At 51.3% G+C, this 57,671-nt stretch carries 48 protein-coding genes; 35 read left to right on the top strand and 13 right to left on the bottom strand.

Annotated features, from left to right (window positions below; all coding sequences use genetic code 11):
• Positions 1 to 329 precede the first annotated feature (329 nt).
• Genes iorA through LI015_RS19390 form a run of 3 tightly spaced genes read left to right on the top strand, consistent with a single transcriptional unit; the run spans position 330 to position 4,092 of the window.
• Complete coding sequence (iorA, locus tag LI015_RS19400) at positions 330 to 2,195, top strand: indolepyruvate ferredoxin oxidoreductase subunit alpha (protein ID WP_227126082.1); 1,866 nt, start codon at positions 330 to 332, stop codon at positions 2,193 to 2,195.
• Between the two features lie 54 nt (positions 2,196 to 2,249).
• A complete protein-coding gene (locus LI015_RS19395; RefSeq protein WP_002566722.1) occupies positions 2,250 to 2,843 on the top strand; it encodes an indolepyruvate oxidoreductase subunit beta in 594 nt (197 codons plus the stop codon).
• A 16-nt stretch (positions 2,844 to 2,859) separates the two neighbouring features.
• The gene (locus tag LI015_RS19390) at positions 2,860 to 4,092 is read left to right on the top strand and encodes a phenylacetate--CoA ligase family protein (RefSeq protein WP_002572825.1); all 1,233 of its coding nucleotides are present in this window, start codon (positions 2,860 to 2,862) and stop codon (positions 4,090 to 4,092) included.
• Positions 4,093 to 4,107: 15 nt separating this feature from the next.
• Here LI015_RS19390 and LI015_RS19385 read toward each other — a convergent pair whose 3' ends face one another.
• On the bottom strand, positions 4,108 to 4,347 hold the full coding sequence (locus LI015_RS19385; RefSeq protein WP_007035675.1) for a FeoA family protein: 240 nt from the start codon (positions 4,345 to 4,347) through the stop codon (positions 4,108 to 4,110).
• A 133-nt stretch (positions 4,348 to 4,480) separates the two neighbouring features.
• On the opposite strand from LI015_RS19385, the gene LI015_RS19380 reads away from it, so the two are divergent.
• Entirely contained in the window at positions 4,481 to 4,849 is a 369-nt protein-coding gene (locus LI015_RS19380) for a hypothetical protein (protein WP_119204707.1), read from the top strand.
• A gap of 144 nt (positions 4,850 to 4,993) precedes the next feature.
• Here LI015_RS19380 and LI015_RS19375 read toward each other — a convergent pair whose 3' ends face one another.
• Complete coding sequence (locus LI015_RS19375) at positions 4,994 to 5,761, bottom strand: DNA/RNA nuclease SfsA (protein ID WP_227126080.1); 768 nt, start codon at positions 5,759 to 5,761, stop codon at positions 4,994 to 4,996.
• 204 nt (positions 5,762 to 5,965) lie between these two features.
• Here LI015_RS19375 and thrC point away from each other — a divergent pair, with 204 nt between their 5' ends.
• The 9 genes from thrC (at position 5,966) to rho (ending at position 20,222) form a co-directional block, all read left to right on the top strand.
• A complete protein-coding gene (thrC, locus tag LI015_RS19370; protein ID WP_002566718.1) occupies positions 5,966 to 7,462 on the top strand; it encodes a threonine synthase in 1,497 nt (498 codons plus the stop codon).
• Positions 7,463 to 7,552: 90 nt separating this feature from the next.
• Positions 7,553 to 8,416 (top strand): class II fructose-1,6-bisphosphate aldolase, encoded by an 864-nt coding sequence (gene fba / locus LI015_RS19365; protein WP_002566717.1) that lies wholly within the window; start codon positions 7,553 to 7,555, stop codon positions 8,414 to 8,416.
• A 311-nt stretch (positions 8,417 to 8,727) separates the two neighbouring features.
• Positions 8,728 to 10,842 carry a glutamine synthetase III family protein gene (locus LI015_RS19360; protein WP_002572823.1) on the top strand — a complete coding sequence of 705 codons (2,115 nt, stop codon included), beginning with the start codon at positions 8,728 to 8,730 and terminating at the stop codon, positions 10,840 to 10,842.
• Positions 10,843 to 11,056: 214 nt separating this feature from the next.
• Entirely contained in the window at positions 11,057 to 12,928 is a 1,872-nt protein-coding gene (locus tag LI015_RS19355; RefSeq protein ID WP_002572822.1) for a phosphotransferase, read from the top strand.
• A gap of 106 nt (positions 12,929 to 13,034) precedes the next feature.
• The gene (locus LI015_RS19350) at positions 13,035 to 14,096 is read left to right on the top strand and encodes an N-acetylmuramoyl-L-alanine amidase family protein (RefSeq protein WP_002572821.1); all 1,062 of its coding nucleotides are present in this window, start codon (positions 13,035 to 13,037) and stop codon (positions 14,094 to 14,096) included.
• Positions 14,097 to 14,185: 89 nt separating this feature from the next.
• Complete coding sequence (locus LI015_RS19345) at positions 14,186 to 15,991, top strand: GH25 family lysozyme (RefSeq protein ID WP_117626783.1); 1,806 nt, start codon at positions 14,186 to 14,188, stop codon at positions 15,989 to 15,991.
• 242 nt (positions 15,992 to 16,233) lie between these two features.
• Complete coding sequence (locus tag LI015_RS19340) at positions 16,234 to 16,962, top strand: polysaccharide deacetylase family protein (RefSeq protein ID WP_002572819.1); 729 nt, start codon at positions 16,234 to 16,236, stop codon at positions 16,960 to 16,962.
• A 13-nt stretch (positions 16,963 to 16,975) separates the two neighbouring features.
• The gene (locus LI015_RS19335) at positions 16,976 to 18,292 is read left to right on the top strand and encodes a replication-associated recombination protein A (RefSeq protein ID WP_227126078.1); all 1,317 of its coding nucleotides are present in this window, start codon (positions 16,976 to 16,978) and stop codon (positions 18,290 to 18,292) included.
• A gap of 232 nt (positions 18,293 to 18,524) precedes the next feature.
• A complete protein-coding gene (gene rho / locus LI015_RS19330) occupies positions 18,525 to 20,222 on the top strand; it encodes a transcription termination factor Rho (RefSeq protein ID WP_002566710.1) in 1,698 nt (565 codons plus the stop codon).
• Positions 20,223 to 20,227: 5 nt separating this feature from the next.
• Here rho and mscL read toward each other — a convergent pair whose 3' ends face one another.
• The gene (mscL, locus tag LI015_RS19325) at positions 20,228 to 20,680 is read right to left on the bottom strand and encodes a large-conductance mechanosensitive channel protein MscL (protein WP_002566709.1); all 453 of its coding nucleotides are present in this window, start codon (positions 20,678 to 20,680) and stop codon (positions 20,228 to 20,230) included.
• Between the two features lie 169 nt (positions 20,681 to 20,849).
• Between mscL and LI015_RS19320 the strand changes: the two genes are divergently transcribed.
• The 5 genes from LI015_RS19320 (at position 20,850) to LI015_RS19300 (ending at position 26,209) form a co-directional block, all read left to right on the top strand.
• Positions 20,850 to 22,088: an L-threonylcarbamoyladenylate synthase gene (locus LI015_RS19320; RefSeq protein WP_227126077.1), complete on the top strand. Its 1,239-nt coding sequence runs from the start codon at positions 20,850 to 20,852 to the stop codon at positions 22,086 to 22,088.
• A 20-nt stretch (positions 22,089 to 22,108) separates the two neighbouring features.
• Entirely contained in the window at positions 22,109 to 22,825 is a 717-nt protein-coding gene (locus tag LI015_RS19315; protein WP_227126074.1) for a FadR/GntR family transcriptional regulator, read from the top strand.
• 313 nt (positions 22,826 to 23,138) lie between these two features.
• A complete protein-coding gene (locus LI015_RS19310) occupies positions 23,139 to 24,599 on the top strand; it encodes an NAD(P)/FAD-dependent oxidoreductase (protein ID WP_227126072.1) in 1,461 nt (486 codons plus the stop codon).
• Positions 24,600 to 24,602: 3 nt separating this feature from the next.
• The gene (locus tag LI015_RS19305) at positions 24,603 to 25,835 is read left to right on the top strand and encodes an NAD(P)/FAD-dependent oxidoreductase (protein WP_227126070.1); all 1,233 of its coding nucleotides are present in this window, start codon (positions 24,603 to 24,605) and stop codon (positions 25,833 to 25,835) included.
• Positions 25,829 to 26,209, top strand: coding sequence for a DUF1667 domain-containing protein (locus LI015_RS19300; protein ID WP_002566704.1), 381 nt, complete (start codon positions 25,829 to 25,831; stop codon positions 26,207 to 26,209). The genes LI015_RS19305 and LI015_RS19300 overlap by 7 nt, the downstream gene beginning before the upstream one ends.
• Before the next feature lie 366 nt (positions 26,210 to 26,575).
• Here the strand turns inward: LI015_RS19300 and LI015_RS19295 are convergent, their stop codons facing one another.
• A complete protein-coding gene (locus LI015_RS19295; RefSeq protein WP_227126068.1) occupies positions 26,576 to 27,178 on the bottom strand; it encodes a hypothetical protein in 603 nt (200 codons plus the stop codon).
• Between the two features lie 550 nt (positions 27,179 to 27,728).
• On the opposite strand from LI015_RS19295, the gene LI015_RS19290 reads away from it, so the two are divergent.
• The 3 genes from LI015_RS19290 to nth are packed head-to-tail and all read left to right on the top strand — an operon-like array spanning position 27,729 to position 30,908.
• Complete coding sequence (locus tag LI015_RS19290; protein WP_002566702.1) at positions 27,729 to 28,223, top strand: deoxycytidylate deaminase; 495 nt, start codon at positions 27,729 to 27,731, stop codon at positions 28,221 to 28,223.
• A 4-nt stretch (positions 28,224 to 28,227) separates the two neighbouring features.
• The gene (locus LI015_RS19285; RefSeq protein ID WP_227126066.1) at positions 28,228 to 30,066 is read left to right on the top strand and encodes a B12-binding domain-containing radical SAM protein; all 1,839 of its coding nucleotides are present in this window, start codon (positions 28,228 to 28,230) and stop codon (positions 30,064 to 30,066) included.
• Between the two features lie 56 nt (positions 30,067 to 30,122).
• Positions 30,123 to 30,908 (top strand): endonuclease III, encoded by a 786-nt coding sequence (gene nth, locus LI015_RS19280; protein ID WP_227126064.1) that lies wholly within the window; start codon positions 30,123 to 30,125, stop codon positions 30,906 to 30,908.
• Between the two features lie 95 nt (positions 30,909 to 31,003).
• On the opposite strand, the gene LI015_RS19275 is transcribed toward nth, so the two are convergent.
• Genes LI015_RS19275 through LI015_RS19260 form a run of 4 tightly spaced genes read right to left on the bottom strand, consistent with a single transcriptional unit; the run spans position 31,004 to position 36,125 of the window.
• Complete coding sequence (locus tag LI015_RS19275; protein WP_002572813.1) at positions 31,004 to 32,563, bottom strand: response regulator transcription factor; 1,560 nt, start codon at positions 32,561 to 32,563, stop codon at positions 31,004 to 31,006.
• Positions 32,541 to 34,352 carry a cache domain-containing sensor histidine kinase gene (locus LI015_RS19270; protein ID WP_128132307.1) on the bottom strand — a complete coding sequence of 604 codons (1,812 nt, stop codon included), beginning with the start codon at positions 34,350 to 34,352 and terminating at the stop codon, positions 32,541 to 32,543. Before LI015_RS19270 ends, LI015_RS19275 begins: the two co-directional genes overlap by 23 nt.
• Before the next feature lie 22 nt (positions 34,353 to 34,374).
• A complete protein-coding gene (locus tag LI015_RS19265) occupies positions 34,375 to 35,457 on the bottom strand; it encodes an ABC transporter substrate-binding protein (RefSeq protein WP_319638734.1) in 1,083 nt (360 codons plus the stop codon).
• On the bottom strand, positions 35,457 to 36,125 hold the full coding sequence (locus tag LI015_RS19260) for a cyclase family protein (RefSeq protein ID WP_002592215.1): 669 nt from the start codon (positions 36,123 to 36,125) through the stop codon (positions 35,457 to 35,459). The genes LI015_RS19265 and LI015_RS19260 overlap by 1 nt, the downstream gene beginning before the upstream one ends.
• A gap of 215 nt (positions 36,126 to 36,340) precedes the next feature.
• On the opposite strand from LI015_RS19260, the gene LI015_RS19255 reads away from it, so the two are divergent.
• The 14 genes from LI015_RS19255 to LI015_RS19190 all read left to right on the top strand — a co-directional run bounded on the left by LI015_RS19255 (position 36,341) and on the right by LI015_RS19190 (position 52,358).
• On the top strand, positions 36,341 to 37,252 hold the full coding sequence (locus LI015_RS19255) for an amidohydrolase family protein (RefSeq protein ID WP_002592214.1): 912 nt from the start codon (positions 36,341 to 36,343) through the stop codon (positions 37,250 to 37,252).
• Between the two features lie 43 nt (positions 37,253 to 37,295).
• On the top strand, positions 37,296 to 38,423 hold the full coding sequence (locus LI015_RS19250) for an ABC transporter substrate-binding protein (protein ID WP_002566694.1): 1,128 nt from the start codon (positions 37,296 to 37,298) through the stop codon (positions 38,421 to 38,423).
• A gap of 95 nt (positions 38,424 to 38,518) precedes the next feature.
• Entirely contained in the window at positions 38,519 to 40,045 is a 1,527-nt protein-coding gene (locus LI015_RS19245; protein WP_002592213.1) for a sugar ABC transporter ATP-binding protein, read from the top strand.
• On the top strand, positions 40,042 to 40,992 hold the full coding sequence (locus LI015_RS19240; RefSeq protein WP_002566692.1) for an ABC transporter permease: 951 nt from the start codon (positions 40,042 to 40,044) through the stop codon (positions 40,990 to 40,992). The genes LI015_RS19245 and LI015_RS19240 overlap by 4 nt, the downstream gene beginning before the upstream one ends.
• Before the next feature lie 48 nt (positions 40,993 to 41,040).
• Positions 41,041 to 42,021 carry an ABC transporter permease gene (locus LI015_RS19235; RefSeq protein ID WP_002566691.1) on the top strand — a complete coding sequence of 327 codons (981 nt, stop codon included), beginning with the start codon at positions 41,041 to 41,043 and terminating at the stop codon, positions 42,019 to 42,021.
• A gap of 83 nt (positions 42,022 to 42,104) precedes the next feature.
• Entirely contained in the window at positions 42,105 to 43,388 is a 1,284-nt protein-coding gene (locus LI015_RS19230; RefSeq protein ID WP_118019271.1) for a lactate racemase domain-containing protein, read from the top strand.
• A gap of 291 nt (positions 43,389 to 43,679) precedes the next feature.
• Positions 43,680 to 44,417 carry a 3'-5' exonuclease gene (locus tag LI015_RS19225; RefSeq protein WP_002572810.1) on the top strand — a complete coding sequence of 246 codons (738 nt, stop codon included), beginning with the start codon at positions 43,680 to 43,682 and terminating at the stop codon, positions 44,415 to 44,417.
• A 183-nt stretch (positions 44,418 to 44,600) separates the two neighbouring features.
• Entirely contained in the window at positions 44,601 to 46,184 is a 1,584-nt protein-coding gene (locus LI015_RS19220) for a VanW family protein (protein ID WP_002566687.1), read from the top strand.
• Entirely contained in the window at positions 46,184 to 46,777 is a 594-nt protein-coding gene (locus LI015_RS19215) for an AIR synthase (protein WP_227126058.1), read from the top strand. Before LI015_RS19220 ends, LI015_RS19215 begins: the two co-directional genes overlap by 1 nt.
• 83 nt (positions 46,778 to 46,860) lie before the next feature.
• Complete coding sequence (locus tag LI015_RS19210; RefSeq protein ID WP_002566685.1) at positions 46,861 to 47,343, top strand: Lrp/AsnC family transcriptional regulator; 483 nt, start codon at positions 46,861 to 46,863, stop codon at positions 47,341 to 47,343.
• On the top strand, positions 47,340 to 48,512 hold the full coding sequence (locus LI015_RS19205) for an aminotransferase class I/II-fold pyridoxal phosphate-dependent enzyme (RefSeq protein WP_002566684.1): 1,173 nt from the start codon (positions 47,340 to 47,342) through the stop codon (positions 48,510 to 48,512). The genes LI015_RS19210 and LI015_RS19205 overlap by 4 nt, the downstream gene beginning before the upstream one ends.
• A 19-nt stretch (positions 48,513 to 48,531) precedes the next feature.
• Positions 48,532 to 49,038, top strand: coding sequence for a tRNA (cytidine(34)-2'-O)-methyltransferase (locus LI015_RS19200; RefSeq protein WP_118019269.1), 507 nt, complete (start codon positions 48,532 to 48,534; stop codon positions 49,036 to 49,038).
• A 312-nt stretch (positions 49,039 to 49,350) separates the two neighbouring features.
• On the top strand, positions 49,351 to 50,469 hold the full coding sequence (locus tag LI015_RS19195) for a spore coat protein CotS (RefSeq protein ID WP_117626793.1): 1,119 nt from the start codon (positions 49,351 to 49,353) through the stop codon (positions 50,467 to 50,469).
• Between the two features lie 152 nt (positions 50,470 to 50,621).
• Positions 50,622 to 52,358, top strand: coding sequence for a phospho-sugar mutase (locus LI015_RS19190; protein ID WP_119204696.1), 1,737 nt, complete (start codon positions 50,622 to 50,624; stop codon positions 52,356 to 52,358).
• 125 nt (positions 52,359 to 52,483) lie between these two features.
• On the opposite strand, the gene LI015_RS19185 is transcribed toward LI015_RS19190, so the two are convergent.
• The 5 genes from LI015_RS19185 to LI015_RS19165 all read right to left on the bottom strand — a co-directional run bounded on the left by LI015_RS19185 (position 52,484) and on the right by LI015_RS19165 (position 57,407).
• Entirely contained in the window at positions 52,484 to 53,629 is a 1,146-nt protein-coding gene (locus LI015_RS19185; RefSeq protein WP_227126056.1) for a putative ABC transporter permease, read from the bottom strand.
• Between the two features lie 57 nt (positions 53,630 to 53,686).
• Entirely contained in the window at positions 53,687 to 54,637 is a 951-nt protein-coding gene (locus LI015_RS19180) for a tyrosine-type recombinase/integrase (RefSeq protein WP_002572804.1), read from the bottom strand.
• A gap of 10 nt (positions 54,638 to 54,647) precedes the next feature.
• Positions 54,648 to 55,484 carry a tyrosine-type recombinase/integrase gene (locus LI015_RS19175; RefSeq protein WP_002576503.1) on the bottom strand — a complete coding sequence of 279 codons (837 nt, stop codon included), beginning with the start codon at positions 55,482 to 55,484 and terminating at the stop codon, positions 54,648 to 54,650.
• Positions 55,485 to 55,669: 185 nt separating this feature from the next.
• Complete coding sequence (locus LI015_RS19170) at positions 55,670 to 56,515, bottom strand: tyrosine-type recombinase/integrase (RefSeq protein ID WP_119204695.1); 846 nt, start codon at positions 56,513 to 56,515, stop codon at positions 55,670 to 55,672.
• Between the two features lie 22 nt (positions 56,516 to 56,537).
• Entirely contained in the window at positions 56,538 to 57,407 is an 870-nt protein-coding gene (locus LI015_RS19165) for a tyrosine-type recombinase/integrase (protein WP_227126054.1), read from the bottom strand.
• Positions 57,408 to 57,671: the final 264 nt, after the last annotated feature.

Raw genomic sequence — 57,671 nt, 5'->3', positions numbered from 1 at the left:
CCTGTAACAGGCCGGCCGGCAAATGGACCGCTGAGGGAAAGGGGAAAGGCCGTCAGCTGACAGCTTACGCGCCAAGTATCCGGACCGCAGGCCTGCGTTAAGGGCAGAGCATGTACCGTACCGTTGTACCGCGCATGTTTGAGAGCGTATTAAAAAGTTAAGGTGGCATCACAGGCATTTTGGGATTCAGGCCTGTCCTTTCTTGAAAGGACAGGCCTTTTTGCGTATAATGATACCAAAACATAACAGAATGTATGGGATCAGAAGGGGCTAAAGCCTGTCTGAACGTATATCTGACAAACAAAACACGGTTGGGAAGGAGAAGGGGAATGTCCAAATCATTTTTAATGGGAAATGAGGCAATCGGCCTGGGCGCTGTCCGGGCAGGAGTTAAGGTGGCTTCCGGTTATCCGGGTACACCCTCGACGGAAGTACTGGAGACGGTGGCCAAGCATAATCCCGGAGATATCTATGTAGAGTGGTCTGTCAATGAAAAGGCAGGTATGGAGGTGGCGGCCGCGGCTGCATACACCGGAGCCAGGACCATGGTCACCATGAAGCAGGTAGGGCTGAATGTGGCTTCAGACCCTCTGATGAGCCTGGCTTATGTGGGGGTAAAGGGAGGCATGGTGGTAGTGGTGGCCGACGATCCGGGGCCCATATCTTCCCAGACAGAACAGGATACACGCAGGTTCGGCCAGTTTTCCAAGCTGCCGGTATTTGATCCCAGCTCTCCGGAAGAGGCATACGAGATGATTAAGGATGCCTTTGAATATTCTGAGAAATATCATACTCCTGTGTTGTTCCGCCCTACCACAAGGCTATGCCACGGATGCGCCAGCGTGGAGCTTAAGGAACGGGTCAAGCTTCCGGCGCCAGAGGGTTTTGTCAAGGATTCCGGCAAATGGGTCATTTTCCCCAGGCTGTCCCATGCAAACCACAGGATGATTGAGGCGCGCAATCCCATTATAGGGGAGGACTTTTCAAGCTACAGGTTCAACCTGCTGCATAGGGAAGAGGGAAACACGGTCAAGGGCATCATCACTCATGGCATCAGCTATGAGTTTGTCATGGAAGCCCTGAACGGATACAGAGGAGCAAGGGTGCTTAAGGTATCCACCCCCAATCCCATGCCTGAGCGTCTGCTTCTGGAATTCGCAGAAGGACTGGACCAGGTGATGGCTGTGGAGGAACTGGATCCGGTTCTGGAACAGGAGCTGCTGCTTCTTAGCGGCAGGCACCATCTGCCTCTGGAAGTAAAGGGCAAGCTTACAGGGGAAGTGCAGACCGCCGGTGAAAACTCCGTGGAGTCTGTCAGAAGGGTTCTGGAAGAGTATCTGGGAGAAGCCTATATCCGGTATCTGGAAGGACTGGAAGGCGGTGCAGCGGAGCCGGAAGCAGCCCTGCCGGTTCCGCCGCTGCCGGTGCGTCCGCCGGTACTCTGTGCCGGATGTCCCCACCGGGCATCCTTCTACGCGGTAAAGAGAGCCATGGAGAAGTTAAATGAAGGCCTGGGGGAGGGCGCGGCGCCCATAGAGGGAGTTTACTGCGGCGATATCGGCTGCTATACTCTGGGCAATGCAAAGCCTCTGGATATGGTGGACACCTGCCTGTGCATGGGCGCCGGGATTACCATGGCCCAGGGGCTGCAGCGGGTGGAGCCGGACAAACGGTATTTTTCCTTTGTGGGAGATTCCACCTTCTTTGCCTCCGGTCTCACAGGTATTGTCAATGCGGTATACAATGAGGCCAGCCTGACCCTGTGCATCCTGGACAACTCCACCACGGCCATGACAGGCCACCAGCCCCATCCGGGTACAGGCCGCACCATGATGGGAAATGTAGTGGAGAAAGTGGACATTACAAAGGTGCTGGAGGGCATTGGCGTAAAGAATACCGTTACAGTGGACGCGCTGGATTTAAATGCGTGTGTGGACGCCGTGCTTAAGCTGTCCGCCATGAAGGGCGTGAAAGCCATTATTTTCAAGTCCCCCTGTGCGGCTATCATAAAAAGCTTCCGGACGTGCAGGATTGCGGAGGACAGATGTGTGAACTGCCGGACCTGCATCAATGAGATTGGCTGTCCCGCATTGGTGCTGGACGGGGATATGGTGCGCATAGACAGCGGCCTGTGCACCGGATGCGGCCTGTGCAGCCAGATCTGTTCCGTAGACGCCATTGAAACGGTTAAATAGTCCTGCTTCAGACGGACAGGACAGGGAAGATGCTTGGAGAGCGAGGTATATAAGATGACAAAAAATGTATTGCTGTGCGGAGTGGGCGGTCAGGGCACTGTCCTGGCATCCCGTCTCATAGCCCTGGCGGCCATGGAGAAGGGAATGGAGGCCAGGGGAGCTGAAACCATCGGCATGGCCCAGAGGGGCGGAAGCGTGGTGAGTCATGTGCGTATCGGTGAGGAGATATATTCTCCGCTGATACCCCACGGCGGGGCAGACGTGATCATCGGCTTTGAACCGGCAGAGGCTGTCCGGTGCCTGCCTTACCTGAAAAAGGGCGGCTGTGTGGTGGTATCCCCGGCCCCCATACGGCCGGTGACAGCTTCCCTGACAGGAGGTGCCTACACGGGCCGGGAGATGATGGAATACCTGGAACATGCCGGGGAGAACCTGGTGGTGGTGGATGCAGCGTCCATTGGCATGGAGTGCGGTTCCCCGAAGGTGATGAATGTGGCCCTGCTGGGAGCAGCCATTGCCAGCGGACTGATAGGAATTTCCCTGGAGGAGATGGAGGCAGCCATTGAAAAAAGAGTGCCGGAAAAGTTTAAGGACATGAATATGAAGGCCCTGAAGCTGGGCGCGGCAGCCAGCGCCATGATAAGATAAACGGAGGATTAACCAGATGAAGATGAAAGAATCCCAGTTCCTTCTCATTAAGGAACAGCTCAAGAAACTGACAGCCAAGGAGTGCTTTTACAAGCATAAGCTGGAAGGCGTCAATGTGAATCAGATACAGTCCCAGGAGGATTTCGAGAAGCTCCCTTTTACCTGGAAGGGTGATTTGAGGGAAGCCTATCCTCTGGGCCTGATGGCTGCTCCGGAAGAGAAAATCGTGCGTATTCATTCTTCCTCAGGCACCACCGGAACACCGGTCATCATTCCCTATACCCAGAAGGATGTGGATGACTGGGCTCTGATGTTTGCGCGCTGCTATGAGATGGCGGGCATCACAAACCTGGACCGTATCCAGATTACGCCGGGATATGGTCTGTGGACAGCCGGAATCGGTTTCCAGCTGGGAGCGGAGCGTCTGGGCGCGATGACCGTTCCCATGGGACCCGGCAACACGGATAAGCAGCTGCGCATGATGATGGATATGAAGTCCACGGTCCTGTGCGCCACGTCCTCCTATGCTCTTTTGCTGGCGGAGGAGATTGCCAAGAGAGGCATTGGAGAGCGCATCCATCTGAAAAAGGGTGTTATCGGTTCCGAGCGCTGGGGCGAGAAGATGAGGAACAGGATAGCGGCTGAGCTGGGAGTGGATCTGTTCGACATTTACGGCCTTACGGAGGTGTACGGGCCGGGAATTGCCATTAACTGCGAGAAACAGGGAGCCATGCACTACTGGGATGACTACATATATATCGAGATTGTGGACCCCAAGACAGGTGAGGTGCTGCCTGACGGCGAGGTGGGAGAAATTGTCATCACTACCCTGAAAAAGGAAGGTGCTCCCCTGATTCGCTACCGCACTCACGACCTGTCCAGAATCGTGCCGGGAGACTGTCCCTGCGGTTCGCCTTATCCCAGAATCGGCACCCTCATTGGGCGTACCGACGATATGGTCAAGGTAAAGGGCGTGAACATATTCCCAAGCCAGATAGAGGAGCTTTTAAGCTCCATAGAAGGTGCCTCCAGCGAATACCAGGTCATGGTGGACCACCTGATGGGCAAGGATGTGCTGACCTTATTTGTGGAGACAAATCCATCCATTAACAAATACGCCCTGGAAATCGAAATCCAGAATCAGTTTAAGGGGCGGATTGGCCTGACTCCTGTGGTGAAGCTGGTGGAGCTGGGCGAGCTTCCAAGAAGCGAGAAGAAGTCTACCCGTGTATTTGACAACCGGTATTAAGGCAGTCATGGAGGTTTAAACTGGCTGCAAAGGCCGCACCAGCACTTCCCTGGCATTTTGGGGCCTGAGGGCGATGACCGTGTCCTGTATCTGGTAGGCGGACATGCGGCCGCGCCTCCCCTTCAGAATACAGGTCACCAGTGCCGGGGCTGTAAAACCCAGCTCTTCCAGCCGCAGCGACATAGGCGGTTCGCTGATAACCCAGACGATTTCGGCCCGTTCTCCCGGTTTCAGTTCATGTAGCGGATAGACCATAGTGAATCACCGTTCAGGTTTGTTATGATATTATATGCAGAGTACGTATCTGTGGGAATAAAAGGAGGGTTGTCACACTTTTGGCCCAGCCCCGTATAATAAAGTACAACCTAGATGAAAGGAGATTAACACTATGAATTATAATAATTGTAATGGTTGGAATGAATATGCAGGAACTTATGAGGGAGCTTATTATGCAGGGGATGCAGCGTTTGCCAGAACGGCCGCTGCAGGCGGAAACTGCGGAAGTACTGCGGCCGCAGCCGCAGCAGGCACTGCCGGGTCATGCGGCGGAACAGGCCGGACCTGCGATTTATACTGGCAGGGCTATATGGCAGGGTTCTATGCCAATAACAGATGTAATCAGTCGGCTGAGGCAAGGACGGCTGCCCAGGCAGCAGACCGGACCGCTGCGGCTTCAAACTGCCGCTGCTCCTGCAATAACTGCAATAATTGCGGTAGTTGGAACAATTGCGGCAACTGCGGCAACTGCCGCTCTTAAAAACTGCCGCTCTTAAAATAACTGCCGCTCTTAAAATACCTGAAGTTTGGGGATTATATTATTCAACATGAATGCTGAAACGGCCAGGGCTTCCCAAAGGGAGGCCCTGGCCCGGAGCGTTAAAAGGGTATATTGCGGCATGTTCTAATCCAGAATGACCTTTACCGGTGAATCCACAATCATGGTATCGGGTGTTACGAGACAGTCATATGCCAGCACATGGACGCCGGCTTCACGGGCCTGCCTGAGCGCGTCCCCAAAGGCCGGATGGGTCATGTCATTGGGGGTAAAGCCACGGATGCCCTTCATCTGGATGACAAACAGGACATAAGCCTCATAACCTTCCTCATGGGCCCTTATAAGGCCCTTTAAGTGTTTGATGCCCCGTTCCGTGGGCGCGTCAGGAAACATGGCCACACCGTTTTCCTCCAGGGTTACGCCTTTGACTTCCATAAAGGCCGGGGACACTGCCTTTGTATCCCGGTCTCTCAGGGAGAATGCCAGGTCAAACCGTGAGTCGCCGTGGGTGACCTCCCGCCGTATGTCACAGGGTACATAAGGTCCAAGATGGGAAAAGGGGGAGCCGGCTTTTTCCGCACAGCCGCAGCTGTCCATGCTGCCGTCCAGTGAGGTCAGCCACTCCCATGCAGCCTTGTTGGGGGCCTGGGAGTCCATATTGATGAACAGATCATTTTTATATACGCCAATCAGGTCATACTCGGTCTTTCTTCCGGAAACGGCTGCGTCCGGATGGAATTCCAGTATAACCGCGGCTCCGGGAATCAGAAGCTCCCGGCACCGGCCGGTGTTTTTTACATGGCATACCACTGTTCTGTTCCCTGTCTTTACATGGGCGATAAAGCGGTTGGGCCGGCTTACAAAGGTTCCGGCAACTATGTGTTCATAGGTCATGATAATGTTCCTCCCGGGCTTATTGGGCCTGTACGGATACCGCGGCTGATGAGGCCCGGCCGGTATGGGGACAGGCTGTATCAGTATACCAGATAAAGGGCGGAAAAGGAAGGTATCCGTGTTTGCAGTTGCGTCTGTCCGGGAAATATGTTAATATTTTGGTAACATTACTAATTGAGAATTTCAAAAGCGAGGAAAAAGAGTATGGGATTAACCTATCAGAGTACAAGAGGCGGTGAAAAGGAAGTGACAGCTTCCATGGCCATCTTACAGGGCCTTGCAAAGGACGGCGGCCTGTTCATGCCGTCCTGTATTCCGCAGCTGGATGTGCCCCTTGAAAAGCTGGCGTCCATGACATACCAGGAAACAGCGTATGAGGTCATGAAGCTGTTCCTGACAGATTATACGGAAAAGGAACTTAAGGACTGTATCGCCAGGGCCTATGACAGCAAGTTTGATACAGAGGAGATAGCGCCTCTGGCAAAGGCTGACGGGGCATATTATCTTGAACTGTACCATGGAAGCACCATAGCATTCAAGGACATGGCTCTGTCCATCCTGCCGCACCTTATGACGACAGCGGCCAGGAAGAACCATGTGGACCGGGAAATCGTCATTCTCACGGCCACATCCGGGGATACGGGCAAGGCGGCCATGGCCGGATTTGCAGATGTGCCCGGCACACGGATCATTGTATTCTATCCCAAGGACGGAGTCAGCAAGGTCCAGGAGCTTCAGATGCGCACCCAGAAAGGGGACAACACCTCTGTGGTGGCAATCCACGGCAATTTTGATGACGCTCAGACCGGCGTGAAGAAAATGTTCGGGGACAAGGACCTGGAAGCAGAGCTTATGGGAAAGGGGTTCCAGTTTTCCTCGGCAAATTCCATTAACATTGGCCGTCTGGTTCCTCAGATTGTATACTATGTATATGCTTATGCCAAACTGTTAGAAGCAGGAGAGATAGAGAAGGGCGAGAATATCAATGTGGTGGTGCCCACAGGTAATTTCGGCAACATCCTGGCAGCCTATTTTGCCAAGCGTATGGGACTTCCTGTAAAGACTCTGGTATGCGCCTCCAATGACAATAAAGTCTTGTATGACTTTTTTACCACAGGAATTTATGACAGGAAAAGAGAGTTTATCCTCACCAATTCACCGTCCATGGATATCCTTATATCCAGCAATCTGGAGCGCCTCATCTACATGAGTACAGGATGTGACGCCCTTGCAAGCGGAAACCTGATGCGGGGGCTTTCCCAGGAAGGAAGATATGAGGTTACGCCTGAAATGCGCGCCTTCATGTCTGATTTTGTGGGAGGTTTTGCCACCCAGGAACAGAACGCTGCCACCATCAAAAAACTGTTTGATGATACGGGCTATCTCATTGACACCCATACAGGCGTTGCGGCTTCTGTATATGGAAATTACAGGAAGGAAAGCGGGGATGACACAAAGACAGTCATAGCGTCCACTGCCAGTCCGTATAAATTCTCCCACAGTGTCATGGAAGCCATTGCAGGCAGAGAAGGACTGGAGGGCAAGGATGAATTTGAAATTGTGGATGCGTTAAGCGCCCTGTCCGGCGTCGCTGTTCCCCAGGCTGTGGAGGAAATCCGCCATGCAGCCGTCCGCCATAACAGGGAATGCGGCGTGGATGATATGAAGAACGAGGTAAAGGACATCCTGGGCATCAGCTGATTTAATGAAAAACATCTTCCTTTTTGTTCGCGTATGCGATATAATGGGTGAGATAGTTAATAAAATAACAAAGTTATAAGGAGGTATAATATGTTAGTTTCAGCAAAAGACATGCTTGAAAAAGCAAGGGAAGGCAAGTACGCAGTTGGCCAGTTTAACATCAACAACCTGGAGTGGACCAAGTCCGTACTGCTGACAGCAGAAGAACTGAAATCTCCGGTTATCCTGGGCGTATCCGAGGGCGCAGGAAAGTATATGACAGGATTTAAGACAGTTGCTGCCATGGTTGAGGCCATGATGGAAGAACTGAACATCACGGTTCCGGTTGCCCTGCATCTGGACCATGGTACTTACGATGGCTGCTATAAATGTATCAAAGCAGGATTTTCCTCCATCATGTTTGATGGTTCCCACTATCCAATCGAAGAGAACATCGAGAAGACAAAGGAGCTGGTTAAGGTAGCACATGCCATGGGTCTGTCCCTGGAGGCAGAGGTTGGCTCCATTGGCGGTGAGGAAGACGGCGTGGTAGGCTTAGGCGAGTGCGCTGATCCTCAGGAGTGCAAGGCCATCGCTGATCTGGGAATTGACTTCCTGGCAGCCGGTATCGGCAATATCCACGGAAAATATCCTGAGAACTGGCCGGGCCTGCGCTTCGATGTACTGGAGCAGGTAAAGGCAGCCGTAGGCGACATGCCTCTGGTTCTTCACGGCGGTACAGGTATCCCTGAGGATATGATTAAAAAGGCTATCAGCCTGGGCGTTGCAAAAATCAATGTAAACACAGAGTGCCAGCTGTCCTTCGCAGCAGCCACCAGGGAATACATCGAGGCAGGCAAGGACCTGAAGGGCAAGGGCTTTGACCCAAGAAAGCTTCTGGCTCCGGGCGCTGATGCTATCCGGGCAACTGTTAAGGAAAAGATGGAGCTGTTCGGTTCCGTTGGCAAGGCCTAATATATGATGTACCGGCTGATTTATAACCTACATCACTATAACAGATGCCAGTTATTAATGCAGCTTCATAATCCTTATTAGAATAAAAATGCATATTTATTTAAAAACCACTTGCAATTTCAGTGGAAATGGTTTATTTTAATAAAGAACAAAGGTGTTCTCTCTCAGAGGGGGAACACCTTTTTATTATATATCCGCGCGGACTTAATATAATTACGTGAGAAGAGATGTATGACCCGGGAGAACTGTGACCTGAGGATTTGGGAAACGATTTTGGAAAAGGAAGATAAAAAGAGAGGATGGATAATTCTATGAGCGATGTATTGAATGTATCGGAGATGTTCGGTAAAAATGTATTCAATGACGCGGTGATGAGGGACCGTCTGCCAAAGAGTGTGTACAAGAAGCTGAAGAAAACCATTGAAGACGGGGCAGAGCTGGACCCCAGTATTGCGGATGTGGTTGCCCATGCCATGAAGGACTGGGCAATTGAGAGGGGAGCCACCCACTATACCCACTGGTTCCAGCCGCTGACAGGCGTGACTGCAGAGAAGCATGATTCCTTTATCTCTGCTCCCTCCGACGGTAAGGTAATCATGGAATTCTCCGGCAAGGAGCTGATCAAGGGCGAGCCGGACGCATCCTCATTTCCATCCGGCGGCCTTCGCGCTACCTTTGAAGCCAGGGGATATACGGTTTGGGACTGTACCTCACCGGCCTTTTTGCGGGAAGACGCCATCGGCGTGACACTGTGCATCCCCACTTCCTTTTGTTCCTATAAGGGAGAGGCGCTGGACAAAAAGACCCCGCTGCTGCGTTCCATGCAGGCTGTCAATGAGCAGGCATTAAGGATACTGCGCTTATTCGGCAACACCACAGCCAAGCGGGTCGCACCGTCCGTGGGCGCGGAGCAGGAATATTTTCTGGTAGACAGAGAAAAATATCTGCAGCGCAAGGACCTGATTTACACCGGACGCACCTTATTCGGCGCAATGCCTCCCAAGGGCCAGGAGCTGGAGGACCATTACTTCGGCGCCATCCGTGAGAGAATCGGTTCTTACATGAATGATGTAAATAAAGAGCTGTGGAAATTAGGCGTGCCTGCCAAGACACAGCACAATGAGGTGGCTCCTGCCCAGCATGAGCTTGCTCCCATCTACGAGGGTGTGAACCAGGCCGTTGACCACAACCAGATTGTGATGGAGACCCTTAAGAAGGTGGCCGGACGCCACGGCATGGCCTGCCTTCTCCATGAGAAGCCCTTTGCAGGCGTCAATGGTTCCGGTAAGCACGACAACTGGTCACTGACCGGGGATGACGGCACCAATCTCCTGAACCCCGGCGACACGCCCCACGAAAACATCCAGTTCCTTCTGGTACTGGCATGTATCATCAAGGCCGTGGATATCCATGCAGACCTTCTCAGGGAATCCGCCTCCGATGTGGGAAATGACCACAGACTGGGAGCCAACGAGGCGCCGCCCGCCATCATATCCATCTTCCTGGGAGAGCAGCTGGAGGATGTAATCGACCAGCTGTGCAGCACCGGCGAAGCCACCCACTCCAAACAGGGCGGTACCTTAAAGACCGGCGTAGACATTCTTCCGGACCTGGATAAGGATGCCACGGACAGGAACCGTACATCACCCTTTGCCTTTACGGGCAATAAATTTGAGTTCCGCATGGTGGGGTCCTCGGATTCCATCGCCTCCCCCAATACTGTGCTGAACACCATTGTGGCAGAGGCCTTTAAGGAAGCAGCAGACATGCTGGAAAAGGCAGAGGACTTTGATATGGCTGTACATGATTTCATCAAGGAGACCCTGGCTGCCCATAAGAGAATTATTTTTAACGGAAATGGCTATTCAGACGAGTGGGTGGCTGAGGCTGAGAGGAGAGGACTTCCAAACATCCGCTCCATGGTGGATGCCATCCCGGCCCTGACAACGGATAAGGCGGTGAAGCTGTTTGAGGCGTTCGGGGTATTCACAAGAGCTGAGCTGGAATCCAGGTCTGAGGTGGAATATGAGAACTATTCCAAAGCCATTAACATTGAGGCCAGGACCATGTATGACATGGCCAGCAAGTCTATTATACCGGCAGTTATCAAGTATACCACACAGCTGGCTTCCTCCATCGCAGCCGTGAAGGGCGTATGCCAGGAAGCCGATGTAAGCACCCAGACAGAGCTGCTGATAGAGACCTCAAAGCTGCTGGCAGAGATAAAGACAGCCCTTGCCCGCCTTTTGGAGGTGACAGAAAAGGCTGCCGCCGCTGAGGGTGGTAAGGTTCAGGCACTCGTCTACCACAGCCAGGTGGTGCCGGCCATGGAAGCACTCAGAGCACCTGTGGACCAGCTGGAGATGATTGTGGATAAGGAACTGTGGCCAATGCCCAGTTATGGGGATTTGATATTTGAAGTGTAAGTTTATGGATAGGAAAGCCAGGTTCCGGAAAATCGTTCCGAGCCTGGCTTTTTAGAGTTATGATTTCAAAATTGGAATATTTTCTTCCATATTTTGAACGCTGTGATGCTGCTTTTTATACTTGCTTTTTTTAACGGGTATGATATAATGTTCATATATTTTTGAAAAGCGATAGATTTGAACATAAAACAGGCAGGGAAGCGAGGATTACACAATGGACAGACATGGACTTGTATGCAGGGCAGTACTGGAGCAGCCGGATATTACCCAGAGAGAGCTGGCCGGAAAGCTGGATGTCTCCCTGGGCACGGCCAATGGTTTGATTAAGGAATGTCTGGCAAAGGGATATATAGGAGAGGAAAGCAGCCAAAAGGGCAAGGCCCGATGGAGGCTTATGCCGGATGGCCGGAAGCTGTTAGACCAATATAAGGTGGACGGTGCCCTTATTATTGCAGCGGGCTTCGGTTCACGTTTTGTCCCCCTGACCTTTGAGACGCCCAAGGGGCTTCTGGAGGTCTTTGGAGAGCGCATGATTGAACGTCAGATTAAGCAGCTTCACGAAGTGGGCATAAGGAACATAACCATAGCAGTGGGATATCTGAAGGAGAAGTTTGAATACCTTATTGATAAATACGGCGTGGAGCTTCTGTACAATCCTGAGTATACCAGTAAAAACACCCTGACCACCATTTACCGGGCCAGGAAGGTGCTGGAGGGGCGCAATATGTACGTCCTGTCATCGGATAACTGGATGCGGGAGAATATGTATCATGCCTATGAATGCGGGGCCTGGTACAGCTCTGCCTTTCAGAGGGGAGAGACCAGGGAATGGTGCCTTTATTTTAATAAAAAGGGGAGGATCACCGGCGTAAAAGTAGGCGGACGGGACCAGTGGGTCATGTATGGTCCGGCTTATTTTTCCCGGGAATTTTCCCGGCAGTTCCTTCCGGTGCTGGAAGCTTACTATAAGACGCCGGGGACAGAGCAGTTTTACTGGGAACAGGTCTATGTGGACATGTTGGAGGGAGAGGCCAGACGGCGGCTTGAGGAGGAAGGCGGCGGACTGCTGGAAGCAGCCCAGGAAGCTGGCGGCCTGGCGGCCTCCCGGTGGGATGAAATAGAGATGGATGTGAACCGTCAGCCGGATGATCAGGTATATGAATTTGAGAACCTGGAGGAGCTGCGTCTGTTTGACCCCCGCTATCAGAATCATTCTGACAATGCGGCCATGAAGCTGGTCGCAGAGGTATTCAAGGTACCGGAATCCAGCATTAAGGATATCCGCTGCCTGAAAGCAGGCATGACCAACAAGTCCTTTCTGTTTAAGGTGGAGGACCGCCACTGCATCTGCCGCATACCGGGTCCGGGAACAGAACTTCTGATTAACAGGGAACAGGAAAAAACAGTCTACGATGCCGTTGCCTCACTGGAAATCACCGAGCATGTGCTGTACATGAATGAAAAGACCGGGTATAAGATAGCAGATTACTATGAAGGTACCAGAAATGCGGATTCCGCAGATTGGGCCGATATGGAGAAATGCATGTCCATGGTGCGCCGCCTTCACCAGTCAGGCATCACGGTGGCCCATTCCTTTGATATCCGGGAGAGGATCAGCTTTTACGAAAAGCTGTGCAGGAGCCACGGCGCCCTTTTGTTTGAGGATTACGAGGAAGTAAAGGGGTGGATGGACTGGCTTATGGATACCCTTGACTCAATGGAACGCCCAAAATGCCTGTGTCATATTGATGCAAATGTGGATAACTTTCTCTTTTTTGAGGACGGCAGTGTAAAACTTCTGGATTGGGAGTATGCCGGCATGTGCGATCCGGTGATGGATGTGTCCATGTGCGCTATTTATTCCTATTACAAGGAAGAGGACATGGAGCGGCTTTTCAGGCTTTATCTCAGGCGGGAGCCCTCGGAAGATGAACTGTTTGCGCTCTATGCCAATGCTGCCCTGGGCGGATTCCTGTGGTGCCTGTGGGCTGTATATAAAAGTATTCTGGGAGATGAGTTCGGAGAATACACCATCATCATGTACCGGTATGCAAAAAAATATTATAGGAAATTACGGAAATTGTAATAAATTTGTTACCAAATGAATATGGGTTTGTGCTATAATCGGAGATATGTAAACGGTTGGGGATTCGTATGCCCCGGCCAGATATACCAGGCGAGGAGGATGACAAATGGGATATAAAAAGTACTGGGCGGCAATGGCGGCAGCCGGTATGATTGGGGCCATGTCATTGGGGTCTGTATTTACCAGCTATGCGGCGGACGGATGGAGTAAATCCAATGATAGTTGGACTTATATCTATAACGGACAGACACATACAGGATGGCTTCAGACCAGCGAGGGCTGGTATTACATGGACTTATCCACGGGACATATGTCCACGGGTTTTAAGCAGATTGACGGCAAGTGGTATTTCTTCAGGCCGAATGGTCTTATGGCCATGGGCTGGATTAATCCTGAGGACGGCAAGTGGTATTATATGCTGAACGACGGCAGCATGGTTACAGGCTGGCTGAAGATTGGCAATGACTACTACTTCATGCGGGGCAACGGTACCATGGCAACCGGCTGGCGTGAGATGGACGGGGCCTGGTATTATTTCCAGAGCAACGGAAAGTGCGTGGTTAATTCCTGGGCACAGATTAAGGACAACTGGTATCTCTTTGGCACGGACGGCAAGATGATGACGGGCTGGGCTAAAGTGGATAATGATTATTTCTACCTGAATACGGACGGCCGGATGCTGATCGGCTGGCTGAGCGACAGCGAAGGCAACAAATATTATATGGATACAAGCAACGGCAAGATGTCCACGGGCTGGAAGCAGATTGATAATTCCTGGCATTACTTCAACAGCAACGGACATATGATGACGGGATGGATTCAGCTGGACGGCAAGTATTATTATCTGAACCCTGCCAACGAGGGCAAGATGATTGCAGGTACCACAGCTACCATCAACGGTGTACAGTATAACTTTGACGGCAGCGGCGTATGCCAGAATGCCAACGGCGTATCGGCCCAGACACCGGGAACTGTGAACAATAATTCCGGCAGTTCCGGCGGCAGCGGCGGACCTGGAGTGTCCGGTTCTTCCGGCTCCGGTATCAGCAGCGGCACACCGGGCGGCTCCGGAAACAGTTCAAACGGCCCGACCAGCGGCAATTCCAATAACAGCCCATCCGGCTCATCAACTGCGCTTGAACCAGGACGGACAGACGGACCAGGTTGATTGACAGCGGTTTAATAAGGGGGGATGTGACAGCGGATGGCTGGACATCCCCTCTTTTTTGAAAAATACAAAGGTATGAGGAGAATACTATGAAAAATACGACGCAGATCATGAGGCGCTGCCACGCACTTGCCCTGGCAGGACTCATTGGAGCAGGGACAATTGTGCCTGCCGGTACATCCCTGGCCGTGGGACCGGGGGAGACCCAGTCCGCCACGGTCATATCTCCTGTAGGACCGGGGCAGAGCTCCGCTGGCAGCACAGGGACTGCTTCCGGAACAGGAAGCACCTCAGGACAGTCTGCTTCCACTGCAAATCCCAATGCGTGGAAGAAGGTAAACGGCGTATACCAGATGCCGGACGGCTCAGCTATCAATAATGTGCTGTTCCGGGGAATTGACGTGTCCAGGTGGCAGGGGGATATTAACTGGAGCCAGGTAGCTGCGGACGACGTGTCCTTCGTCATGCTGGGCACCCGTTCAAAGGGCGCAGTAGACCCTTATTTCCACAGGAATATCCAGCAGGCCAGCGCGGCAGGAGTCAAGGTGGGTGTATACATCTATTCCCTGGCCATGACGCCTGAGATGGCAGTGGAGGAGGCGAATTTTGTTCTCAACCTGATTCACGATTATCCGGTCTCCTATCCGGTGGCCTTTGACATGGAGGATTCCACCCAGGGAACCCTTTCCAAGGATGAGCTGGCAGCCATCGCCAACGCGTTCTGCGGGCGGATTTCAGAGGCAGGCTATTATCCGGTTATCTATGCCAATGACAACTGGCTTGCCAATAAGCTGGATATGAGCAAGATGAATTACCCTGTATGGGTGGCGCGCTATTCCGCCAAACCGGCCTATCAGAATCCCGTTATGTGGCAGGCAACCAGCACCGGCGCTGTAAACGGTATAAGCGGCAATGTAGATATTGATTTCCAGTTCAAGGATTTCACCTCTGTGATTCCGGCGAATACGTGGAGAACCATCAATGGCCAGACCTACTATTACCAGAACTATGCAAAGCAGAAGAACAACTGGATTCAGGATGACGGCACATGGTACTATATGAACGGGGACGGTTTGGTGTCCAAGGGCTGGCTTAACCAGTCCGGCAAGTCCTACTATCTGGATGACACTACCGGTAAGATGATAACCGGCTGGAAATCCGACAGCGGGAAATGGTATTACTTCGGCAGCTCAGGCGCCCTTTCCAAGGGCTGGATTAATGACAACGGAACCTGGTATTACAGCAACCAGGAAGGCGTGATGCAGACAGGCTGGCTGGACGACGGCGGGCGCAGATACTTCCTGGAGGGAAATGGGGCCATGGCAAAAGGCTGGACCAGCCAGAACGGGAAGTGGTACTATCTGGACAGCTCAGGAGCTCTTTCCAGGGGCTGGATCAATGACAATGGAACCTGGTATTACAGCAGCCAGGATGGCGTGATGCAGACAGGCTGGCTGGATGACGGCGGTGAGCGCTATTACCTGAAGGGGTCCGGCGCCATGGCCACAGGTTGGCGTGAGATGGATGGGGCCTGGTATTATTTTGAGGGCTCAGGACGTATGGCCAAAGGCGTGATCGACGTGGGCGGACTCCACTACTATATGGACCCATCCACAGGCCGGATGGCGGCAGGCACCACCGTGGATATAGGCGGCGTGGCCTATACTGCTGACGGAAGCGGAGTGCTCAGCCAGGTTGTGCAGGAAGCGGGAAATGAGACCGGAGACAGCCAGACAGGAAATGTACAGACCCAGGCGCCGGACGGCAGCCAGGGAGGACAGGCACCACAGCCTTCACAGAACGGCGGGGTATCTAACCAGGCACCGGGTTTGGGCCAGGCTGTCACCGGTTCATCCGGCGGACCGGGCGTGGTGGTCACGCCATTAGGGCCGTGACAGCCGCCGCTGGGTTTAATGTAATGGACAATAAGCTCAATCAGGGTATCATTTTTATCAGGATATAACTTCAATATGATGTAAAATCAGCCAAGCGGCGCCGGGAGCAGTCCCGGCGCTGTTTTCTTCTTCCCGCACATATTATGAAGTCTGTAAAGGGAGAAAAAGGTAAAAGCATTTTTATATTGCCCCTGCACATATACTGGATAGATAAGGATGCGAAATAAGAGAGGGAAAACAGGGTGAAGCTGATAAATAAGTCAAAGCTCCTGGCAGCTGTCTGCATAGCGGACCTTTTGCTGCTGGGCGGCCTTATCCATACGGTCAGGGGGGAGATGCCGGCCCATGTGTCTGCCGATGAGGGCTCCTGGGTCAGGGAGGGAGGGGATACCCTGGACCGGGCCAAGGGACTGGAAGGGAAATGTGTGGCTCTGACCTTTGACGACGGACCAAATGAGGATTGCACGGAAAAACTGCTGGACGGGCTGAAAGAGCGGAATGTCCGGGCAACCTTTTTTCTGATGGGACAGAACATAGAGGGAAACGAGGAGATTGTAAAGCGCATGAAGGCAGAGGGCCATTTGATTGGAAACCACAGCTACAGCCATGTGCAGCTTACAAAGGCCGGTTCAGACGCAGTCTGCCAGGCCGTGGACAGAACCAGCCGGATGATAGAAGAGATTACAGGAGAGAGGCCCCAATACATGCGCCCGCCCTATGGGGACTGGAATGAGGAGCTGGAGTGCAGGGTGGGCATGACCACTGTCCTGTGGTCTGTGGACTCCCTGGACTGGAAACTGCGCAATACCAACCGTGTGGTGAAACGGGTGCTTAAGGATGTGGAGGACGGGGATATCATATTAATGCATGATATTTTCCCCACTTCTGTGGAAGCAGCCCTGGAAATCGTTGACACGCTCACGAAGCGGGGCTATACTTTTGTTACGGTGGATGAACTGCTGATTGACTGAGGAGAATACAGATATGGATTTATTTGATTATATGAGAGAAAAGGATATGGAGAAGGAGTCGCCTCTGGCTTCCAGGCTCCGTCCGAGGACCCTGGATGAGGTGGTGGGGCAGCAGCATATTGTGGGAAAGGATAAGCTGCTGTACCGGGCCATACAGGCGGATAAGCTGGGATCCATTATTTTTTACGGACCTCCGGGAACCGGTAAGACCACCCTGGCAAAGGTCATTGCCAATACCACCAGTGCGGATTTCCGGCAGATTAACGCCACAGTGGCAGGAAAAAAGGACATGGAGGAAGTGGTGAAGGAGGCCAAGGACAACATTGGCATGTATGGAAGGAAAACCATCTTGTTTGTGGATGAGATCCACCGCTTTAATAAAGGACAGCAGGATTACCTTCTGCCCTTTGTGGAGGACGGGACCCTGATACTGATTGGAGCTACTACGGAAAATCCGTACTTTGAGGTAAATGGGGCTCTTCTTTCCCGGTCCAGGATATTTGAGCTCAAGCCCCTGGAAAAGGACGATGTCAAGGAGCTGATCCGCAGGGCAGTTTATGACAAGGAACGGGGAATGGGCATTTACGATGCCGACATTGACGAGGATGCAGCTGATTTTCTGGCAGACACGGCCAACGGGGATGCCAGGGCCGCGCTGAATGCCGTGGAGCTGGGGGTACTGACCACTGCAAAGGGAGCGGACGGACGGATTCACATTGATATGGCAGTGGCCCAGGAATGTATTCAGAAAAGGGCTGTCCGGTATGATAAGAACGGGGACAACCACTATGACACTATATCCGCGTTTATTAAAAGCATGCGGGGGTCGGACCCGGACGCGGCCGTGTATTATCTGGCGCGGATGCTGTACGCGGGAGAGGACATCAAGTTCATAGCCAGAAGAATTATGATATGTGCTGCGGAGGATGTGGGAAATGCGGACCCTCAGGCCCTTGTGGTGGCGGTAAACGCAGCCCAGGCCGCAGAGCGCATCGGAATTCCCGAGGCCAATATCATCCTCTCCCAGGCAGTGACCTATGTGGCCACAGCTCCAAAGAGCAACGCTGCCTGTATGGCGGTACAGAAGGCCATGGAAGCGGTGAGGAACGAACGGACTATGCCAGTGCCGGTCCATCTGCAGGACAAGCATTATAAGGGAGCGGAAAAGCTGGGACATGGGGCAGGTTATCTCTATGCTCATGACTATCCCAAGCATTATGTACAGCAGCAGTATCTGCCCGAGGGTATGGAGGGAACCGTATTTTATGAACCTTCTGACAATGGCTATGAGAAGCAGATAAATGCGCATATGAAATGGCTTAAAAGCTGATTTTCTCAAATTTTAACTTTACAATCCCTGATATTCGTGTATATAATAGGGCTATACATAGATTAGCTGGCAGTTTTCTTGATACTGCCGGCAGTCTGTTAGTCCCTGAGCAATTCCCAAATCTGGAATAAACCCCGAATTTGAATGAACAGAAGATAATTTGAATATAGACAGAAGGCGTACACCGGCTTTTTTTGCGGGTGAAGAATTGAATTTAATAAGGAGAAATACTATGCGTGAAAAACTGCAGACCCTGCCTCTTTCAGAACTAAAGGAAATGGCCAAGAGCCGTGGAATTAAGGGCATCAGTTCATTAAGAAAGGCAGAAATTATTGATTTGCTCTGCGATGAGGCAGAGAAAAACCCGGATATAAAGCCGGCGGAAATAAAACGGGAAGTAAAAACGGAAACATCCCGGAGCCAGGAAACGCCTCGGAGTCAGGAGATATCCCGGAGCCAGGAAACGCCCCGGAGTCAGGAGATATCCCGGAGCCAGGAAACACCCCGGAGCCAGGACCAGCCCCATGCCTTTGAGCGTAACCAGTCAAGGAGCCAGGATTATCAGGAAAACCGGAATGACAGCAGGGGAACGGATAACCGCCGCCCTGTTTCAAGAGGGTACGACAGCAAGTATACACAGAACAGGACCCAGACTCCCCAAACACATGGAAACAGCAGTATGAATAACAGAATGAGCCAGAACAGCGCGCCTTCCCAGAACGATGGAGAGCGTTTTGCCAGAGCGGACAATAGAAGTGACGCAATCGGCCTTTCCAGCCAGGATATGGCTGAGTTAGACAGCGGGATTGAGGCAAACGGCATACTGGAAGTCATGCCCGACGGATTTGGATTCATCCGCTGTGAAAATTTTCTTCCCGGTGAAAATGATGTGTATGTGGCACCTTCCCAGATTCGCCGTTTTAATCTGAAAACAGGAGATATTATAGTGGGAAACCGCAGGGTGAAGTCTGCAACAGAGAAGTTTGCGGCCCTTCTCTACATCAAGACGGTAAACGGCTATCCCCTAAGCGCCACGGAGACAAGGCCCAACTTTGAGGACCTGACACCCATCTTCCCTAACAGGCGGCTTCATATGGAAACACCTGGTGAGAGGAATACGGTGGCCATGCGTGTCCTGGACCTTCTGGCACCTATTGGAAAGGGACAGCGTGGTATGATTGTATCCCCTCCAAAGGCAGGAAAGACCACACTGTTAAAGCAGGTAGCAAAGGCAGTTACAACCAATAATCCGGATATGCATCTGATGATCCTTCTGATTGACGAGCGCCCTGAGGAGGTTACGGATATAAGAGAGGCCATTGTGGGTCCAAATGTGGAAGTAATCTACTCAACCTTTGATGAGCTGCCTGACCGTCATAAGAGGGTATCCGAGATGGTGATTGAGCGGGCCAAGCGTCTGGTGGAGCACGGACGTGACGTTATCATCCTGCTGGACAGCATTACCAGGCTGGCCAGGGCATACAATCTGACGGTTGCGCCCAGCGGCCGTACATTATCCGGCGGTCTGGATCCGGCAGCCCTTCATATGCCGAAGCGTTTTTTCGGCGCTGCCAGAAATATGCGCGAGGGCGGAAGCCTGACCGTACTGGCCACTGCCCTGGTGGAGACGGGAAGCCGCATGGATGATGTTGTGTATGAGGAATTTAAAGGCACCGGCAACATGGAGCTGGTGCTCGACAGGAAACTGTCTGAGAAACGTATCTTCCCGGCCATCGACATATTGAAGTCCGGCACCAGAAGGGATGACCTCCTGCTGTCCAGGGAAGAAGCAGAGGCAGTGGATATTATCCGCAAGGCCACCAATTCCCTGAAACCCGAGGATGCAGTGGAAAAGATACTTGACCTTTTCGCAAGAACCAGGAATAACAGGGAATTTGTGGAGAATGCCAAGCGGATTCGGTTTTTCTAGGAATATCAGGCTATGTCCTTTCGTTCCTTTAAAAGGTCGCGGATTTCAGCCAGAAGCTCTTCCTGTGTGGGACCAGCCGGTGCCGGTGCTTCTTCCTTGGCGTCTTCTTCATGGCGTAACCGGCTGCTGATGACGGCAACCGTCTTAATCATAAAGAACATGCACACGCCGATAATGAGAAAATCCAATATATTTTGTAGGAAGCTGCCATAGAGTATGGCGGCTTCTTCTACTTCTACCCCGTTTATAGTGGCCGCGGGATGGATGACATATTTAAGTGTGTTGAAGCTTGCGCCTCCGGTCAGGGCACCCAGTAAGGGCATCAGGATGTCATTGACAAGAGAAGTCACAATCTTGCTGAAAGCGCCGCCGATAATGACGCCCACGGCCATGTCGATGATGTTTCCTTTGAGGATAAATGCCTTGAATTCTTTCATTACGCTGTTAATGTTGCTCATTGGTAAAGCCTCCAATCATTTGTGATGACTTAAGTTTACACGAAATGTCCGTAATCTTCAAGTGACAGGTGCAGGATAGGCCGGATTTCCCGGCTTTACATTGGCTGTGGCGGGTGCTAAAATAGACTGGACATAGAGCAAACGGTATTTAACAATCGAGGTATGAATCATGGAAACAAAAAGAATTATTATAGAAGACAGAAATCATATAAAGGATGAGGAACTGAAAGAGGCAGCCAGCATACTGCGTTCAGGGGGCCTGGTGGCATTTCCCACAGAAACCGTGTACGGTCTGGGCGGCAATGCACTGGACGAGGACGCGGCAAGAAAAATTTATGCTGCAAAAGGGAGGCCCTCTGATAATCCTCTGATTGCCCATGTATCCTGCGTGGAGGAGGTGGCGCCTCTTGTAAAGGAGATACCGGAGGCTGGCAGGAAGCTGATGGAGGCTTTCTGGCCAGGTCCCCTGACCATGATATTTCCCAAGAGTGAAAAGGTTCCCTACGGCACAACCGGCGGTCTGGATACCGTGGCAATCCGTATGCCGGACGACCCGGTGGCAAACCAGCTCATTGCCCTGGCCGGAGTGCCCGTGGCCGCACCCAGCGCCAATACATCGGGACGGCCAAGCCCCACTACAGCCGACCATGTATGGCAGGATATGAACGGCAGGATTGAGATGATTATAGACGGGGGTCCTGTGGGAATCGGGGTGGAATCCACCATAGTGGATGTTTCGTCCGCGGTACCGGCTGTTCTGAGGCCGGGGGCCATTACCATGGAAATGCTTGCGGAGGTGCTGGGGGAGGTAAGCGTGGACCCGGCTATCCTGGGCCCTCTTTCTGCGGATGTCAGGCCAAAGGCGCCGGGAATGAAGTATAAGCACTATGCCCCCAAGGCTGACCTTACACTGGTGGAGCCGGGGACTGGAACAGAGCGGGAGAGCGGAGCGGAGCAGGTGACCGGAGCGGAGCAGAAAACCGGAGCAGAGCAGGTGACCGGAGCAGAGCAGAAAAACGGAGCAGGGCAGAAAACCGGAGCGGAGCAGAAAACCGGAGCAGACCGGAACACAGGGGCGGACCCGGAAACCGGATTGGATGAGACACAGCTCCAGGCCATGATTTGCAAGGTGCGGGAGCTCTCCCGGGAGAAGATTGAGGCCGGCTATAAGGTGGGAGTTATCTGTACGGACGAGTCCAGGGGATGCTATACAGACGGCGAGGTACGCAGTATAGGCGCAAGAAAAAGCCAGGCATCCGTGGCCCATAATCTTTACGCTCTGCTCAGGGAGTTTGATGATTTGGGAGTGGACTACATATTTTCGGAGAGCTTTCCCAAGGACCACCTGGGACAGGCTATTATGAACCGGCTTTCCAAGGCGGCTGGATATAAGATTGTAAAGGTATAATGCATCAGGCAGGAGGAAACATGGAAAAACAGACCTTAGGGGAGATTGCATCCCAGAAGCTTTTGGAGATGATACAAAGGGACGGCTATACGGCCGGAGATAAGCTTCCCACGGAAGCTGAGCTGGTGGAACTTCTGGGGGTTGGCCGCAACACGGTGCGGGAAGCTCTTAGAATTCTCATGTCCAGAAATATTGTCACCATACGCCAGGGCTCAGGCACCTTTATTTCAGACAAAAACGGTGTTTCCGATGATCCCCTGGGGTTTGCCATGATAGAGGACCGAAGAAAACTGACAGAGGACCTGATTCAGGTGCGTGTGATGCTGGAACCGCCCATTGCAGCTCTGGCAGCCCAGAATGCCACCGTGGAGGATATCCACCAGCTGGAGAACATACTTCTGGGCCTGGAGGAACAGATGATACTAAGGGAGGACTATGCTGACAAGGATTCGCAGTTTCACGCCCAGATTGCAAATTGTTCCCATAATCTGGTCATGACCAACCTGGTACCGGTAATCACAGACGGCGTCCGTGTGTTTGCCGGTGCTGTCCAGGAAACAGAGTATGAACAGACTCTTAAATCCCATCGCAGGATATTTGAGGCTATCCGGGACAGGAAGCCTGTGGAGGCGCAGCAGGCTATGTATTTCCACCTGATGTATAATGACAACCGTTATAAAGGTGAGATGCGGGATGGGAAGCAGGGGATGAAGGGGACGAGAGCTAAAGAACAGTAATGGCTTGCTGCCAAGGGGCTGTTGCGAAAGTAGATAAATAATAATCTACTGGAGCAGCAGCTCCTTTTCTGCGCAAAAAACAGAAAAGAGGGCACCGTTTCATCTATTTTCATTTTGGGACACACCTTTTGCACCTGTTTGCAGATGTTTTCAGATAAGGGTAACTTTTGTGGTGAAATAAAAAAAGGAAATATTCATCCTATAAATAGTTACGTTTTATTCGATTTTATCTTGACTATACCTTATAAATATGGTAAAAATAAAATATATTCATAGGATGAATTTTGTAATTATCCTTTAGGAGGAAAGCGGCATGAAACAACTGTATGATGTAATCATTATTGGCGGCGGTGTGGTGGGCAGCGCCATTGCCAGGGAAATGTCCAGATACCGTCTGAAAATAGGCGTTTTGGAAAAGAACCTGGATGTTTGCTATGAGACCAGCGGCCGGAATTCCGGTGTGGTCCATGGCGGGTTTGCTTATGACACAGGTTCACTGAAGGCCAGGCTCTGTGTGGAAGGCAATCAATTCATGGGACAACTGGCAGAGGAGCTGGATTTTAAATTCATCCGCTGCGGTAAGGTGCTGGTAGGCAATACGGCGGAGGATATGGAAACACTGAAACGGACCATCCGGCAGGGGGAGGAAAATGGTGCCGCAGGCCTGGTGCTAATTGGAAAAGAACGGCTCCATCAATTGGTTCCGGCTGTGGTAGGGGAATTTGCCATGTTTTCGGCTAACAGCGGAATTGTGGACCCTTTTAATTATACCATAGCCCTGGCTGAGAATGCCCATGCCAACGGAGCAGCGTATTATTTTGACCATGAAGTGACAGGAATACGGCGGGACAGCGAAGGAAATTATATACTTACGACGCAAAAAGGTGAATTCCACACCCGGTGGGTTGTGAACAGCGCCGGACTGGGCTGCGGCAACATTTCCGATATGCTGGGCATCCGCGGCTATAAGGTGATTGGTTCCAAGGGGGATTACATTATTCTGGACAAGCGTACAGGATATCTTCTTCCCATGCCTGTATATCCGGTTCCCAGCAATACTTACATGGGAATCCACGTGACCAACACTACTGACGGGAATGTCATTATTGGACCCAACGCAGAGATGGTAACAGATTTTACATACTATGGCGTGCCTCAGGAAAATATGGATTATCTGGCTAAGAGTGCTTCGGACCTGTGGCCATGTATCCATAAAAAAGATTATATCCGCAACTATTCCGGTATTCTGCCTAAATGGGTGGATGAGGACGGGGTTATACAGGATTTTAAGATAGAGATAAGGGATGACATTGCGCCCCGCGCCATTAATCTGGTGGGCATCGAGTCCCCCGGGCTTACAGCGGCAGTGCCCATTGCCCGTCATGCAATCAGTCTTATGGAAGAGAGGGAGAAACTTACGCCGAATCCAGGGTTTAATCCTGTGAGAAAAGGAATTCCTCATTTTGCGGAGATGACAAAAGAAGAGCAGGAGCAGATGATACGGCAGAATCCTGATTACGGCCAGGTCATTTGCCGGTGCGAAAAGGTAACCAGGGCTGAAATCCTGGCAGCCATTCATAATCCATTGGGAGTTGACACCATGGCAGGAGTCAAATACAGGACCCGCTCCATGATGGGGCGGTGCCAGGGAGGATACTGCCAGATGCGGATTGCGCAGATGATAGAAGATGAATTGGGAAAAAAGGTAACAGAAGTCAGGTATGCCAGAAAAGATTCACAGATGTTTTTCGGCAGAGTGCGGGAGGAGGCGTAGGAAATGGAGATAGACGTACTCATTGTGGGCGGCGGACCGGCGGGACTGGCTGCGGCTGTCCGGTTATACAGGAAAGGAATCCATAATATATTGATTGTGGAACGGGAAAAACAGCTGGGAGGAATACTCAGACAGTGCATTCATGACGGTTTTGGACTGACCCGTTTTAAAACCACATTAAGCGGGCCGGAATATGCACAGAGATTTATAGAAGAGGTGGAGGAATTAGGGATTCCTTACATCACGGACGCAACCGTTCTGGAGGTGGCAGAGGACAGGACAGTGACGGCAGCAACACGCCGGGGGCTTAAGGTATGGAGGGCCAAGTCCGTGATCCTTACCATGGGATGCAGGGAGCGTACCAGAGGCGCTTTGGGAATCCCCGGTGAGCGCCCGGCCGGTGTGTTTACGGCAGGGGTTGCCCAGGCTTATATTAACCTCTACAATGTAATGCCTGCAAAGGAAGTGGTTATCCTGGGCTCCGGGGACATCGGTATGATTATGGCCCGCAGGCTTACGCTGGAAGGCGCCCATGTCCAGGCTGTGTTTGAGATCCAGCCATATCCCAGCGGCCTGCCCCGCAATGTGGAGCAGTGCCTGAATGATTACGGCATACCGCTATACCTGAGCCATACGGTAACGGCTGTCCACGGGGACAACCGCCTGACAGGCGTCACGGTGTCCCGTGTGGATGAACACTTAAGACCTGTTCCGGGAACTGAAAAGGAATACAAGTGTGATACCCTGATACTTTCCGTGGGACTGATTCCTGAAAATGAACTTTCACTGGACGCTGGCGTGACCCTGGATGACAGGACAAAGGGCGCTGTGGTGGATGAACATTTCCAGACAGATGTGGCGGGGATTTTTGCTGCGGGAAATGTGCTCCATGTCCATGATTTAGTGGACTTTGTTTCCATGGAAGCAGAGAGCCTGGCGGATTCTGCTGCGGAATTTGTGCAGAAAGGATGTCTGCCTCCCTGTCCCATCGAAATAGGAACGGACAGCCATATTAACCATACCGTTCCCCAGAGAGTGAGCGGCACCAGGGATTTTAAGCTGTCCCTGAGGGTAAACAGTCCTTTGAAGGAATGCCGCATTGAAGTAAGGCAGGACGGCGTGTTGGTTGCATCAAAGAAAATGAAGAAAGCGATACCGGCCGAAATGATTGAACTTACGGTTAAGGCGGATAAACTGGTGTCCATGGGCCGGCTGGAGGTGAGCGCTGAATGTTGAGAGAATATACATGTATCATCTGTCCCAACGGATGCGATATAAGGGCGCAGATTGAAGAGAGGGAAGACGGAAGCAGACGGATTTGTTCTGTGGAGGGCGCCGCTTGCCCAAAGGGGAGGGCGTATGTGGAGCAGGAATTGACGGATCCCCAGAGGAATATTGCCACATCTGTATTGGTAAAGGGCGGCATACTTCCCCTGGCCAGCGTGAGGCTGACAAACCCCATACCCCGGGACCGGATTTTCGATGCAGTGAGTGAGATAAAAAAGTATACCCTGACCGCCCCTGTGAAAGCGGGAACTGTTGTCATACCGCGTCTCATGGGGTATGACACGGATGTGATTGTGACTAAATCAGTGCCTGAAAATAGATGATGGCAAAGCTGGGGCGGATGAAAACACAAAGAAAAGTCTGTTATTGTTGATGTAAGCAGCTATATAGGAAAACCACCCTGATACCTGGCAGTTGAGAGGGTGGTTTTTCTATCTTCATAATTCGCTCGGCCCCCTGCGGAAAGTTGTCTTTTGAGCATATTTACAGAGTTTGGTAATTCAACCAAGGCTTTTTGATATTAAGTTTTGGTTTACCCATGGAGGACTTATAATGGTTCTGTCAGAAATGCAGTTTATATCGCTGCTCCTCAAACCTGACGAAAATCTGCCCTGCACAGTAAAGGCCAATATACCCCTTAAAAAGATCCTTGGGCCGGCGGATGTTTTCGCAAAATAAAGTGTTTTCTACTAAATTCCGAACTCCTTGAACAATTGTTCCTGATAAGTCCTATCCGATGCTGCCCGGATAATGTCGTCCGCCCTTCCTGCATCTGCCAGCTTCACATTCAGTGCATTTGCGCGCCCCAGCCCCTGCTGGACTCCTTTTTCTATACCTTGTTCAATTCCTTTTTCAATCCCCTTCTCAACACCGTCCTCAAACAGCATTTTGCCTAAAACAGTCATTCCGATCCTCTCCTTTATCATCGCTAATTCATCTCTGTCCAAAAATTTTACTGCCAGCGCATACAGTACTGACTGCATTCTTTTTCGATCCTCATCCCCTGCTTTGAGTTCCTTACACTGAAGAAACTCCATGCCCTGGTAAATCCTTTGGCTCATCTCCATCTTTCCCGACATCAGAGGGGTCAGAAGCAGGGGAAATACATCATGGCGCCCCAGTGTCTTGCCCCGGCTGATTTTCCGCTGCAGCTTTTCAAAGACCTTGTCCGCATTTCTGTCCTTTAGCCGAACCACCTCTACTCTGTATACGTTCATTCCGTTGACCAGCTGGCTGAACCCTCTGGCCCCTGCTGATTCTGATTCCTGTTCACGCAGATAATCTGCTTCCATACAGCCTCCTGTTCCGGCAAGCCATATAAGAACCTATCCTCATTATAGCGTTTTCCGATAAACCAGACAATAGCCCTTCTGCCTTTTAATAAATAATTGGTGTGATATAAAAGTGGAAATGATTGCCCGATACATAAGGGGCAGAATAATGAGATGAATCGTTCGATTCAGATAATTTGAGATATTGTTAAAGATATAGAATAATGAGCGATAGTTACTTATATTCCGCTATCGTCTGGTTGTTATAATATAGCATTTATCCCGGAAAAAGGCAAGGACCGGAAAAACAGTTATTCACCGGTTATTCCCAGGGGTATTTCCAAGGCGTTCCCAAGATTTATGCAACTTTATTGATTAAATAAGCCCGGAATGTTATAATCCATTCACAGACAGAGGAAACTATAAAATACCAGCAACGATACCAGAAGCAGCCACGCAGCCGTTCCTGAATGTCCAGACAGGAGTTGTATTTATTGGACACTGCGGGAGCAGGCTGCGTGTGTGCAGAGACAGCCAGGCGGCTGCGGAAAGGATAAAAGGAGGAAAAAGAATGACCGGAAAACGTGTGGATTATATAACATGGGACGAATATTTTATGGGGGTGGCCCTGTTGTCGGGAAGACGTTCCAAGGACCCCAGTACCCAGGTGGGCGCGTGTATTGTCAGCCAGGACAATAAGATCCTGTCCATGGGATATAATGGTTTCCCCAAAGGGTGTTCGGATGACGAATTCCCCTGGGGCAAGGAAAATGAGAAGGAGGACCCCTACAATTCCAAATATTTCTACTCCACACACAGCGAGTTAAATGCTATTCTTAATTACAGAGGGGGAAGCCTGGAGGGAAGCAAGCTCTATGTGACCCTGTTCCCCTGTAATGAGTGCGCCAAGGCCATTATACAGTCAGGAATCAAGACCATTGTATACAGAGAAGACAAATATGCGGACACACCGGCGGTAATGGCTTCCAAGCGTATGCTGAATGCTGCGGGAGTGCGTTACTACCAGTACCAGTCCACCGGCCATAAAATCGAGCTAGAGGTATAGTCCCATGAAGATACTGCTGACGGCTGTCAACGCGAAATATATACATTCCAATCTGGGAATTTACAGCCTGAAGGCTTACGCAGACCAGGTATTGGGGCTGGGGGAAGCAGGCGGCAGGCATGAACGGGCGGAAAACCGTGGAATCGGGACCGGTGCCATGGATCCTGCGAAGCCGTCTATTGAGCTGGCCGAGTATACAATCAACCACCAGCTGGACCAGATTCTTCAGGATATATTCAGAAGAGAACCGGATGTGATTGCCTTTTCCTGTTATATCTGGAATATAGAATATATCAGATATCTAATCGCGGATTTAGGGAAAATACTGCCGGATGTGCCCATATGGCTGGGAGGACCGGAGGTGTCCTTTGATGCAGCTAAAGTGCTTGGGGAGCTGCCGGAGGCAACAGGCGTCATGAAGGGAGAGGGAGAGGAAACATTTGCACAGCTGGCCGGATATTATGTGGATAAGTTGTGTAAAAAAGGGACAGACAGTGGAAAAATCCTGCCGGACGGACAGGCCGGTCTGGAAAATATACCCGGGCTTGCCTTTCGCCTCCCCAATGGTTCGTTGGCAGATACCGGTGTACGCCGGGCCGTGGATATGAGCCGGATACCATTTCCATATAAGCATATGGATATAAAGGATTTGGAGCACCGCATCATTTATTACGAGAGCAGCCGGGGCTGCCCCTTTTCGTGCAGCTACTGCCTGTCCTCTATTGATAAGAGCGTACGGTTCAGAAGCCTGGAACTGGTCCTTGATGAGCTGGCTTATTTCCTGGAGGCCGGAGTGCCTCAGGTAAAATTTGTGGACAGGACCTTTAACTGCAATAAAAAACATGCCATGGCCATATGGCGGTTTATCCAGAGTCATGACAACGGAGTCACCAATTTTCACTTTGAGATTGCCGCCGATTTGCTGGACCAGGAGGAGATTGAGCTTTTGGGCCAGATGCGTCCTGGACTGGTCCAGCTGGAGATTGGCGTACAGTCCACTAATCCGGACACGCTTAAGGCCATACACCGCAAGACAGATATAGACGAGATACGCCGTATCACCGGCACAATCAATCAGGCACATAATGTTCACCAGCATCTGGACCTGATCGCAGGTCTGCCCAATGAGAATTTGGAATCTTTCCGTCATTCGTTCAACCAGGTATATTCCATGGAGCCGGAGCAGCTTCAGCTGGGCTTCCTCAAAGTGCTGAAGGGCTCTTATATGGAAGAAATGGCATTGACCTACGGCCTCTGCTATTCCTCACGGCCGCCCTATGAGGTCCTGTCCACCCGGTGGCTGTCCTACAGGGACATCCTGGAACTAAAGGGCGTGGAGGATATGACGGAGGTGTATTATAACAGCAGGCAGTTTGTCCATACTCTGTCCGGGCTTGCGGCAGAATACGGTTCGCCCTATGAAATGTTTCTGGATATGGCTGCATATTACCGTGAAAACAATCTCACCGGCATCAGCCACAGCCGCATAGCCAGATATGAGATACTGTACAGTATCATAGCCAGACGTAGGGATGCAGGGCTGGATGCCTCTGTTATGGAACGGTTCAGGGACCTTCTCATGTATGATTTATATCTCAGGGAAAATGTAAAAAGCCGCCCATCCTTTGCCCGGGACCAAAGCCCTTATAAACAGGCTGTCCGGCAGTTCTTTCAGAGGGAGGAGGAATCTCCCCATTACCTTATGGATTATGAAGGGTATGATTCCAGGCAGATGAGTAAGATGGCCCATATTGAAGCCATGGGAGACGGAACCCTGGTGCTGTTTGATTACAGGCACAGGGACCCGCTGACGTATAATGCAAGGGCGGTCAGAATTGGGTGATAAACTTTAGAACGTTGTAAATACAACAAAAACGTTGTGATGAAAGGACTGGATATATGCTGCAGAAGACCATTTTAAATGAACCTGAGACTGACAGAAAAACTGGCAGAGGGATAAAAAGTGACCGGGATACAAAGGCCGGCAGAGGGAGAAAAGCTGGCGGCGGCACAAAAACTCAGGGAAGGCCGAAAGCGGTCAGGGAGACAAAAGCAGAACTGGCCGCCCGTATTGCCCGTATCCTGGATGTATTGGACCGGGAATACGGTACGGAGTACCGCTGTTACCTGAATTACGAGACACCCTGGCAGCTGCTGATTGCAGTTATCATGAGCGCCCAGTGTACAGACGCCAGGGTGAATATCGTCACAGCTGATTTATTCCAGAAATACGATACCCTGGAGAAGTTTGCCGCGGCGGATTTAAAGGAATTGGAACAGGATATCCACTCCATTGGGTTTTATCACATGAAAGCTAAGAATATCATTGCCTGCTGCCGGGACCTGGTGGAACGGTTTGGAGGAGAGGTGCCAAGAACCATAGAGGAGCTGACCTCCCTTGCAGGCGTGGGACGTAAGACAGCCAATGTTATACGTGGGAATATATACAATGAACCCAGTATTGTGGTGGATACCCATGTAAAGCGTATTTCCAGGAAGCTGGGCCTTACAAAAGAGGAGGAGCCGGAGAAGATAGAGTATGATCTGATGAAGGTGCTGCCAAAGGACCATTGGATTCTGTGGAACATACATATCATTACCCTGGGCCGTACCATCTGCATTGCCAGGCGCCCGAAATGCTGTGAATGCTTTCTGCGGGAGGAATGTCCGGGCAGGGAGGCGTAGGTTTTTTTCAATCCGTTCCCTTCGCCATGCAGCACTTGCCTCCTTTTTTGCGTTCCTGCCTGCCGCCGGCCGGTCTTTCCTTTTGTCGGCCGCCCCTACTTCCGGCTCTGGAACTCAGAAGGGGATTTTCCATAATATCGTTTGAATGCGGCGCTGAAATAGGCCGCATTTTCATATCCTGCCCTGGATGAGATTTCATACATTTTCATGCTGGTATTCTCAAGCAGTCCCCTGGCTTTTTCCATCCTTACCTTAATCAGATAATCCGTAAATGTAATTCCTGTCTCGCTCTTAAATACAGTGCTGAAATAGGAGGTGCTTAAGCATACGGCTCCCGCCACCTCATCAATGGAAAAGGAGGAGGACATATAGTGGTTCTGGATGTACAGGATGGCCTGGTCTATGAGCTTTCCGTAACGGCTTTTGTTGATGCGTATGCTGTCGCAGATTTTGAACAGGTTCTGCTTCAGGTTTTCGATGCTGGACTCCAGTGTACCACCGGCTGCCACTTTTTTGAATTCTTCGATGGGATTCTGAAATATATCCTGAAGGTTGATTCCTGATTCCCCCAATTCCTTCATCAGATGGGTATAGAAGCTTCCCAGGGAAAATGTCATATACAGATAGCTCTCGCTTCCCTTCTGATAGAGCCATGTTTTTAATTGCTCCAGCTCTCCTGTAATCCCTTCCTTATTTTGTTCCTTGATAAAAGTAATAAGCCTGGTGTCCGGTATGGGATATCCCTGGCTGTCCTCCGGCTCATTATAGATATAAGACTCCACCTCCTCGTAAAAGATATCCGCATTGGAACCCTTGATGAAATGAAGCTTGCCTGCTTCATGGCAGGTCTGTACACTTTTGTGGAGCAGGCGGATGCCCTGGACAATGCTGCCCGAGGCGATGCTGACATCGCAGTAGCTCCCCTCATGGGGGAACTGCCTGCGTATCGTGTCCACCAGAATTTTCCGCCGGGCGGCCAGTTCCATCCTGGAGCGGGAGGTGAGGCAGACGCTGTAGCTGTACTGATGGGATTCCAGCAGATAAGAGCTGTCACCAAACAGAATCTGGCTCAGGGCCGAAAACCTGCGCTCTGACGCATAACGGATGTCGTCGGACAGCTTGCTTAAGCTGTGATCGTCCAGCTCCACCTGCAGGAAGCAGCACCATGAATCAGGCTCAAGGTCCAGCTCGTTTAAGACAATGCCCTCGGGGCCGGCCGCCTCCTGGACCGCCATGTTGCGCAGCAGCTGTGTGGCCATCAGACGCTTGTCGTGGTGGAACTGCCTGCAGTGGGAAACCGCATTCGTCAGTATGCGGTTCATGGCATCCAGATCAATGGGTTTCAGTATATAATCCAGGGCCCGCAGATGCATGGCTGTCCTGGCATATTCAAAGTCATCATACGCGCTGATGATGAGAAGCACGATGTTTGGGTTTAAGTCCTTTGCCAGCCTGGATAGCTCCAGCCCGTCGATATAAGGCATACGGATGTCGGTGATAAGGATGTCAGGCGGATTATCCTTCATCTGGTTCCAGGCATCCTGTCCGTCGGCAGCAGTGCCGGAAAGGCAGATGCCCAGTCCCTCCCAGTCAATCTGCCGGGATAACCCTTCCAGTATGATTTCATTGTCATCACAAAGCATTGCCTGGAACAAAAATATCATCTCCTTTCAGTTTGGGAATCTTTACGGTTACTTCGGTGCCAAAATCCGGCTCTGACGTGACGGTCAGACCGTAGCTGCTTCCAAAGAGGATATGGATGCGCTCATTGACATTGTAGAGCCCATACCCGGAATCCCTGTGGTCCGGGTGGGCGGCTGTTCCCAGCTGCTGCTGCAGTTTTTCAAGGGTTTCCTGGTCGATTCCCCGGCTGATGTCCTGCACGGACAGTACAAGGCTGTCCTCATCCTCGTAAATGCGCACCTGTATAAAGACCTTCTGCCCAGGCATGGGTATTGCGTGCGCAATGGCATTTTCAGCCAGGGGCTGCAACAGCAGCTTAAGAGTACGGTAGGAATACAGCACAGGGTCGCATTCAATGGCGTATTCAAATTTCTTGCTGTAAATCATGTTGGTGATAAACAGGTAGCTGCTTATGTGACGCAGCTCCTCCTCGATGGTGATGATTTCATTCCCCTTGCTGAGCGAAATCTTAAACAGCGTGGACAGCTCATTGAGCATTTTCTCCGCGTCCCGATTCTTGTCCATTCTCAAAAGCCACATGACGGAATCCAGGGAATTATACAGAAAATGGGGCTGTATCTGGGCCTGGAGGGCCTTCAGCTCCGAGTTCTTAAGCTTTTTCTGCTCCTCATAGATCTGGCTGATAAGCTTTTGGATCCGCTCCAGCATCTGGTTGAAATTCTTGCCCAGCCGTCCGAACTCATCGGAGGAGTGGTACGTGTACCGGACCGAGAAATCTCCATTTTCCACCTCCTCCATCATGCGGTAAAGAATCTGTACTGGTTTGTATACGGACTGGGATATAAGCATGGCCACATACAGGGAGGAGAATGCGATTATCAGCAGGACCAGCATGACAATATGGGTGATGTCCTTGCTGCTCTGGGTCAGAAAGCCCCGGTCTATGATGCCGGCAATCCTCCAGTTGGAATTCATCAGGGTACGGCTTACCACCAGGTACCCGCTGTCAGGCACTACCATGGATTTTCCCACGGCAGTGCCTGTGGATTCCAGAATATGGGATACCAGGCTGGGGGAAATGTCGATGGGATAGTGGAGATCGTTGCCTGCGTTGGAGCGGAACAGGATGCTTCCCTCCTGATCAATGATGCAGATGACCCCGTTGCTGAGACTGTGCTTGATTTTCTGGGTGATAACATCCTCTTTGATGTCGGCTGCCACAATGCCGTTGACCATACCCGAAGCCTTATCCATCACCGGCTGTCCCACTGTGATGAAGTTATCGCTGATAGAGCTGCGGACAATGAAGCTGCCCTCATGGGAAGGAAACCAGGTGGTTTCCCTGCTGCCCGCAATGGCCTTATACCATGTAGTCTCCCTCTGGTCCTCTGATTTGAATGAGTAGTAGTTGGATTTGTAGCGGCCGCCGTTCTGGCCGAACACATATACTCCGAAGATATCCTTGCGGTAGGTGGAGATAGAGGCCAGCTCCATGCTGCCGGCCAGGTCGTTGGAATACTGGTCCCGGACAGAGTCAAAGTCCATGCGCAGGTATTTCTGCATCTTGATATCGCCGGTCAGCATGTCGCAGAGATTCCAGGCATCATTGAGCAGGCTGTCAATGTCATCGCAGACAAGGTCAATGGTCTCGATGGAGGATTTCTCGGTCATGTTGATGATGAAATTGGTATAGAGATGATAGGCGGCAATTCCCACCAGGAGCACAGGGATACAGGATAGCGTCACAAAGGAAATCAGCAGTTTCCTGCGGAATGAAAGCTGTCGGAAGAAGTTTTTCATGAATCCCGTTTCCTTTCCTGTATTAATAGGCGGTGAGCGCATACTCGGCCGCATTCTCAGCAGTAATAATCTGATAAGGAATCATTACCATGGGGAATGGCTTGCAGTCCCGTTCCATCTGCTGTATCAGGAAAGCCGCAATAAATCCCCAGCGGGGGTTGCTCTCCACCGTGCCCAGATATTCTCCGGCAATGATGGCCTTGCACACGTCCTGGATGCCGTTGATGGACACAATGGCGATTTCACCCGGCGGCAGCCCTGCTACCTTGATGGCCTGGAGAGCCCCCAGCCCGTCTTCATCGCTGTGGGCAAAGACCGCGTCTATGGTCTGTCCCCGGTTGGCGGCCTTGATAAGTGCGTTTTCCATTGCCTTTTGGGCTGTTACCCGGTCAAAATTCCCGTATTCCACATCAATGATTTCCATGTTGGGATACTTCATAAGGGCCTGATGGAATCCTTTTGAGCGCGCCTGGGCTCCGGGTGAGCTCTCGGTGCCGTAGATTTCCACGATCCTGCAGGGCTGCTCCCCGAATTTATCCGCCAGCAGGCCGGCGCAAATCTGGCCTTCCTTCAGGTAATCCGCGGAGATAAGAGACACATAGTAGCTCTGGTCAATGGTCTCGGCCGACTGGTCAATGAGGATGACGGGAATGCCCGCGTCCTTGGCGTCCTGGAGCACCGGAGTCAGGGCAGACAGGTCCGCGGGCACAATGACCAGATAGTCCACACCCTCCCGAATCAGGCTGCGTATATCTTCCAGCTGCCACTGAACAGAGTGGTCCTCCGGTTCATGGTAGATAAAGTCCATCCCATTGGGAAGCAGGGCTTCGCGGAAACTGTTGATTTGGGCTGTTCTCCATGGATTGTCTGTCTCTATCTGGGAAAAACCCACATGGAGGCTGGAGCTGTCAGCCGGTTCCGGTTCCCAGTTTGCGGCCTGGTTGGAGGTATCATACAGGGTAATGGCCAGGATGACGCACAGGGAGCAGATGATGAGAAGGCACCAGTGTTTCCTAAACAGCAGCTTGAATCGTGTCTTAAATAGTATCTTAAACCATGTCTTGAACCATGTCTTAAACCGCAGCATAAACCGTGACATAGGCATCAGTACTCCGCCCACATGGTGACGGGGGAACTGTCAATGCCCTCTATTATCAGCGGAACGGCGGCTGCGTTTTTCAGAAAGCCGGACGGAAGTCCCTCCATGTTAACATCCTCGATGATGCAGATATAACGGTTGTGGTACATGCCAAGCATGATCTGGTGGGCCAGATCCCCATCCTTTGTGTCGCTGTAAGAGGCAAGGGACACAAAATCCAGGGCCAGGGCCTTTAAATGGCTCATATTATCCTGAAGGTACCGGGCCAGCCGGCTGCTGACAGCGGGACCATTGTTTTCATAGAGATCCGGTTTTTCTCTGCGGTATTTGGAGAAACCGGTGCGGATTAAAAGCAGATCAGCGTCTTTTACGTCCTCACGGTGGGGAATCAGATCCTCGGGCATGAGCTTTGCGCCAGGTTCCTTTGGAATATCCAGGAGCAGGGGCTTATGAAAGAAAAATTGCCCAAAGGGAACCTGGTCCAGGGGAATGCCCTTTCCGTAAAAATGCATGGGTCCATCCAGGTGGGTTCCGTAATGGTTAAAAAGATGGATGGTGCAGGTGTTGGCTGTGTCGCCTCCGGCAATGGAGGTGTGGGGTTCCAGACTGAATGCAGGGTTGCCGGGCCAGGTGGGCTGCCCTTTTTTTATAGGATACGATAAAATCTGATACATAAAATCCCTCCTTATGATAAAAATATCATCCCAATGTAACAGTTGTTATCATTAAATCACGATTTGCAGGGAGCGTCAATAAGATAGAATGAAATCAAAACATATTCCAATCAAATCATATATACATAAAAATATGGTCATAGTATACTAATGGCATCCGAAAAACAGTGCTGTTAAAGTGCAATATACACAAATGTACAGGTAGGGGGATTTAGATGAACGTAATTGATATTCACGCCCATATATATGAGCGGGTGGCGGGAATTACCAGGGGACAGCCCATGGCCTCCACGGATCTGGGGCGGGTCGCCATAGGAAATGAGGAAGTGCAGTTTCTTCCTCCGTCCTTTGAACAGAGCCGCAGCACAGCAGAAATGCTCATCGCCTATATGGACTGGTGCGGTATCGAAAAGGCGGTTCTTATGCCTAATCCCTATTACGGGTACCATAACCGGTACTTTGCGGACAGCGTAAAACGGTATCCGGACCGGTTGCGGGGGGTGGCATTGGTTGACATAATGAAAGGACAGGAGGCGGCCAGAGAGCTGGCGTCCATCTACGACCAGGGAATCCTGTTTGGCTTTAAGGTGGAAGTGGACAGCACCTTCCAGTGCGCTCCCGGAACCCGCCTTTCGGATTCCGGGCTGTCTCCTGTGTGGGACTGCTGCAATCAATACCATCAGCCGGTATTCATCCACATGTTCCGCACAGAGGACATTGAGGACGCGGGCTTCCTGGCCTCAGCGTATCCCAATATCAGCTTCATTCTGTGCCATATGGGGGCGGATGCATGTTTTAAAAAAGGGATGCCTGAATCCAATTACAGGGAAGTGCTGGATTTGGTAAAGAACCGTTCCAATGTATTCATCGACACATCCACCGTACCGGTGTATTTTGGCGAGGAATATCCCTGGCCCTCCTCCGTGGAAATCATCCAGGCATGCTACCGCCATGTGGGACCGGAGAAGATGATGTGGGCGTCGGATTATCCGGGCATGCTGAACCATGGCACCATGCGGCAGCTGATTAACCTGGTGGAAAAGCATTGCAGCCATATACCGGAGTCCCACCGGCAGATGATTATGGCGGATAACGCCAGACGGCTGTTTTTCGACGATCAGAGGTAACTTACGTATGACTGTTACTATTAAAAAAAGGAGAAGATGAGTTATGAGAAAAATGTTTACAGTAGGTTTGGCAGCAGTAATGGCAATGGGCCTGTGCGCCTGCGGTTCACAAAAGGCAGCGGAGACAACGGCTGCACCAGCGGCGGCAGAGACAACAGCCGCCCCATCCCAGGATGAAAAGAAAGAAGAAGCGGAAGAGACCACAGAGGCCCAGGCATCCTCTGAGACAGCCGGCGGTGAGGGATATGTGGTGGCCCTGTGCAACTATTCCATCGGAAACTCATGGAGGGCCCAGATGGAACAGGAGTTTGTGGCTGAGGCGGAGAAGCTGAAGGCAGAGGGAGTGGTAAGCGAGTACTACATTACCAATTCCAATGAGGATATCAACAAGCAGATCAGCGATATGCAGGATCTGATTACAAAGAAGGTAGACGCCATCGTTATTACGGCTGCCTCCCCAACAGCCCTTGCGCCAGTGGTAGAAGAGGCTGCTGAAGCGGGGATCAAGGTGGTTTCCTTCGACAATGTGGTGGAGACAGATGAGCAGGTGGCTACAGTAGGCATTGACGAGAAGGAATTCGGCCGTATCGGAGCAGAGTGGCTGGTGGACAAGCTGGATGGAAAAGGCAAGATTGTGGTCCTGAACGGTATCGCGGGAACAGCTACTGACTCCCTGCGCTGGGGCGGTGCTGAGGAAGTGTTCAAACAGTATCCCGACATCGAGATTCTGGGATCAGCCAACGCTTCCTGGGACTATGCCCAGGGCAAGGCTGCCATGGAATCCATGCTGTCCGCTTATCCGGAAATCGACGGCGTGTGGTCACAGGGCGGCGCCATGACACAGGGCGCAATCGACGCATTTATAGCAGCCGGCCGGGATCTGGTTCCCATGACAAGCGAAGGCAACAACGGCGCTATCCGCGCATGGATTGAAAATAAGGATAAAGGGCTGTCCTGCATAGCACCTTCCAATCCTACCTACACCAGCGCAGAGGCTCTGCGGGTTGTCATCAAAGCCTTAAACGGCGAGGATATTCCAGGGAACGTGGTCATGGATATTGAGACCGTTACAGAAGAAAATGTGGACCAGTATTACCGTTCAGATATGCCGGACAGCTTCTGGGTTCTTACAGAGCTGGATGACGCGACTCTTCAGAAGCTTTACAAGTAGTCAGCACGCTTTGGGGATGATGGACAGGCCGATGAATATCGGCCTGTTTTGCACATAAGGACCATGTCTGTTCCGGAGAGAGAAGGAGGTTAACAGTGGCTGAAGAGATTTTAAAAATGGTCAATATAACAAAACGGTTTGCCGGCATCACGGCCCTGGACCGGGTACAATTTTCCTGCAGTAAGGGGGAAGTACATGTGCTGGCCGGGGAAAACGGGGCCGGAAAGAGTACCATACTTAAGATTCTGGCGGGAATCCATCAGGCGGATGAAGGGGAAATATATTTCCATGGTAAAAAGGTGGTAATCCGGAATCCTGAGCAGTCCCAGAAACTGGGGATTGCCATGGTGTTCCAGGAGCTGACTCTGGTGGGGGAAATGACGGTCTGGGAAAATATTTATTTAAACCAGGAACCGGTTACCCGTCTGGGAAGAATCAACCGAAAGGAAATTAAAAAGCGCATTCTGGACGTCATGGACCGCTATGGAATCCATATTGACCCGGATGCCCCTGTGGGCAGTCTGCCGGTGGCGGAACAGCAGATGGCGGAAATCCTAAAGATTCTGGTCAGGGACCCGGAACTGATTATTCTGGACGAGCCAACTTCTGCATTGGCCAAAAAGGAGGTAGAGCAGCTGTATCAGATTATCCACAATCTGATTGCGGATGGCAAGACGATTATTTTCATTTCCCACCGTTTGGAGGAATTGTTTGAGCTGGGAGACCGGATTACCGTATTCAAGGACGGATGCTATATTGGGACCAGGAACATGAATGAGATAAATGAGGATGATTTAATACGGATGATGGTGGGACGCTCCCTGAATCATGTATTCCCTCCGCCTGTTTGCGAAGTGGATGACAGCCAGGTAATATTTGAGGTAAAGGACCTGGCGGACGCTGACCATAAGCTGAACCAGGTCAGCTTCCAGGTACATAAAGGAGAGATACTGGGGGTGGCCGGACTGCAGGGCCATGGACAGACAGAGCTGCTTAATGCTGTCAGCGGTCTCTATCCCCTGTCCGGGGGATCTATTATTGTCAATGGAAAGCAGGTGGGCATAAAGAACGCGGGGCAGGCCATTGCAAACGGAATTGCCCTGGTGCCCTCCGACCGGAAGAACCAGGGGCTGATGCTGGAGCTTTCCAACCGCCACAACCTGGCCATTTCCAGTATGAAAAAGCGCATGAAAGGATGTTTCATAGACAAAAAGGCGGAACAGGCATTCAGCGAGTCCATGGCGTCAAAGCTTTCCATTAAAATGGGAGGGCTGGACCTGCCTGTATCCAGTCTGTCGGGGGGAAACCAGCAGAAGGTGGTTCTGGGCAAGGAGCTGGCCACGGAGCCCAGGGTTATTCTCTTTGACGAGCCAACACGCGGTATTGACGTGGAGGCAAAACGGGAATTCTACCAAATCATGCATGACCTGGCGGCCCGGGGCGTGGCGGTGGTCATGAACTCCAGCGACATGCTGGAGGTAATCGGCATGAGCAGCCGGGTGATTGTTATGTACGAGGGCAGGATATCCGGTGTCCTGGAAAAAGAAGAGCTGACAGAAGAACGGATTATGCAGCTGGGCATGGGACTGGGAAAGAACAGGAAGGAAGGTGAGAAAGGGTGAAGGGCAGATTGAATCGAAACTTCTGGCATAAACACGGGCATACGGTTATCATATACGTGTTTCTGGCAGCTCTCATGGTTTTTGTAAGCATATTTAATAAGGACTTTTTTACTCTGGGGAATTTCAAGAATCTTCTGCGTTCCTCTTTTCCGCTGCTCATGGCAGCCCTGGGGCAGACGCTGATCATTCTCACAGGAGGAATTGACTTGTCCCTGGGAGGAATTGTGGCTCTGTGCAATGTGGTCTGCGTCATGTCCATGAACCCGGACTCTGCCTGGGGATTTGTCCCTGCCCTGGGGGCAGCGGCTGCGGTGGGCCTGGCCTGCGGGGCTGTAAACGGTGTCCTGGTCACAAAAGGGCGCCTGGCTCCCATCATTGTAACCATAGCAACCACAGCCGTATTTGACGGAATGGCTTTACTGCTCATGCCGAATCCGGGGGGGAGTGTGCACAAGGCGTTTGCCAAGTTCCTGACACGGGGATATTCCGGTGCGGTACCCTTTCTTCTGTTCATCCTCATCCTCTGTCTGGTGAGAAGTCTCGCCAACAGCACTCCCTACGGAAAGGCCCTGAGGGCCATTGGAGGCAGTGAAAATGCGGCCTACTCCACCGGCATACGGGTGGGAAAGATAAAATTCTGCGCCTACTGTCTGGCCGGGCTCCTGTGCGCTGTGGCCGGAATATTCTTAAGCGCCCAGATGAATTCGGCTGACGCCACCATAGGAAAAAATTACGCCATGAACGCCATCACTGCCACGGTGGTGGGCGGAACTGCCATGACAGGCGCGGTGGGAGACCCTCTGGGTACCATAGCAGGCGTGTTCATCATTTCCATCATCAACAATATGCTGAACCTGTTTGGCGTTTCTTCATTTTACCAGTTCATATGCCAGGGCCTGATACTGATTGCAGCCCTGTCGCTCAGCGCGCTGCATAAGAGGCATTAGGGCCTGTGGGGACTTATTATTAAGGATAGAAAGGTAAGGTGAAAGAAAGTGGGAGAAGAAAAGAACAGACAGGCTTCCAATCTACAGTTTATTAAGAAAAATGCAGGCAGCTCCCAGGTTATGGTCTATGTTATACTGGTGGTATTATTGCTGGCGGCCCAGCTCATGTCACCGGGCTATTTAAAGCCCACCCATGTGGCCGGAATCCTGAGGCTGGCCTCCTTTATGGGAATCGCCGCAATCGGCCAGAACCTGACCATACTGACAGGAGGAATTGATTTATCCATCGCCAATACCATCACCTTTGCCAACGTGATTGCGGCGCAGATCATGATGGGCCGAAATGAGAATCTGCCCGCTGCGCTTTTTGCAGTTATTGTCATGGGTGTGATGGTGGGATTTATCAACGGAGTGGGAATCCATTGGCTTAAGATACCGCCCTTTATCATGACGCTTGGTGTGGGAACGGTTATCCAGGGCGTGTTTCTGATTTACACAAAGGGCGCCCCCAAGGGCAATGCATCTCCCCTTCTGAAGGCCATCTGCGGACAGAGCTTCATAGGCATCCTGTCCGGCATTGTGGTCATATGGGCTGTTATGGCGGCTGTGACCATTGTGCTTCTGCGGAATACTCCCTACGGGAGGAAGATATATTCCGTGGGCACCAACGAGCAGGCGGCCAGGTTTTCGGGAATACACACAGGAAGGGTGACATTTTCCGTGTATCTGATATCCGCGGTCATAGCAGCTGTCTCCGGTTTCTTCCTGGTGGGATACACGGGTACCAGCTTCCTGGATGTGGGCACCAGCTACAATACAAAGACCATAGCGGCCGTCATTATCGGAGGAACCGCCATTACCGGAGGAAAGGGCGGATATATCGGAACCATAGCAGGGGCAATCATCATGACCATACTGGATGATTTTCTGACCATTGTCAATATTCCGGAGGCAGGGCGTCAGATCATGCAGGGAGTTATCATCGTACTGCTGGTACTCATATACAGCAGGGAAAAGCGTAAGAAGTAGGCCGGAAGACAATTCATGGAATCACTCATGAAGCAGTACAGGAAGCAGTCAGGAAACAATACAGGAAGCAGGGGGAATCATACATGTTGAAAAATATAGCTGAGTTCAGCGCACAGACAGAGTCAGGGGAGCTGTCTTCGCATCAGGCGGTGGCAGTGATGGATTGTATGCTGGAGGGACTTCCGAAGGCCGGGCGTATCCTCTTAGTGCCGCCGGATATCACACGCTGTTATTCCTACGGGGGTGTCATCACATCCTATCTGTATCACCGTCTGAGCAGGGAGGCAAAGGTGCGCATCATGCCTGCGGTGGGGACCCACAGGGCCATGAGCCGTGAGGAACAGATACGGTTTTTCGGGGAGGACGTGCCGGAGGAGGTTTTTCTGTACCATGACTGGAGAAAGGACACAGTCCCTGTCGGCACGGTGCCGGGTGCCTATTGCGGCAAGGTGTCCGGGGGCAGGTACACGTCGGATATCGGTGCGGAGGTGAACCGCTGTGTGGTGGATGGAAGCTTTGACCTGATTCTGTCCATCGGCCAGGTGGTTCCCCATGAGGTCATCGGCATGTCCAATTACACCAAGAACATACTGGTGGGGCTGGGAGGAAGGCCCATGATTAACGGTACCCATATGCTGGGCGCTCTCTGTAATCTGGAGACAATTATGGGAAATACGGACACGCCGGTGCGGGCGGTGTTTGACTACGGGGAGGAACATTTTCTCCGGGATGTGCCTCTGGCATACATACTGACCGTTGCGTCGGAGCAGGAGGGAAGGACCGCCCTTCACGGCATCTTTACCGGGGCGTCCAGGCAGGTCTATGAACATGCGGCTGCGCTGGCAAAAAGACGCTGCATCACACAGGTGGAACGCCGGGCAAAAAAGGTGGTGGCTTATCTGGAGCCGGAGGAGTTTTCCACCACCTGGGTGGGAAACAAGGCCATTTACCGCACCCGTATGATGATTGAGGACGGCGGGGAATTACTTGTCATTGCGCCGGGAATTAAGGGGTTTGGCGAGAACCCGGAGGTGGACGGTCTCATACGCCGTTACGGCTATAAGGGAACGCCCTATACCATGGAACTGATGGAAAATGGGGCATTTCCCGGCTCCGCCATGGTGCCGGCCCATATGATACACAGCTCCTCTGAGGGCAGGTTTACCATTACCTATGCCGTAAATCCGGAATATGTGTCCCAGGACGAGATAGGCCGGATAGGGTATGAATTCATGGATGTGAAGGACGCGCTTGCCAGATATCCTGTTTTGGAGATGGAGGATGGATGGCAGGAGATGGAGGATGGGGAGGAGATATATGTAGTAAAGGCCCCGGCTCTTGGGTTGTGGAGGGTGATGGGCGCGTAGGGTACCTCCGCGAAGCGGGGCAGGGCAGGCAGCCACGGGATCGGCTGTCCGCCCTGCCCCGCTTTGCGGACTGTATCCTCAGGCCATGAAGAAGGAGAGGATGCTTTTCTTTGCAATGAATATTCAGTTCCTGTTCATGAAAATGTTCTGTGCCATGTTGATTTCTTTATTATTCTATTATTTCCAGTTCCATTTCCTCCATAAGTGTAGTAGAATGGGTCATAAATATAAGGATTGTCTTTAACTATGATTTCATAATGGTTTTACGGTGTTTATTGGAAAGAGGAAGATATGACGAATTCGTACATAGCCCTGGACCTGGAGACGACGGGACTTGAGGCCAGGCTGGATAAGATAACGGAGATTGCTGCCCTGAGAGTGGAGGACGGCCGGGTGGAGGAAAGGTTTGTAACCCTGGTGAATCCTGGGCGGCAGCTGGGGGAGAGGATTACGGCTCTTACGGGGATTACGGATGATATGGTGAAGGACGCCCCTGTGATTGAGGATACGATTGGAGATGTGGTCCGGTTCTGCGGGAATCTGCCTTTACTGGGGCATAATATATTGTTTGATTACGCTTTCCTGAAACGGGCCGCTGTGAACAGCGGGCTGGATTTTGAACGGGAGGGCATTGATACCCTTGGCATCTGCCGGCTGTTTATGCCTGCGGATGTAAAACGGAATTTGACCTGCGCCTGCTCTTTTTATGAGGTTTCTCAGTCTGCGGCCCACCGGGCGCAGGCGGATGCGGAGGCGGCTCATAGGCTGTATCAGGTGATGATGGCCCGCCATGGGGAGGAGCATCCGGAAGCTTTTGCGGCGAAACCCTTGATTTATAAGGCAAAAAGAGAACAGCCGGCCACAAAAAGACAAAAAGAATACTTGCACGATTTGTTAAAATGTCATAGAATAGACGTAACTGTGCAGATAGATGCCATGAGCCGCAGTGAGGTGTCGCGGATGATTGACAATATTATCTCCCAGTACGGACGGATGACCAGCAGAATATCCGGGGAACAGAAAGACTAAAGAAGAGATTCTGAGGCATATTATTAAAAGAGGTGAATGTACAATGCTTAATATGAGAGATCCAAAGACCAAGAAGATCATTTCCACCATCATTGTTGTTGTATTAGTGTTGGCTATGATTGTTCCTATGGCCTTAAGCGCACTTATGTATTAATTGCATTACAGTTTGGAAGAGGAGAATTTATGAGGAATCGTATAGGAAATGCCGGCCTGACAGCGGCCATCAGTATGGCGCTGCTTGCGGCATTTCCAGTGATTGCCTGGGCGGCGCCTGTGCTGCCGGCCGGGATAACCGCAGGCAGCCAGAGCCTGGCCGGAATGACGGCTGAGGAGGCGAAGGCAGCGGTCCAGGAATATGTGGACGGCCTGGCGGCCCAGTCAGTGACCCTCAGCGTGGATGGACAGGATGTGGCCACCACAGCAGGGGAATTGGGCTTTCACTGGATTAACACAGACGTAATTGATGAGGCGGTCAGCCAGTATGCCGGCGGCAGCCTGATTAAACAGTACATGATTGAAAAAGATCTGGCGGCAGCGCCCGTGGAGGTTGAACTGGAGACAGAGGTGGATTCCGCGAAGGTGAAGAACTTTGTGGATACACAGTGCCAGGGAATCACGGCAGAGCCCCAGAATGCATCTATAACCAGAGAAAACGGACAGTTTGTCATTACGGACTCTGTACCCGGCCGGGTGGTTGACGTGGCGGGAACCGAGGCAGCCCTTAACGAGGCCCTGGAAGGCGGACTGGACCAGCCGATAGAGGTAACAGCCCAGGTAACAGAAGAACAGCCGGTCATTACCAGTGAGGCCCTGGCTACCATTCAGGATGTGCTGGGCACATATACAACTGATTTCAGCAGCAGCGGCGCAGCCCGCTCCACCAACCTGGCAGTAGGCGCGGCCAAGATTAACGGTCACGTTCTTATGCCCGGGGATGTCCTGTCAGGCTATGAATGCCTGCAGCCTTTTACCACAGCCAATGGGTATAAGACAGCGGCGGCTTATGAGAACGGCCAGGTCGTGGACAGCATCGGCGGAGGCGTGTGCCAGCTGGCTACCACTCTGTATAACGCTTCCCTGGAAGCGGAGGTGGAGATTGTCCAGAGACAGAACCACTCCATGATTGTCACCTATGTGAAACCATCCAGGGACGCGGCCATTGCAGGCACTTATAAGGATATTAAGATAAAGAACAATTACAGTACCCCTATTTATGTGGAGGGTTATACCTCTGGCAGGAAGCTTACCTTCACCATATACGGCAAGGAGACCAGACCGGCTAACCGCAAGGTGGAATACGTGTCTGAAACCCTGGGAAGCACCAGTCCGGGAGAGCCGCAGCTCATTGTAGACAACACCCTGGCTCCGGGAGCAAGGGTCAAGGTCCAGTCATCCCACACAGGACTTAGATCCAGATTATGGAAGGTAGTGACGGTGGACGGCGTGGAGCAGGAGAGAACCCTGCTTAACAAGGACACCTACAATGCATCCAAGGCCATTTACCGGGTAGGTCCTGATCTGCCGGTAGCATTGCCGGTTGTGCCGGATGTGACGGCGCCTGTGGATACAGCTCCGGCAGAGACAGCGCCGGTAACCGGCGTGGAGGGAGGCCCGGGCGTGACGCAGCCGGCGCCTGAGCCGGCCCCGGCCCCGGAGGCGAACCCGGCGCCCGCGGCGAATCCAGCCCCGGAAGCGAATCCGGCGCCCGCAGCAAACCCTGCCCCGGCCCAGGGAGGCCCCACGGTCACCCCGGTGGAGGGACCATAATGCGTACGGCAGGACAGGGACCGGGCGGGTTTGAGAAGCGCGACGGCTTTATGAGACCGGGTCAGGATTTGGTGATGGCCGGTTATGCGGGATTTGCAGGGACTGTAAAGATAGGAGCAGAAAAGCGGGATTTCCTTAAAACGCGCTTTTCGCCTATGTTCTTAAGGTGTCTGGATGAAACGGAGCCATATTCCGTGGAACAATGGATAAAACGTGAACAGAAGGAGGAGCACTGCTCCTTCACTGTTTACGAGTATGCAGGAGAGGGCGGCGTATTAGCTGCCCTTTGGAATTTATCAGGTATATTTAACGCGGGAATTGATGCGGACCTCAGGTGTATGCCCGTGAGGCAGGTAACGGTAGAGGTGTGTGAGTTATTTGAGCTGAATCCCTACCGGCTGTACAGCGGAAACTGCGCCGTCCTGGTGTCAGACAGGGGCGGACAGCTGGTGAGAAGGCTCAGGGAAGAAGGAATTCCTGCGGGCGTTATCGGAAGTGTGGCGGAGGGAAGTGCCAGGCAGATACGCCACGGACAGGAGGGCGCAGGTTTTTTAGAGCGGCCCCGGCCCGACGAACTGATAAAGATAATATGAGACGGTTTGGAAGTTATGTAAATTAATAAATTGTGCAATTCAATAAGTTATGTAAACAATGGAAGGATGGAGGATGATATATTATGAGGGAAAAGATACTTGCAGTCATTGAGAAAAACAGCAGAATCGACCTTAAGGACCTGGCCGTGCTGCTGGGAGAAAGCGAAATAGCGGTGGCTAACGAGATAGCGGAGATGGAGAAGGAACACATTATCTGCGGATACCACACACTGATTAACTGGGATAACACCAGTGAGGAAAAAGTAGTGGCGTTAATCGAGGTAAAGGTGACTCCGCAGAGGGGAATGGGCTTTGACAAGATAGCAGAGCGCATTTACCAGTACAGCGAGGTGGAGGCCGTGTATCTCATGAGCGGCGCCTATGATTTCACTGTGTTCATCGAGGGCAGGACCATGCGCCAGATTGCCCAGTTCGTATCCGACAAGCTGGGACCGATGGAATCTGTATTAAGCACTGCAACCCATTTCGTATTGAAAAAATACAAAGACCACGGCACCATTATAAGTGAGCAGGTGCAGGATGAAAGGATGCTGATTACTCCATGAGAAACCCATTATCAGATAAAATCGTAAAGATACCGCCGTCCGGTATCCGTAAATTTTTTGATATTGTAAGCGAGATGAAGGACGCCATCTCCCTGGGCGTGGGCGAGCCTGACTTTGAGACGCCCTGGCATATCCGCGAGGAGGGTATCTACTCCCTGGAAAAGGGGCGTACCTTCTACACCTCCAATGCCGGCTTAAAGCCCCTTAAAGTGGAGATATGCGAATATTTAAAACGCAGATGCGGCGTTACATATGACCCGGACCAGGAGATACTGGTAACGGTAGGCGGAAGTGAGGCCATCGACATTGCGCTGAGGGCTATGTTAAACGAGGGGGACGAGGTACTGATTCCCCAGCCCAGTTATGTATCCTATATGCCCTGCGTTACACTGGCAGACGGTGTGCCCGTAACCATTGAGCTGGAGGAAAAGGACCAGTTCAAGCTGACCCCGGAAAAGCTTCTGGAGAAGATTACAGACAAGACCAAGATTCTCGTCCTTCCCTTCCCCAACAACCCGACAGGCGCCATTATGGAAAAGGAAGAACTGGAAGAAATTGTAAAAATCGTCCTGGAAAAAGACCTGTTTGTGATTTCCGATGAGATTTATTCAGAACTGACATACAATGGAAAGCGCCATGTGACCATTGCCTCCTTCCCGGGCATGAAAGAGAGGACCGTGCTTATCAATGGCTTCTCCAAGGCCTATGCCATGACGGGCTGGCGTCTGGGCTATGCCGCAGCGCCCCATATCATTCTGGAGCAGATGTTAAAGATTCACCAGTACGCTATCATGTGCGCCCCTACCACCAGCCAGTACGCAGCTGTATCAGCCATGAAGAACGGGGACCCGGATGTATCCATGATGCGGGAATCCTACAATCAGCGCAGGCGTTTCCTTCTCCACGCTTATGAGGAGATGGGCCTTACCTGCTTTGAGCCAATGGGCGCGTTTTACACCTTCCCCAACATCAGCCGCTTTGGGATGACATCAGAGGAATTTGCCACCCGGTTCCTGGAAGAGGAAAAGGTAGCTGTGGTGCCGGGTACTGCGTTTGGAGACTGCGGGGAGGGATTCGTGAGGGTATCCTACGCCTACTCCCTGGATAACCTGAAAGAGGCTCTGGGACGCATGGAACGGTTCGTAAAAAGACTGGACGGCAGGGAATAACAGAAAGGCGCGGCATACCATGATGAATATCGTACTATTAGAACCGGAAATGCCATCCAACACAGGCAATATCGGCCGGACCTGCGTTGCCACCCAGACCAGGCTCCACCTCATCGAGCCTTTGGGGTTTAAGCTCAATGAAAAGGCCTTAAAGAGGGCAGGGCTGGACTATTGGGACAAACTGGACGTGACTGTGTACAGCGATTATAAAGATTTCCTGGAGCGCAATCCCCAGGCCTCAGGCAACATGTACTTTGCCACCACCAAAGCCCGCAAGGTGTATTCCGACGTGACCTACGGTCCGGACTGCTATCTCATGTTCGGCAGGGAAAGCGCCGGCATCCCGGAGGAGATTCTGGTGGACAATGAGGACCACTGTATCCGGATTCCCATGTGGGGCGACATCCGTTCCCTAAACCTGTCCAATTCCGCGGCAATTGTACTGTACGAGGCGCTGCGGCAGAATGGGTTTGAGAAACTGGAGCTGAGGGGCCAGCTTCACCATCTGCACTGGAAGGATGAATAGGCAGGCCAATATAGGCAGGTAAATAGAAAAAAAGACAAAAAACAGGCAGAATAACAAACAAATAAATGAAACACCCCTGGAGCAAGGAAATCATATATGATGATTCGCCGCTTTGGGGGTGTTTTCGGATGGGCATGATAGCGCCTGAATTGCGCAAACAGTTTGTACATTATATACAAAGTGGGAAATAGGGACGGTACGCCATTTCTCCTGTCATAAACAACCAAATCTTTACATACCCTAGAAGTAGCTGAAACGGCAGCTTCCCGTTTCGACTAAATGTGATGGGATAAGAGTGTGGAGGGGTTGTGGATGAACGAGAAGTACGTGGAAGCCTTAGAACAATATGATATGGAAGTAAGAGCCGTGAGAAAAGGCCGCGGTTCCTGGATCTGCGAGACAGACCAGGGCTGCAGGCTTTTAAAGGAATACCGTGGGACAGCCAGGCGTCTGGAGTTTGAGGACGAGGTCTTAGGACGGCTGGATACCAGAGGAAGCCTGAGGGCTGACCGGTATCTGAGGAACAGGGAAGGCGGCCTGATGACCGTGACCGGCGACGGCACCAGATACATATTAAAGGACTGGTTTTTGGACCGGGAATGCAATATAAAAGACGGATATGAAATACGCCAGGCCCTGTCCAGGCTGGCCATGCTGCACAGCCAGCTGCGAAAGATTGAGTTTAAGGAAGAGTGGAATATGGGTTCCATCCTGTCCGGCCCTCTGGAAGAGGAGCTGGAGCGCCATAACCGGGAAATGCAGCGGGCCAGGAATTATATCAGGTCCAAGCGCAAAAAAACAGAATTTGAGCTGTGCGTCATCGGCAGCTATCAGATGTTTTACGACCAGGCCCTGGAAGCGGTACAGGGCATACGGGAGCTGTGGCCCGGAGCGGATGAACTGCCGTCAGAGGGCACCGGACCGTATAATACCGGGAAATGCCTGAAGCTGGGGCCATACCAGGAGGACCAGGATGCCCTGGAGGCAGCGGAGGTCCAGCCTCCCGTCAAAAAGGACAGGAAGCCCCTGTACCTGTGCCATGGAGACCTGGATCAGCATCATGTGCTCATGGGAGGCAGTTACACAGCCATCATCGAGTACAACCGGATGCATCTTGGAATACAGATATCGGACCTGTACCGTTTCATGCGCAAGGTCATGGAAAAGCACGGATGGAACCTGGATCTGGGACTGTCCATGCTGGATTCCTATGAGAGGGTGCTGCCCATGGAGCCGAAGGAGAGGGGATGCCTGTACTACCTGTTCCTTTATCCTGAAAAATACTGGAAACAGCTTAACTTTTACTACAACGCCAACAAGGCCTGGATACCGGCCCGGAATACTGACAAACTGCGGGGCCTGGAGGAACAGCAGCAGGCCAGGAACAGCTTTTTAAAACGCCTGAAAGCGGACTGTAAGGGCTGTGTCTGACGAAAAATAATAGAGGGTTGTACTTCCTTTTTCTGGTTTGATATAGTATAATCTTAATCAGAAAATACGCTGCGGACCGGCCTTTCCGGCTGTGCTGCAGCAGAATGCCGGCAGGTCATGCGGGGAATATCACATTCAGGAGGGAGTATAAAATGAAAGATTACATGAAGATATACCAGGAATGGTTATCAAACCCCTATTTTGATGAGGACACAAAAGCAGAGCTTCGCGCCATAGAAGGTGACGAAAATGAGATTAAAGAGCGTTTTTATATGGACCTGGAGTTCGGAACAGCAGGACTGCGAGGTGTTATCGGTGCCGGCATTAACCGGATGAATATTTATGTGGTGAGACGTGCCACCCAGGGCCTTGCCAACTACATTATAAAGCAGGGCGGAGCAGATAAAGGCGTGGCGATTGCATATGACTCCCGCCATATGTCCCCGGAATTTGCCATGGAGGCGGCCATGACTCTGGCAGCCAATGGAATCAAGGCATATAAGTTCGAGTCTCTGCGTCCCACACCTGAGCTGTCTTTTGCAGTGAGGGAACTGGGATGCATAGCCGGCATCAATATTACAGCCAGCCATAACCCGCCTGAGTACAACGGATACAAGGTATACTGGGAGGACGGCGCCCAGTTTACACCGCCTCACGACAAAGGTGTGACAGAGGAAGTGCTGGCCATAGAGGACCTGTCCACGGTAAAAACCACGGACGAGGCATCTGCCGCAGCAGCAGGCAAGTATGAGGTTATCGGCAGGGAAATCGACGATAAGTACATTGCCCAGGTCAAGGCCCAGGTTGTGAACCAGAAGGCCATTGATGAGATGCAGGACCAGATCAGCATTGTGTACACGCCGCTTCACGGCACAGGAAATATTCCGGCCAGAAGAGTGATGAAGGAACTGGGATTCACCCATGTATATGTAGTGCCTGAGCAGGAACTGCCGGACGGCGGCTTCCCTACGGTAAGCTATCCAAATCCGGAAGCAGCAGAAGCATTTTCACTGGGCCTTAAGCTGGCCGGGGAAAAGAATGCGGACCTGGTTCTGGCTACGGATCCGGATGCAGACCGTCTGGGCGTATACGTTAAGGACGCCGGGTCAGGAGAGTACATCCCGCTGACAGGCAACATGTCCGGTTCCCTTCTGTGCGAGTACGTGCTGAGCCAGAAAAAGGCAGCAGGCAAGATTCCGGAGGACGGGCAGGTCATCAAGTCCATTGTTTCCACCAATCTGATTGACGCAGTGGCAAAGGAATACGGCTGTGAACTGATTGAAGTGCTCACCGGTTTCAAGTGGATTGGGCAGCAGGTATTAAAGAATGAGAAGACAGGCCGCGGCACATACCTCTTTGGTATGGAGGAGAGCTATGGATGTCTGATTGGCACCTATGCCCGTGACAAGGACGCCATTTCCGCTACCGCAGCCCTTTGCGAGGCAGCTGCTTACTATAAGCAGAAGGGAATGACCTTGTGGGATGCCATGGTTGCCATGTATGAGAAGTACGGCTATTACAAGGATGCGGTTAAGTCTATCGGCTTATCCGGTATTGAGGGCCTGGCTAAGATTCAGTCCATCATGGAGACTTTGAGGAACAATACACCAATAGAGGTGGGCGGTTATAAGGTGGTTTCCGCCAGGGATTACAAGCTGGATACCATAAAGGATATGGCTTCCGGGGAAGTAAAGCCTACAGGCCTTCCTTCCTCCAACGTGCTGTACTATGATTTAAACGACGGCGCATGGATCTGTGTGAGGCCGTCCGGAACAGAGCCTAAGATTAAGTTCTACTATGGTATCAAGGGCAGCTCCATGGAGGATGCCGACGCCAAGTCTGAAGCGCTGGGCGCGGCTGTGATGGCCATGGTGGATAAGATGATGTAATGTGTCATCGGATGTGAAAGAATTATAAAAGTATAACGAAATCATAAATACCCTGGCAGCAGGACACAGAAAAAGCAGATGTGTAAAGCTGTCAGGGTATTTTTTGCGAAAAAGAAAACAGGACATTAGTTTGCATCATGTTCATCCGGATTCTTCCTGTCCGCAATTTCGCGCAGTTCCTTCAGAGCTTCAGCGAACCGGGAAGAGGAGGCAGTGGGATTGCCCTTCAGTATGCCTCTTCGGTAGAAGTCCATATGGGTGGAAAGCATATGGCGTTTTTCGGTAATGGATACAAGGCGCTGGGACAGGGCGGCCAGTTTATCCTTTCGATCCTGGACAGCACTTTTGTTAAGCTCATCACGCTGTATTGCCTGCCGGGAGCCCTCTGCCCGCTGTGCCAGCGTACCGGATACCCTGGCAGCCGCGTCCTCTGTAAGCTCTGACAGCCGTTCCGCTGTCCGGGCCACCTTTTCGGCTGTGTTTTCCACCAGCCCGCCCATCTTTTCAGCGGTACCCTCCACGAATCCGCTCATTTTCTCCATGGTGTTCTCCACCAGTTCATTCAGGCGTTCAGCCGTGTCATCCTTCAATGCAGCCGCATGGACGGCAGCTCCTGACTTCATCCGGCTGAGCCTGGCAGCCGCTTCCTCTCTGGCCTCTGCAACGCGCTCGCTGGTCTCTGCCTTTAACAGGGCTATCTGTACCTGTATATCGTCCAGCTCGGCCCGCATGTCGGTCATGGCATCCAGCACCTTGGCCAAATCCAGGGCGGTTTTTACCGACTCAGCCGTATCCGCTGCAAACAGCAGGGAGGTAATCAGCACAAAGATAATGTTCACCATAACAGGTAGCCCCAGGACATAGTGCTCAATGGGGCGGTGCACCACCTCTGTGAGGAAAATGGTCAGAAAACCCCAGGCAATGGAGGAGCTGAGGCAGATATACCCCTTCACGTTGAATCTCTGGTTGCTGTAATCCCAGTATTTCATTTTAAACAGCTTTTCCATGCCCCAGCCGGTGACGTATTCCAGAATGGTGGCGGCGATAACGCCTGCCAGGTACACCAGAAACAGGTTGTCCTTGACCGGGAGGGATACCCACAGCATCATCACGGCGCCTGTTCCATACAGGGGAAGCAGGGGAAGGCGCAGAAAACCGCGGTTCACAAAGTGACCTGTTTTCGCAGAAACATAGGTGGATTCAAAAATCCACCCGAAAAAGCAGTATATAAAAAAGAATGTAAGCCATTGATACCACGTATATTCGTACATATAAACCATCCTTTGCGAGTTTCTTTTATGATACTGTTTTTTTTGAGAAAATGCAATCTACCAAGTGACAATTCTGTCAATAAGCTCTCTCTGCTCGTCAGAGGAACGGGTCAGATAGATTCGTGTGGTCTCAATGCTCTCATGGCCCATAAGGTCGGCCAGAAGCGAAATATCATTGAATTTAGTCAGAAAGTTTTTGGCAAAACGGTGCCGGAATGAGTGGGGGTAGACGGTATCCGGGCATATCCGGTATTTTTTTGCCAGCACCTTCAGCTGGCTGCTTATGCCCCTGGGAGTAATGGGGTTGCCCCGTCGGTTGGTGAATATAAAACCGGTCTGTATCTGACGGCTGTCCAGCCAGGACAGCATTTCCCCGCAGAGTTTTTCGGGAAAATAGATGCGGCGCACCTTTCCGCCCTTGGAATACAAATCCATGCAGCCAATCTGCATATGCTCCGCCTTAATCTGGATCAGCTCGCTGACCCTGGCACCCGTGGCACCCAGAAAGCGGACCACAAAATACCAGAACATATTATTATCCCGTTTCAGGCCACGTTTCAGACGCTCATAATCCCTTTTGGATATAACATTGTTAAGAAAGGGCTTTTGCTGATGCCGGACAGAGGGAAGTTTATAAGGTTCCAGAAAATCAATGGAGGCAGCAGGGGTATATGGTCCGGTGTCACTCGTGTCTCCGCCGGACTGGAGGGCCGCCACATACTGGTTGATTCCATATATACGCGTGTTTACTGTGCTGGGTTTGTAGCGTTCCATAAGCCATGCTTTGTAAGACTGGAGATTCTCCACGGTAACATCACGGTACAGACTGTGAAAATGCCGGACAGAGGTGAGATAGGAGTCGATGGTATTTGCAGAGGAGCCCCGCCGTTGCAGGAAATCATGGAAATACTGTAAGTTTGCCTGATAATTGTCAGGATTATACATAGAGGGGTCTGCCTGGGGAGGACAGCTGCCGCCATAAATAACGCTAATCTTAAGTTCCTTCATGACGCGCCCCCTACCAGTCCACTACTTTGTTGACTATACGGTATTGTTCACTGCTGCTGCGCCGGAGGTAAATACGGGTGGTTTCAATGCTCTCATGTCCCAGCAGGTCGGATAAAAGGGATATATCCCCGCATTTTTCGATAAAATTCTTGGCAAAACGGTGCCGGAAGCTATGGGGATACACCACCTCGGGGTCCAGGCCGTACCGGACTGCAAATACCTTGAACTGGGCCCGTATGCCTGACGGGGAGATGGGGGAGTGAAAGCGGTTGAGGAACAGGGGGCCGGTGCTCCGGTGTGTGGCAGCCAGCCATTCCTGCAGCTCGCGAACCAGTCCGCGGGGGATATAGACACGCCGCATCTTATTGCCTTTGGAATAGATATCCTTGTGTCCGGTGTGCACGTCCTCAATCTGAAAGGTAATCAGCTCACTGATACGCACTCCTGTGGCGGTTATGAGGCGCACAATAAAATAGTAGGTATATTCTTCGCTCTCCGCCAGGCACCGCTTCAGATATTCATAATCAGCCTGGCTGATAATCTTATCCAGATATGTTTTCTGCTGTATCTTTATCATGGAAACAGGGGTGATGGAGGCCTGCCTGTATTCCATGTAGCAGTTCAGCGCCCGTATGCGCAGATTCACGGTCTGGGGCCTGTAATGTTCCAAAAGATATACCTTATAAAGCTGAAGGTTGCGGGGGGTCAGCTGGGGATACAGATGATAGAACTGTTCTACCGCATAGCGGTACACGCAGATGGTATTTGGAGATTTGTTATGGGTCATGAGATATTTCTGAAACTGGTCCAATGCATGATTGGACGTTAATCTTGGTGTGGCTGTCATGATGTAATACCTCCTCTTGTGTGGTTAATTTTTCCAATAAATAATATAGTAATGGATATCTTCGGAAAATGTAAGAGGTGGGGGTCTATAATATTTGTGTTCCGGGTAAGGGCGGGAGATATCCGGCGGCCGGTCGGGACCGCCGGAATTTCCGTATATCTATAGCACAATAGCGGTGCAAAATATTACCAGGTAACTATTTTGTCAATCAGCTCCCGCTGCTCCTGTGTTGATTTTGTTAGGTAGATGCGGGTTGTTTCAATGCTTTCGTGGCCCATTAAATCAGCAAGCAGGGAGATATCATTAAACTTTTCAAGAAAATTTTTAGCAAATCTGTGGCGGAAGGAGTGGGGGTATACTGTTTCAGGCGGAATGTTACAGCGTATGGCCAGTGTCTTGAGCTGGCTGCTGATTCCGCGGGCAGTAATTTGGTTTCCTCTGCGGTTGACAAACAAAAAACCGGAAACCTGGCCCTTTGCGGACAGCCATTCCAGGGCTTCCTGACACAAAGCATCAGGAAAATGCAGACGGCGGACTTTACCGCCCTTTGTATAGAGATCAATATAGCCCAGGTGCAGATGCTCCGCTTTAATCTGAATCAATTCACTGACCCTGGCTCCTGTACAGGCCAGGAACCGCACAACAAAATACCACAGCATATTTCCGCTGTCCTTAAGTCTTTTCTTAAATGTTTCATAGTCTTCCTGGGAAATGATATTGTCCAGGAAGGCTGCCTGCTGGGTACGGATAACAGTCAGCCGGAAGTGAATCATTTGGCTGCCGTAAATCTCTTCAAGGAAGTCCAGATAACGGTTGATTCCGTATATCCGGTTATTCACTGTGGATGCTTTGTAGTGCCTTATAAGATAGTCCTTAAAGCAGAGCAGATGATTGACTGCCAGGTCATTGTACAGGGAATGATAAAGTCTGTAGGCAACCAGGCAGCTGCGAATCGTATTAGGAGAGGCCTGGGCTTTTTTCAGGTAGGCATGAAAGGCCGGTTCATTTATTTCCTGCATATTTGTATTCATGCTGAGTACACCTTTCATTCCATTACCAGTCTACAATCTGATTTACAATGAGTGACTGTTCTGTACTGCTCCGCCTCAGATAGATGCGGGTAGTCTCGATACTGGTATGCCCCAGGAGATTGGACAGGAAAGCAATATCTCCGCCGTTTTCTATAAAATTTTTAGCGAAACGATGCCGGAAAGAATGGGGATATACTACTTTTGGGTCAAGGTGATACCGGTATGCAAATGTTTTTAACTGAGAGCGGATGCCAGAGACAGAAATGCCCCGTTTGAGGTGACTCAGAAACAGAGGCCCGTTTTTTCTGGACTCAGATTCCAGCCATCGGAGTGTATCCTCCTGCAGAGCAGTGGGGATATAAACGCGTCTCATCTTATTTCCCTTTGAATAGATGTCTTTATATCCGTTTATGACATCTTGTATTTGAAAAGAGATCAATTCACTGACACGGACCCCGGTAGCAGTGATGAACCGTATGATGAAATAGAAGGTATATTGTTCATCCTCGCGGAGTCTGCGCTTCAGGTATTCGTAGTCGGCCTGGCTTATGATGTAGTCCGTATATTTTTTCTGCTGAAGCCGGAGGGCGCGTATTCTGTAATCACTGATGCCCTGGAATTTTAAGAAACAGTTCAGAGCGCGGATGCGCATGTTGACTGTCTGGGGCTGATAATGGTCTAAGAGGTATACTTTGTATAGGCTGACATTATTGGAATTAAGCTGTCCAAAGTATGTAAAAAAGTGCCTTACGCTATAGATATAGGCAGTGATTGTGTTAGGGGACATGTTATGCTGGATTAGGTGTTTGTGAAATGCATTGAGATAATGAGGGGTATTTTCATCCAGAAGTTCAGCATGTTCCAAGAAATTCGGGGACTCCATGGGTTCCATTATAAGTTTGCTCCTTTCATTTTTTAACAAATATATTAGCTCAGGATTCCTCAAAAATAAATATACAGTTTCATTTATTTGTCTATTGATGAACAAATTTCGATAGATTATTCATGAAAACCAGACGATAAACACAAAAGTATAGACAAATAGAAGGAAAATGTCTAACTTCCGGATAAAATGATAAGCGGCAGAGGAGTACCAAAATGGGTTCTATACTGAATGTTGGGGTGTGCTGAAAAGCACACTTCCAACATTCTTTTC

Origin of the sequence: Enterocloster sp. 210928-DFI.2.20, assembly GCF_020554465.1 — a bacterium.
GTDB classification, from domain to species: domain Bacteria; phylum Bacillota; class Clostridia; order Lachnospirales; family Lachnospiraceae; genus Enterocloster; species Enterocloster bolteae.
The sequence above is the reverse complement of the archived record's forward strand: the minus strand, read 5'-3'. Positions and strand labels throughout refer to the sequence as shown.

What these genes read in the sequence shown, in the direction of transcription:
- mscL (WP_002566709.1), bottom strand. Translation starts at nt 20,680, where the DNA reads ATGAGCAACATTAACAGCGTAATGAAAGAATTCAAGGCATTTATCCTC.
- LI015_RS19165 (WP_227126054.1), bottom strand. Translation starts at nt 57,407, where the DNA reads ATGGAACCCATGGAGTCCCCGAATTTCTTGGAACATGCTGAACTTCTG.
- iorA (WP_227126082.1), top strand. Translation starts at nt 330, where the DNA reads ATGTCCAAATCATTTTTAATGGGAAATGAGGCAATCGGCCTGGGCGCT.
- LI015_RS19270 (WP_128132307.1), bottom strand. Translation starts at nt 34,352, where the DNA reads ATGAAAAACTTCTTCCGACAGCTTTCATTCCGCAGGAAACTGCTGATT.
- LI015_RS19380 (WP_119204707.1), top strand. Translation starts at nt 4,481, where the DNA reads ATGAATTATAATAATTGTAATGGTTGGAATGAATATGCAGGAACTTAT.
- LI015_RS19310 (WP_227126072.1), top strand. Translation starts at nt 23,139, where the DNA reads ATGAAACAACTGTATGATGTAATCATTATTGGCGGCGGTGTGGTGGGC.
- LI015_RS19295 (WP_227126068.1), bottom strand. Translation starts at nt 27,178, where the DNA reads ATGGAAGCAGATTATCTGCGTGAACAGGAATCAGAATCAGCAGGGGCC.
- LI015_RS19360 (WP_002572823.1), top strand. Translation starts at nt 8,728, where the DNA reads ATGAGCGATGTATTGAATGTATCGGAGATGTTCGGTAAAAATGTATTC.
- LI015_RS19355 (WP_002572822.1), top strand. Translation starts at nt 11,057, where the DNA reads ATGGACAGACATGGACTTGTATGCAGGGCAGTACTGGAGCAGCCGGAT.
- LI015_RS19320 (WP_227126077.1), top strand. Translation starts at nt 20,850, where the DNA reads ATGGAAACAAAAAGAATTATTATAGAAGACAGAAATCATATAAAGGAT.
- LI015_RS19385 (WP_007035675.1), bottom strand. Translation starts at nt 4,347, where the DNA reads ATGGTCTATCCGCTACATGAACTGAAACCGGGAGAACGGGCCGAAATC.
- LI015_RS19190 (WP_119204696.1), top strand. Translation starts at nt 50,622, where the DNA reads ATGAAAGATTACATGAAGATATACCAGGAATGGTTATCAAACCCCTAT.
- LI015_RS19390 (WP_002572825.1), top strand. Translation starts at nt 2,860, where the DNA reads ATGAAGATGAAAGAATCCCAGTTCCTTCTCATTAAGGAACAGCTCAAG.
- nth (WP_227126064.1), top strand. Translation starts at nt 30,123, where the DNA reads ATGCTGCAGAAGACCATTTTAAATGAACCTGAGACTGACAGAAAAACT.
- LI015_RS19395 (WP_002566722.1), top strand. Translation starts at nt 2,250, where the DNA reads ATGACAAAAAATGTATTGCTGTGCGGAGTGGGCGGTCAGGGCACTGTC.
- LI015_RS19225 (WP_002572810.1), top strand. Translation starts at nt 43,680, where the DNA reads ATGACGAATTCGTACATAGCCCTGGACCTGGAGACGACGGGACTTGAG.
- LI015_RS19210 (WP_002566685.1), top strand. Translation starts at nt 46,861, where the DNA reads ATGAGGGAAAAGATACTTGCAGTCATTGAGAAAAACAGCAGAATCGAC.
- LI015_RS19260 (WP_002592215.1), bottom strand. Translation starts at nt 36,125, where the DNA reads ATGTATCAGATTTTATCGTATCCTATAAAAAAAGGGCAGCCCACCTGG.
- LI015_RS19220 (WP_002566687.1), top strand. Translation starts at nt 44,601, where the DNA reads ATGAGGAATCGTATAGGAAATGCCGGCCTGACAGCGGCCATCAGTATG.
- LI015_RS19205 (WP_002566684.1), top strand. Translation starts at nt 47,340, where the DNA reads ATGAGAAACCCATTATCAGATAAAATCGTAAAGATACCGCCGTCCGGT.
- LI015_RS19305 (WP_227126070.1), top strand. Translation starts at nt 24,603, where the DNA reads ATGGAGATAGACGTACTCATTGTGGGCGGCGGACCGGCGGGACTGGCT.
- LI015_RS19255 (WP_002592214.1), top strand. Translation starts at nt 36,341, where the DNA reads ATGAACGTAATTGATATTCACGCCCATATATATGAGCGGGTGGCGGGA.
- LI015_RS19350 (WP_002572821.1), top strand. Translation starts at nt 13,035, where the DNA reads ATGGGATATAAAAAGTACTGGGCGGCAATGGCGGCAGCCGGTATGATT.
- LI015_RS19335 (WP_227126078.1), top strand. Translation starts at nt 16,976, where the DNA reads ATGGATTTATTTGATTATATGAGAGAAAAGGATATGGAGAAGGAGTCG.
- LI015_RS19285 (WP_227126066.1), top strand. Translation starts at nt 28,228, where the DNA reads ATGAAGATACTGCTGACGGCTGTCAACGCGAAATATATACATTCCAAT.
- LI015_RS19170 (WP_119204695.1), bottom strand. Translation starts at nt 56,515, where the DNA reads ATGAATACAAATATGCAGGAAATAAATGAACCGGCCTTTCATGCCTAC.
- LI015_RS19230 (WP_118019271.1), top strand. Translation starts at nt 42,105, where the DNA reads ATGTTGAAAAATATAGCTGAGTTCAGCGCACAGACAGAGTCAGGGGAG.
- LI015_RS19315 (WP_227126074.1), top strand. Translation starts at nt 22,109, where the DNA reads ATGGAAAAACAGACCTTAGGGGAGATTGCATCCCAGAAGCTTTTGGAG.
- LI015_RS19345 (WP_117626783.1), top strand. Translation starts at nt 14,186, where the DNA reads ATGAAAAATACGACGCAGATCATGAGGCGCTGCCACGCACTTGCCCTG.
- fba (WP_002566717.1), top strand. Translation starts at nt 7,553, where the DNA reads ATGTTAGTTTCAGCAAAAGACATGCTTGAAAAAGCAAGGGAAGGCAAG.
- LI015_RS19215 (WP_227126058.1), top strand. Translation starts at nt 46,184, where the DNA reads ATGCGTACGGCAGGACAGGGACCGGGCGGGTTTGAGAAGCGCGACGGC.
- thrC (WP_002566718.1), top strand. Translation starts at nt 5,966, where the DNA reads ATGGGATTAACCTATCAGAGTACAAGAGGCGGTGAAAAGGAAGTGACA.
- LI015_RS19180 (WP_002572804.1), bottom strand. Translation starts at nt 54,637, where the DNA reads ATGAAGGAACTTAAGATTAGCGTTATTTATGGCGGCAGCTGTCCTCCC.
- LI015_RS19185 (WP_227126056.1), bottom strand. Translation starts at nt 53,629, where the DNA reads ATGTACGAATATACGTGGTATCAATGGCTTACATTCTTTTTTATATAC.
- LI015_RS19175 (WP_002576503.1), bottom strand. Translation starts at nt 55,484, where the DNA reads ATGACAGCCACACCAAGATTAACGTCCAATCATGCATTGGACCAGTTT.
- LI015_RS19200 (WP_118019269.1), top strand. Translation starts at nt 48,532, where the DNA reads ATGATGAATATCGTACTATTAGAACCGGAAATGCCATCCAACACAGGC.
- LI015_RS19375 (WP_227126080.1), bottom strand. Translation starts at nt 5,761, where the DNA reads ATGACCTATGAACACATAGTTGCCGGAACCTTTGTAAGCCGGCCCAAC.
- LI015_RS19250 (WP_002566694.1), top strand. Translation starts at nt 37,296, where the DNA reads ATGAGAAAAATGTTTACAGTAGGTTTGGCAGCAGTAATGGCAATGGGC.
- LI015_RS19300 (WP_002566704.1), top strand. Translation starts at nt 25,829, where the DNA reads ATGTTGAGAGAATATACATGTATCATCTGTCCCAACGGATGCGATATA.
- LI015_RS19265 (WP_319638734.1), bottom strand. Translation starts at nt 35,457, where the DNA reads ATGCCTATGTCACGGTTTATGCTGCGGTTTAAGACATGGTTCAAGACA.
- LI015_RS19195 (WP_117626793.1), top strand. Translation starts at nt 49,351, where the DNA reads ATGAACGAGAAGTACGTGGAAGCCTTAGAACAATATGATATGGAAGTA.
- rho (WP_002566710.1), top strand. Translation starts at nt 18,525, where the DNA reads ATGCGTGAAAAACTGCAGACCCTGCCTCTTTCAGAACTAAAGGAAATG.
- LI015_RS19290 (WP_002566702.1), top strand. Translation starts at nt 27,729, where the DNA reads ATGACCGGAAAACGTGTGGATTATATAACATGGGACGAATATTTTATG.